At 67.5% G+C, this 57,671-nt stretch carries 47 protein-coding genes and 1 tRNA gene (1 of these 48 running past the window's edge); 23 read left to right on the plus strand and 25 right to left on the minus strand.

What is annotated here, in order from left to right:
* The 5 genes from AC1DEL_RS24735 to AC1DEL_RS24755 form a co-directional block, all read right to left on the minus strand.
* On the minus strand, positions 1-225 hold a 225-nt coding region (locus AC1DEL_RS24735; protein ID WP_477106200.1), incomplete at its 3' end, for an ATP-binding cassette domain-containing protein.
* A gap of 323 nt (positions 226-548) precedes the next feature.
* Entirely contained in the window at positions 549-2,228 is a 1,680-nt protein-coding gene (locus AC1DEL_RS24740) for a GMC family oxidoreductase (protein WP_477126348.1), read from the minus strand.
* Positions 2,229-2,318: 90 nt separating this feature from the next.
* Positions 2,319-3,182 carry a lysophospholipase gene (locus AC1DEL_RS24745; RefSeq protein WP_477159210.1) on the minus strand — a complete coding sequence of 288 codons (864 nt, stop codon included), beginning with the start codon at positions 3,180-3,182 and terminating at the stop codon, positions 2,319-2,321.
* Positions 3,183-3,348: 166 nt separating this feature from the next.
* Positions 3,349-3,777, minus strand: a complete 429-nt coding sequence (gene cueR / locus AC1DEL_RS24750; protein ID WP_477108900.1) for a Cu(I)-responsive transcriptional regulator — start codon at positions 3,775-3,777, stop codon at positions 3,349-3,351.
* Entirely contained in the window at positions 3,774-6,032 is a 2,259-nt protein-coding gene (locus tag AC1DEL_RS24755) for a heavy metal translocating P-type ATPase (protein WP_477126349.1), read from the minus strand. The genes cueR and AC1DEL_RS24755 overlap by 4 nt, the downstream gene beginning before the upstream one ends.
* Before the next feature lie 161 nt (positions 6,033-6,193).
* On the opposite strand from AC1DEL_RS24755, the gene AC1DEL_RS24760 reads away from it, so the two are divergent.
* Both AC1DEL_RS24760 and AC1DEL_RS24765 read left to right on the plus strand, forming a co-directional pair.
* Complete coding sequence (locus tag AC1DEL_RS24760; RefSeq protein ID WP_144202742.1) at positions 6,194-6,391, plus strand: heavy-metal-associated domain-containing protein; 198 nt, start codon at positions 6,194-6,196, stop codon at positions 6,389-6,391.
* Between the two features lie 119 nt (positions 6,392-6,510).
* Complete coding sequence (locus AC1DEL_RS24765) at positions 6,511-7,395, plus strand: hypothetical protein (RefSeq protein WP_144202740.1); 885 nt, start codon at positions 6,511-6,513, stop codon at positions 7,393-7,395.
* A 127-nt stretch (positions 7,396-7,522) separates the two neighbouring features.
* On the opposite strand, the gene AC1DEL_RS24770 is transcribed toward AC1DEL_RS24765, so the two are convergent.
* The 5 genes from AC1DEL_RS24770 to AC1DEL_RS24790 form a co-directional block, all read right to left on the minus strand.
* The gene (locus AC1DEL_RS24770) at positions 7,523-8,125 is read right to left on the minus strand and encodes a hypothetical protein (protein ID WP_144202738.1); all 603 of its coding nucleotides are present in this window, start codon (positions 8,123-8,125) and stop codon (positions 7,523-7,525) included.
* Positions 8,126-8,130: 5 nt separating this feature from the next.
* On the minus strand, positions 8,131-10,227 hold the full coding sequence (locus tag AC1DEL_RS24775) for a M23 family metallopeptidase (protein ID WP_144202736.1): 2,097 nt from the start codon (positions 10,225-10,227) through the stop codon (positions 8,131-8,133).
* A 283-nt stretch (positions 10,228-10,510) separates the two neighbouring features.
* The gene (locus tag AC1DEL_RS24780) at positions 10,511-11,239 is read right to left on the minus strand and encodes an OmpW/AlkL family protein (protein ID WP_092290929.1); all 729 of its coding nucleotides are present in this window, start codon (positions 11,237-11,239) and stop codon (positions 10,511-10,513) included.
* Positions 11,240-11,488: 249 nt separating this feature from the next.
* Positions 11,489-12,457, minus strand: coding sequence for a delta(1)-pyrroline-2-carboxylate reductase family protein (locus tag AC1DEL_RS24785; protein WP_477126350.1), 969 nt, complete (start codon positions 12,455-12,457; stop codon positions 11,489-11,491).
* Between the two features lie 69 nt (positions 12,458-12,526).
* Complete coding sequence (locus tag AC1DEL_RS24790; protein ID WP_092290933.1) at positions 12,527-13,525, minus strand: aldo/keto reductase; 999 nt, start codon at positions 13,523-13,525, stop codon at positions 12,527-12,529.
* Positions 13,526-13,612: 87 nt separating this feature from the next.
* Here AC1DEL_RS24790 and AC1DEL_RS24795 point away from each other — a divergent pair, with 87 nt between their 5' ends.
* A complete protein-coding gene (locus tag AC1DEL_RS24795) occupies positions 13,613-14,539 on the plus strand; it encodes a LysR family transcriptional regulator (RefSeq protein ID WP_477126351.1) in 927 nt (308 codons plus the stop codon).
* Here AC1DEL_RS24795 and pbpC read toward each other — a convergent pair.
* The 4 genes from pbpC to AC1DEL_RS24815 all read right to left on the minus strand — a co-directional run bounded on the left by pbpC (position 14,536) and on the right by AC1DEL_RS24815 (position 24,022).
* Positions 14,536-16,740, minus strand: coding sequence for a penicillin-binding protein 1C (pbpC, locus tag AC1DEL_RS24800; protein ID WP_441645266.1), 2,205 nt, complete (start codon positions 16,738-16,740; stop codon positions 14,536-14,538). The two genes, AC1DEL_RS24795 and pbpC, sit on opposite strands and share 4 nt — an antisense overlap.
* 2 nt (positions 16,741-16,742) lie before the next feature.
* Positions 16,743-17,456 (minus strand): lysoplasmalogenase, encoded by a 714-nt coding sequence (locus tag AC1DEL_RS24805; protein ID WP_092290940.1) that lies wholly within the window; start codon positions 17,454-17,456, stop codon positions 16,743-16,745.
* A complete protein-coding gene (locus AC1DEL_RS24810; RefSeq protein WP_477126352.1) occupies positions 17,453-23,449 on the minus strand; it encodes an alpha-2-macroglobulin family protein in 5,997 nt (1,998 codons plus the stop codon). Before AC1DEL_RS24810 ends, AC1DEL_RS24805 begins: the two co-directional genes overlap by 4 nt.
* A 93-nt stretch (positions 23,450-23,542) precedes the next feature.
* Positions 23,543-24,022, minus strand: a complete 480-nt coding sequence (locus tag AC1DEL_RS24815; protein WP_092292059.1) for an Lrp/AsnC family transcriptional regulator — start codon at positions 24,020-24,022, stop codon at positions 23,543-23,545.
* Between the two features lie 141 nt (positions 24,023-24,163).
* Here AC1DEL_RS24815 and phhA point away from each other — a divergent pair, with 141 nt between their 5' ends.
* From phhA to AC1DEL_RS24835, 4 genes are all read left to right on the plus strand, one after another.
* Entirely contained in the window at positions 24,164-25,087 is a 924-nt protein-coding gene (phhA, locus tag AC1DEL_RS24820; protein ID WP_092290944.1) for a phenylalanine 4-monooxygenase, read from the plus strand.
* A gap of 23 nt (positions 25,088-25,110) precedes the next feature.
* Positions 25,111-25,434: a 4a-hydroxytetrahydrobiopterin dehydratase gene (locus AC1DEL_RS24825; RefSeq protein WP_255370721.1), complete on the plus strand. Its 324-nt coding sequence runs from the start codon at positions 25,111-25,113 to the stop codon at positions 25,432-25,434.
* Between the two features lie 110 nt (positions 25,435-25,544).
* Positions 25,545-26,249, plus strand: a complete 705-nt coding sequence (locus AC1DEL_RS24830) for a response regulator transcription factor (protein ID WP_092290948.1) — start codon at positions 25,545-25,547, stop codon at positions 26,247-26,249.
* On the plus strand, positions 26,188-27,888 hold the full coding sequence (locus AC1DEL_RS24835) for a sensor histidine kinase (RefSeq protein ID WP_092290950.1): 1,701 nt from the start codon (positions 26,188-26,190) through the stop codon (positions 27,886-27,888). Before AC1DEL_RS24830 ends, AC1DEL_RS24835 begins: the two co-directional genes overlap by 62 nt.
* Positions 27,889-27,902: 14 nt before the next feature.
* Here the strand turns inward: AC1DEL_RS24835 and AC1DEL_RS24840 are convergent, their stop codons facing one another.
* The gene (locus AC1DEL_RS24840) at positions 27,903-28,400 is read right to left on the minus strand and encodes an SET domain-containing protein (protein WP_092290953.1); all 498 of its coding nucleotides are present in this window, start codon (positions 28,398-28,400) and stop codon (positions 27,903-27,905) included.
* 820 nt (positions 28,401-29,220) lie between these two features.
* Between AC1DEL_RS24840 and AC1DEL_RS24845 the strand changes: the two genes are divergently transcribed.
* Together AC1DEL_RS24845 and AC1DEL_RS24850 are read left to right on the plus strand one after the other, a co-directional pair.
* Complete coding sequence (locus AC1DEL_RS24845) at positions 29,221-29,499, plus strand: HU family DNA-binding protein (RefSeq protein WP_092290955.1); 279 nt, start codon at positions 29,221-29,223, stop codon at positions 29,497-29,499.
* Between the two features lie 241 nt (positions 29,500-29,740).
* Positions 29,741-30,712: a DUF2272 domain-containing protein gene (locus AC1DEL_RS24850; RefSeq protein WP_477126353.1), complete on the plus strand. Its 972-nt coding sequence runs from the start codon at positions 29,741-29,743 to the stop codon at positions 30,710-30,712.
* 54 nt (positions 30,713-30,766) lie between these two features.
* Here the strand turns inward: AC1DEL_RS24850 and AC1DEL_RS24855 are convergent, their stop codons facing one another.
* Entirely contained in the window at positions 30,767-32,506 is a 1,740-nt protein-coding gene (locus AC1DEL_RS24855) for a carbohydrate porin (protein WP_092290959.1), read from the minus strand.
* A gap of 304 nt (positions 32,507-32,810) precedes the next feature.
* On the opposite strand from AC1DEL_RS24855, the gene AC1DEL_RS24860 reads away from it, so the two are divergent.
* The 5 genes from AC1DEL_RS24860 (at position 32,811) to AC1DEL_RS24880 (ending at position 39,424) form a co-directional block, all read left to right on the plus strand.
* Complete coding sequence (locus AC1DEL_RS24860) at positions 32,811-33,950, plus strand: TRAP transporter substrate-binding protein (RefSeq protein WP_092290961.1); 1,140 nt, start codon at positions 32,811-32,813, stop codon at positions 33,948-33,950.
* A gap of 111 nt (positions 33,951-34,061) precedes the next feature.
* A complete protein-coding gene (rarD, locus tag AC1DEL_RS24865; protein WP_092290963.1) occupies positions 34,062-34,964 on the plus strand; it encodes an EamA family transporter RarD in 903 nt (300 codons plus the stop codon).
* Between the two features lie 122 nt (positions 34,965-35,086).
* Positions 35,087-36,259 carry a DNA polymerase IV gene (dinB, locus tag AC1DEL_RS24870; protein ID WP_092290966.1) on the plus strand — a complete coding sequence of 391 codons (1,173 nt, stop codon included), beginning with the start codon at positions 35,087-35,089 and terminating at the stop codon, positions 36,257-36,259.
* 80 nt (positions 36,260-36,339) lie between these two features.
* The gene (locus AC1DEL_RS24875) at positions 36,340-37,533 is read left to right on the plus strand and encodes an MFS transporter (protein WP_441591598.1); all 1,194 of its coding nucleotides are present in this window, start codon (positions 36,340-36,342) and stop codon (positions 37,531-37,533) included.
* Positions 37,534-37,654: 121 nt separating this feature from the next.
* Complete coding sequence (locus AC1DEL_RS24880; RefSeq protein WP_477126354.1) at positions 37,655-39,424, plus strand: diguanylate cyclase; 1,770 nt, start codon at positions 37,655-37,657, stop codon at positions 39,422-39,424.
* A gap of 30 nt (positions 39,425-39,454) precedes the next feature.
* On the opposite strand, the gene AC1DEL_RS24885 is transcribed toward AC1DEL_RS24880, so the two are convergent.
* Positions 39,455-39,955 carry a hypothetical protein gene (locus tag AC1DEL_RS24885; RefSeq protein WP_092290972.1) on the minus strand — a complete coding sequence of 167 codons (501 nt, stop codon included), beginning with the start codon at positions 39,953-39,955 and terminating at the stop codon, positions 39,455-39,457.
* 377 nt (positions 39,956-40,332) lie between these two features.
* Here AC1DEL_RS24885 and AC1DEL_RS24890 point away from each other — a divergent pair, with 377 nt between their 5' ends.
* From AC1DEL_RS24890 to AC1DEL_RS24915, 6 genes are all read left to right on the plus strand, one after another.
* Positions 40,333-41,289: a Bug family tripartite tricarboxylate transporter substrate binding protein gene (locus AC1DEL_RS24890; protein ID WP_092290974.1), complete on the plus strand. Its 957-nt coding sequence runs from the start codon at positions 40,333-40,335 to the stop codon at positions 41,287-41,289.
* Between the two features lie 137 nt (positions 41,290-41,426).
* Positions 41,427-41,909, plus strand: a complete 483-nt coding sequence (locus AC1DEL_RS24895) for a tripartite tricarboxylate transporter TctB family protein (RefSeq protein WP_477126355.1) — start codon at positions 41,427-41,429, stop codon at positions 41,907-41,909.
* A gap of 19 nt (positions 41,910-41,928) precedes the next feature.
* Positions 41,929-43,443: a tripartite tricarboxylate transporter permease gene (locus AC1DEL_RS24900; protein ID WP_092290978.1), complete on the plus strand. Its 1,515-nt coding sequence runs from the start codon at positions 41,929-41,931 to the stop codon at positions 43,441-43,443.
* Between the two features lie 95 nt (positions 43,444-43,538).
* A complete protein-coding gene (locus AC1DEL_RS24905; RefSeq protein ID WP_092290980.1) occupies positions 43,539-43,979 on the plus strand; it encodes a PaaI family thioesterase in 441 nt (146 codons plus the stop codon).
* A 19-nt stretch (positions 43,980-43,998) separates the two neighbouring features.
* Positions 43,999-44,928 (plus strand): patatin-like phospholipase family protein, encoded by a 930-nt coding sequence (locus tag AC1DEL_RS24910; RefSeq protein WP_255370691.1) that lies wholly within the window; start codon positions 43,999-44,001, stop codon positions 44,926-44,928.
* A 69-nt stretch (positions 44,929-44,997) separates the two neighbouring features.
* Positions 44,998-46,479, plus strand: a complete 1,482-nt coding sequence (locus AC1DEL_RS24915) for a dihydrolipoyl dehydrogenase family protein (protein ID WP_092290984.1) — start codon at positions 44,998-45,000, stop codon at positions 46,477-46,479.
* 60 nt (positions 46,480-46,539) lie between these two features.
* Here AC1DEL_RS24915 and AC1DEL_RS24920 read toward each other — a convergent pair.
* The 8 genes from AC1DEL_RS24920 to def all read right to left on the minus strand — a co-directional run bounded on the left by AC1DEL_RS24920 (position 46,540) and on the right by def (position 54,940).
* A tRNA-Phe gene (locus AC1DEL_RS24920) sits at positions 46,540-46,615 on the minus strand.
* Between the two features lie 62 nt (positions 46,616-46,677).
* Positions 46,678-47,397, minus strand: coding sequence for a response regulator (locus tag AC1DEL_RS24925; protein WP_092290986.1), 720 nt, complete (start codon positions 47,395-47,397; stop codon positions 46,678-46,680).
* 51 nt (positions 47,398-47,448) lie between these two features.
* Entirely contained in the window at positions 47,449-49,929 is a 2,481-nt protein-coding gene (locus tag AC1DEL_RS24930) for a sensor histidine kinase (protein WP_477159207.1), read from the minus strand.
* Positions 49,926-50,816, minus strand: a complete 891-nt coding sequence (locus AC1DEL_RS24935; RefSeq protein WP_092290990.1) for a DUF4390 domain-containing protein — start codon at positions 50,814-50,816, stop codon at positions 49,926-49,928. The genes AC1DEL_RS24930 and AC1DEL_RS24935 overlap by 4 nt, the downstream gene beginning before the upstream one ends.
* A gap of 8 nt (positions 50,817-50,824) precedes the next feature.
* Entirely contained in the window at positions 50,825-52,198 is a 1,374-nt protein-coding gene (gene rsmB / locus AC1DEL_RS24940) for a 16S rRNA (cytosine(967)-C(5))-methyltransferase RsmB (RefSeq protein ID WP_477126356.1), read from the minus strand.
* Positions 52,199-52,326: 128 nt separating this feature from the next.
* The gene (htpX, locus tag AC1DEL_RS24945; protein ID WP_092290994.1) at positions 52,327-53,187 is read right to left on the minus strand and encodes a zinc metalloprotease HtpX; all 861 of its coding nucleotides are present in this window, start codon (positions 53,185-53,187) and stop codon (positions 52,327-52,329) included.
* Positions 53,188-53,327: 140 nt separating this feature from the next.
* Positions 53,328-54,323, minus strand: coding sequence for a methionyl-tRNA formyltransferase (gene fmt, locus AC1DEL_RS24950; RefSeq protein WP_477159208.1), 996 nt, complete (start codon positions 54,321-54,323; stop codon positions 53,328-53,330).
* A 110-nt stretch (positions 54,324-54,433) separates the two neighbouring features.
* Complete coding sequence (gene def, locus AC1DEL_RS24955; RefSeq protein ID WP_092290998.1) at positions 54,434-54,940, minus strand: peptide deformylase; 507 nt, start codon at positions 54,938-54,940, stop codon at positions 54,434-54,436.
* Positions 54,941-55,101: 161 nt separating this feature from the next.
* Between def and AC1DEL_RS24960 the strand changes: the two genes are divergently transcribed.
* The 3 genes from AC1DEL_RS24960 to AC1DEL_RS24970 all read left to right on the plus strand — a co-directional run.
* The gene (locus AC1DEL_RS24960) at positions 55,102-56,277 is read left to right on the plus strand and encodes a LysM peptidoglycan-binding domain-containing protein (RefSeq protein ID WP_092291000.1); all 1,176 of its coding nucleotides are present in this window, start codon (positions 55,102-55,104) and stop codon (positions 56,275-56,277) included.
* A complete protein-coding gene (dprA, locus tag AC1DEL_RS24965) occupies positions 56,274-57,437 on the plus strand; it encodes a DNA-processing protein DprA (RefSeq protein WP_477106208.1) in 1,164 nt (387 codons plus the stop codon). The genes AC1DEL_RS24960 and dprA overlap by 4 nt, the downstream gene beginning before the upstream one ends.
* Positions 57,438-57,512: 75 nt before the next feature.
* Positions 57,513-57,671: the beginning of a thioredoxin domain-containing protein gene (locus tag AC1DEL_RS24970; protein WP_477126367.1), read on the plus strand. Its footprint extends 243 nt past the window's final position; only the first 159 of its 402 coding nucleotides appear in the window; its start codon is at positions 57,513-57,515; the stop codon falls past the right edge of the window.

Here is a 57,671-nt window from a genome sequence, read left to right on the forward strand (position 1 = left end):
CGGTTTCTCGCGGGTGATGTCGATGCCGTTGAAAAGGATGGTGCCGGTGGTCGGCTCCAGGAACTTGGTGAGCAGGTTGAAGCAGGTCGTCTTGCCCGCGCCGTTGGGGCCGATCAATGCGTGGATCGAGCCGCGTCGCACCTGCAGGTTGACGTCGCTAACCGCCGTGAACCCCTTGAATTCCTTCGTGAGGTTCTTTGTTTCCAGGATGATTTCCTGAGTCATAGTCTCCTGCCCGCCCTCTTGCTGCGATACCGGGTTGTGCCCGGCACTGACAATGGTTCGAACTCCGGCTTTGTCGCCATGTTTGCCGCGTTATAGGTGTCTGGAAGCGGCGCGGCTGCCGCGATATCCGGGTGGCTCAACCGCCCTGAAGTGCAGGCGGGAGCACCGTATACCGGCGACTATTGTGTGCGTCTGCTGCGTCGCAAAACATCGGGGTTTGCACTAGGCATAAGACATGCAGGAGTCGTCATGTTTCGCCTTGTCTGGTCAACGCTGGCGCGGGTTGGCGGCGGGTTGGGGGCTCCCGCCGCCGACCCGGCACATCACGCCACGGGAATACCCGAAGGCGTGTCAGCAAGCACCTGCACCACGGCGGCGCCACTGGCGCGCAGCTTGCGATCCTCGCGGATCATGTCGCTGGCGCGCTCGGCGATCATGATCGTCGGCGAGTTGGTATTCCCCGACGTGATCAGCGGCATGACGGACGCATCCACCACGCGCAGGCCGGCGATGCCCCGCACGCGCAGGCGGTTGTCCACCACGGCGTCCGGATCGTCGGCGGTGCCCATGCGACAGGTGCCCACCGGGTGGAAAATGGTCGTGCCGATGGCGCCAGCAGCCTCGGCCAGCTGCTCGTCCGTCTCGAAAGCGGCGCCGGGCAGCCATTCCTGGGGCTTGTACGGCGCCAGCGCCGGGGAGGCGACGATGCGGCGCGTCAGGCGCAGCGAATCGGCCGCCACCTTGCGGTCCTCCTCGGTGGCGAGGTAGTTGGGGGCGATGGCCGGTGCGCGCCGGAAATCGGCGTCTTCTATATGTACGCTGCCGCGCGAGCTGGGCCGCAGGTTGCACACGCTGGCCGTGAAGGCGTTGAAGGCGTGGAGCGGATCGCCGAACTTGTCGAGCGACAGCGGCTGCACGTGGTATTCGAGGTTCGGCCGTGTGTAGCTGGGGTCGCTGCGCGCGAACGCGCCGAGTTGCGACGGCGCCATGCTCATCGGCCCGCTCTGGTTGAACGCGTACTGGAGGCCGATGCCGAGCTTGCCCCACCAGCGCGCCACGCGCGTGTTCAGCGTGCGCACGCCATCCACCTTCATCACCGCGCGCAGCTGCAGGTGATCCTGCAGGTTCTCGCCCACGCCCGGCAGCGCCTGCCGCACGCGGATACCGAGCGACTGCAGCCGCTCCGGCTGGCCGATGCCGGACAGCTCCAGCAGCTGGGGCGAATTGATCGCACCCGAGGCCAGGATCACTTCCTCGGTGACGCGTGCCTCGCGGTTCTCCCCGCCGCCGACGAACTGCACGCCGGTGCAGCGGCGCCCGTCGGGGCCGTCGAAGGTCAGCGCGCTGACCTGCGCCCCGGTGACGATGGTCAGGTTGGGCCGGTCCGAGGCGCGTCGCAGGAAGGCCTTGGCCGTGTTCCAGCGAATGCCGCGCCGCTGGTTGACCTCGAAATAGCCGACGCCGAAGTTGTCGCCACGGTTGAAGTCGTCGGTACGGGGGATGCCGGCCTGCTCGGCCGCGTCGATAAAGCGCTCGAGGATGTCCCAGCGCAGCCGCTGGGCCTCCACGCGCCATTCGCCGCCCGCGCCGTGGAAGGCGTTGGCGCCGCGATAGTGGTCTTCGCTGCGCCGGAACAGCGGCAGGACGTTGTCCCAGCGCCAGCCGTCGTCGCCGGCGATGCGCGCCCACTCGTCATAGTCCTCGCGCTGGCCGCGCATATAGATCATGCCGTTGATGGACGAGCTGCCGCCGAGCACGCGCCCGCGCGGGTAGCCGAGCGAGCGGCCATTGAGCCCCGGCTCCGCCACGGTGCGGTACATCCAGTCCGTGCGCGGGTTGCCGATGCAGTACAGGTAGCCCACCGGAATATGAACCCAGTGATAGTCGTCCTTGCCGCCCGCCTCCAGCAGCAGCACGTTGACGTCGGTGTCCTGCGTCAGGCGGTTGGCCAGCACGCAGCCGGCCGAACCGGCGCCCACGATGATGTAGTCGTACGTCTCCATAGTCCCTGGCTAGTCCTTCAATGCGCCCCGGCACATCGGTTTTATTATCGGAATGCCACGGATCATCGCACGACTCGGACCCTGCCGCCGTCAGGGCTTTGCCTGAGCCCCCGCACCCGTCCCCGCCACGGGTGCCGCCCCCAGATGCGCCCGCAGCCAGCCGGAGAGCGCCGCGAACACCTCGCTGCGCAGCGGCTCGGCCTCGTTGAAGATCTCGTGATAACCGTTGTCGAACCAGACCATCTCGCGCAGGTCCTCGGGCGCGTTGTCGTGGAAGGTCCGGCTGCCGGCGRCATCGACGATCCGGTCCGCGCCGCCCACCAGCATCAGCGTGGGCGCCTCGAGCCGGGGCGCGTCGGCCTGCGCCTGGGCCATGCCGTGGAGGAACGTCTCCAGCACGCCGGCGCTGATGGTGCCCTGCACCAATGGATCGGTGCGATAGGCGCGCGCCACCTCGGGGTCGTGCGACAGCTGCCGCGCGTCGATCGGATTCGGCACGCGCAGTTGTGGCGCCAGCGCCAGCAGCAGCCGTTGCACGGTCATCATGCCGCTGGAGATGCGCAGCGCCAGTGCCGGCGAGGACAGGATCAACGCGCGAATCGGCCGCACGCGTGCCGTGGCCAGCCGCGCCGCCACGAGCCCGCCCATGCTGTGGCCGAGCACGATCGGCAATTCGTTCCACTGGCGCACGGTGGCGTCGTGGATCTCGGCGAGGTCATCCACATAGATGTCCGCGTGCGGCACGGCCATGCGCGGGCCGCCGCTGGCGCCATGGCCGCGATGATCATAGGCGCGCACGCGCAGGCCGAGCCCGCACAGCAGCGCCGCCACATGCGGGTAGCGCCCGCTGTGCTCGGCCAGCCCGTGTACCAACAGCAGCGTGCCGAGCGGCTCGGGGTAGCGGTTCGGATCGGGCAGCCAGGTGCGCACCAGCAGCTCGGTGCCGTCGCGCATGCGCTGGCGGGTCTCGGCTGGGGCGATGCTGGGGCGGGCGGCGGCTTCGGTGCCGGGCCGTTCGTCCACGCCGCCCACGTCGTCCGTGCCGATGAGAGGTTCGTCCATCGCTTGTCTCCTGATTGGTACGCCTGCTTCTTCTTGTGGGAATGCTTGCGGCGCGCGGTCAGCGGTGACAGCTCGCACAATCCTTGGAATCCTCGCCGGCGGCGCTCGCCATGTCCGCCAGGATCGGGCAGTCGGGGCGATCGTCGCCGCTGCATGACTCGGCCAGCGCACGCAGCGTGTCTCGCATCGCAGCCAGTTCGGCAATGCGCACTTCGAGATCCGCCACGTGCTTCAGGGTCAGCGCCTTGACGTCCGCGCTGGCCCGCGCGCGGTCGTGCCAGAGCGACAGCAGCCCGCGAATCTCGTCGAGCGAGAATCCCAGATTACGGGCCCGCCGCACGAAGCGCAAGGTGTGCACCGCGCGGTCGTCGTAGCGCCGGTAGCCGCCCTCGGAACGCGGCGGCGTGTCCACCAGGCCGATCGATTCATAGTGGCGGATCATCTTGGCCGTGACGCCAGAGGCCGCTGCGGCTTCTCCGATATTCATCGTGATTCCTCATCAGTCGATCGGGCACTCGCCGCCCCAGCACCCGCCGGATGCCAGCGGCGCAGCAAGAGCGCATTGCCGACCACGCTCACGCTCGAAAACGCCATGGCCGCGCCCGCGACCACCGGGTTCAGCAAGCCGGCGGCGGCCAGCGGAATGCCGATCACGTTGTAGATGAACGCCCAGAACAAATTCTGCCGAATCTTGCGCACGGTGCGGTGCGACACGGCGAGCGCATCGGCCACCAGCGCGGGGTCGCCGCGCATCAGCGTGATGCCGGCGGCGTGCATCGCCACATCGGTGCCGGTGGACATGGCGATGCCCACATCGGCGGCGGCCAGCGCGGGGGCGTCGTTGATGCCGTCGCCGACCATCGCCACCACGGCGGCGCCGTCGCGCTTGAGCGCGGTCACGCGCGCGGCCTTGTCCTCGGGCAGCACCTCGGCCTGGAACTCGTCCAGACCGAGCGCGCGGGCGACCTGCGCGGCGGCGCCGGGGTTGTCGCCGGTCAACATCACGGTGCGGATGCCCGCCGCGCGGAGCCGCGCGATGGCCGGTGCGGCGCCCGGCTTCACGGCATCGCCGAACGCGACGAGACCCGCCACGCGTCCGTCCGCCATCAGCCAGGACATCGTGCGGCCCTCGGCGCGCAGCCGCTCGGCTTCGGCCTGGAGCGGACCGGCGTCGGCGTGCAGGCTGGCGCGCAACGCCTCGCTGCCCAGTTGCAGCGGCTGGCCATCGACCACCCCGGCGATGCCACGCCCCGGCAGCGCACGCACCTCGCTCGCCGGCAGGGGCGCGATACCACGCGCGGCGGCAGCCGCCAGCACGGCACGGGCCAGCGGATGCTCGCTGCCGGACTGCAGCGCCGCCAGGCGCGCCAGCAGCGCGGCTTCGTCCCCATCGGTGGCGATCAGCGCCACCACATCGGGCTTGCCGACGGTGAGCGTGCCAGTCTTGTCGAAGGCGACCACCGACACGCGATGCGCCACCTCCAACGCCTCCGCATCCTTGATCAGGATGCCCGCGCGCGCGCCGGCGCCCGTGCCGGCCATGATCGCGGTCGGCGTGGCCAGCCCCAGCGCGCACGGGCAGGCGATGACGAGCACGGCCACCGCGTTGAGCATCGCGGCGGTCCAGTCGCCGCCCACCAGCCCCCAGCCGAGCAGCGTGGCCGCCGCCAGCGCCAGCACCACCGGCACAAACACCGCGCTGACCTGATCCACCAGCCGCTGGATCGGCGCCTTCGCGGCCTGCGCGTGCTCCACCATGCGGATGATGCGCGCCAGCACGGTCTCCGCGCCCACCGCCACGGTGCGCGCCACCAGCAGCCCTTCGGCATTGATCGCGCCACCGGTGAGGCGATCCCCGGCGCGCTTCGGCACCGGCACGGACTCGCCGGTCAGCATCGATTCATCGACATGGCTGCTGCCTTCGATCACCTCGGCATCCACCGGAATACGTTCGCCGGGACGCACGATGACTTCGTCGCCCACGCGCACGGCGGCCAGCGGCACGGTGGCTTCCACGCCGTGCCGACGCACCTGTGCGGTATCCGGCCGCAGCGCGGCCAGCGCGCGGATGGCGGCGGCGGTCTGACGCTTGGCGCGCGTCTCCAGCCACTTGCCGAGCCGCACCAGCGTGATGACCACGGCGGCGCTCTCGAAGTAGAGGTGCGGCATGACGTCGTGCGCCATCGCCATCTGCCACAGTGACAGCCCATACGCGGCGGACGTGCCGAGCGCCACGAGCAGGTCCATATTGCCGGCCCCGGCGCGCACGGCCTTCCAGCCGGCCTTGTAGAAGCGCCAGCCGAACACGAACTGCACCGGCGTAGCCAGCAGCCACTGGACCCACCCGGGCAGCATCGCGTGGATGCCGAACCACTCGAGCACCATCGGCGCCACCAGCGGCACGGACAGCGCGGCGGAGATCGCCACGGGCCACGGGCCGGACCAGAAATCGGCATGCCCCGCCTCCGCCGACACCGATGCCTCGTCCGCCGGAACCGGCGTGGCCGCATAGCCGGCGCGCGTGACGGCATCGGCCAGCGCCGCCGCATCCACGGCGCCACGCTGCACGGTGACGGCGGCGCGCTCGGTGGCAAGGTTGACCTGGGCATCCTCGACGCCGGGCACCGCGCGCAACGCACGCTCCACCCGGCCCACGCATGACGCGCAGGTCATGTCGGCGATGTTCAGGTCGATGGTGTCGCGCGGCCCTTCGGCGGCGATCAGGGCGGGGGTACTGGACATGACAGGAAAACTCCACGGGAGCCATCGATAGCGATGACTGCACTGTGAACCCTACCATGATTGGAAGGTCAAGGTCTTTGCGCGACGCGGAAAGCGCTTGCGCTTCCCATGGTGGGAAGGTTCACACTGCAGGCTATCGTCATTAATCCCGGAGTTCCAAGATGATCCAGTTCCAAGTCGAAGGCATGTCCTGCAACCATTGCGTCCGCGCCATCACCCAGGCCGTGCAGGCCGTTGATCCTGCGGCACGCGTCACGGCCGATGTGCCGACGCAGGCGGTGAAGGTGGAATCGGGCGCGGATCGACAGGCGCTGCGGCAGGCGATCGAGGGGGCGGGGTATCCGGTGAGGGCGGAGTGAATCTGGCGCCATTTTGTGTTGCGCCTGAATCATCGCAATTTCAGCGTATGGCCATAGCCGGAGCGCAACCCGTCATATAGATTCCGCGGTCCAAGCTTCCTCGACCGCGATCCATCGATATGAAACCGTTGCGATGCCTGCTCGTTCTCATCGGCACTTTTACGCTGTCCAACGGGGCCACCGCCTCTCCGCAGGAGCCTGATGAATTGCCGACACGCTATGTGTCGGCCCCAAACCTCCCCTATTCCTCGATGCAAGAGTGGGAAGGACGCGTGGCAGTGGTCAGGGCCAGATCAGGCTCTTACGGTGTCAGGGACCCGTCGACGCGGCGCGAGATACTGCGGCCTAATTGGAAGGCCGTCGAGATCATTCAGGCAAGGCACCCCAGCCCCGCCGTGGCGCCCCCTGTCCCGGCCTACCTGCTGGCAACGCAGGTGCGCATGCAGCTCTTCACCTTGTCCGGCGAGCCCGTCGATGTCCCGCCGTTTGACAGGATCGAGGTCCTGCACGACTTCTTCGTTTCCCTGCGCCCCGGTCTGATGCTGTGGAAAACAACGGATCTGCAGGCCAAAACCTGCATGCTCTACAGCATGGGTTTCCGGCCGCTGCTCCGCACACCCATGCCGCTCGACGTTTTCGGCAAATGTCCGGCTGAGTATTTCAAGGAATACTCCAGCTTCGCATTCACCGACACGGCGGAAAAGAGTCGGATATACCGCAAGGAACTTGCCGGTCCCGAAGGTCTGCTGCTTCCGACCGCCGCGAATATCGACGGCACCATCGTTTTTCGTTATGAAGACGGCTCTCTGGTCTTGAGGCGGCGTCGCGGTGGACCGCTGGAATATCGCCTGGTCAATGCCGCCGCACAGGATGTCCAGGGCGCAAGTTTCAGTAGATTCCGAACGTTTGGCCGTCGCCCTCTGGTCCTGCATGAGGGGAAATGGCGGACCCTCAATCCTGACGGCACCCTCGGTTCACGGCTCTTGTTCAGGTTCAGTTCCTGACGGCATCGCGCGAACCCCACCATGAAAAAGGGCACCCTAGGGTGCCCTTCTTGTCACATCACGTCCGGATCAAACCGATCAGAACCGATACCCCACATTCAGGAAGGTAACGATCGGGCGCCAAGTCTCAAGGGCGGCGAATCGCAGCCTTTGGACAGTCATCCGGCCCACTCATCATACGGGCTGAACTGAGGGCGTTGACGAGTGCGTTTCTCGCCTTCACGACTTCGCGGTGGTATTTGGTCCGATTCTTCTTTCCAATATTTTCACCAAGTAAAGTATTGATCGAGACAGTGTATTTTCCATTGGATGCAACAGCAACATAGCATTGTCCGCCGTATTGGGATTCTGCTCCCCTGCCGTCCGTCCATCCACAGATAGGAAAGCTCTCCAGTAGCGTGCGTCCTCGATATTTCGTCTTCGAGATTGTCTCGGTGAAGTGAGAAATCACGAGGTGCCCATCCGCATCGTGCCAGTAGGGAACGCCCTCCTCCTTCGTCGCGGCGCACCGATCGAGGTTGGCATTGCACACGGTGAATGTATCAACGATATGTGGAGAGCTACGGCGAGGAAGATCAATGGCATCTATTTGGATTTGCCCTCCCTCGCGATGTGACGTGCTGCAAGAAGCGTCTTGATAGTGACCTGACCCGTAGGCGTTCGTACTGAATCGAGGGGCGCTCGCGACGTGGCTGGCAGGGGCCATAATCGCCAAGACAAGAATCACCATACCTCTCATTTCGGACCATCTCCAACGATGAGATATATGCGCATCGTGTGGTGGATGCGATTCTCAAGTCCGTTATGACCTCCGTTAATTGTCACGGTAACCGTCCTTACCGATTTTTCATCGACAGGTGCTGCATCGACCGTAGCGTTGATTGTGCTTCGGAGATGTGGCCCACCCGAATTCGGTGTGGCTTCCCAATACCAGGCCGCTGTCTCGATCGTGAGCGCGTCGTCATGGATCAGGCGGTCCGGCTCGGCTATTGCAGGGCGCACAGATTTGGGTCTTGACCACCAACTTTGGCTAAAACTGGTCCGAAATATCCACCCCTTGTACACCCAAAACTCGGCATAGTTATATTTTCCCGTGAGCTGCTTCATCCCCCTTCCCCGGAATCTATAGCCGTCACCGGGTAAGTCATTCCCCAGCTTTCCCCCATACAACGTATTGCACGATGATTCGCTTCGCCTTTCATCCATCCAGGTAAGCGTCCTTGACTCCTCGGCCCCTTGGCCAAGGAAATGAGCAATACGCTTCGAGCTTTGCGCAAGCAGGTGCTTTCGAATGAAGCGATTCAGAATCGGGCGATATTTTTCCCGGAGCTTTGCGGGTAGCGCATTCGCAGCAGACGTCACTTTCCCCCCGCTCTTTTGGGTGTAGGTAGTCGGAAAAATCTGTTCGAACTCATGCTCACTGAGCCATCCACACTTCCTGAAATGCCGAATAAACGCCAATGGATGAAAGAACCACAGCTTCTCTGTGGTGGTGGACGGCAGCCCGGTCTTGTCCCAGAACTGGGCCTTGCCGACGAACGCCATGAACCGTTGAAATCCCGCAAGGTCGCCCTCTCCGGGTTCCTTCAGCTTCTGGTATCGAGCCTCTTTGTTCGACCCATCCCACTCCGACGGCATCTCGCACACCATGCCTCGCAGCTTTTCCCTGACGCCCTCTCCCATTTGCACGTAGTAGCGCATTGCCTTGTTTGCGGAGCTGCCGGCGTACGGGTTATGGCCGGGATTCTTGTCCTTCAGTAGATTCTTGAGCAAATCGATATCGCACAGTCCGTCCCGCGCGAAAGGCCCCGCGCCTTCGCTAACCTTTTCCCAACCCATGAAACTCGGGAAGTCCGCGTCGGACAGTTTCTGGATGCCTGCGTTGTGGATGTCGACATACCCCTGCTTGTCCTGATCGAATGCCACGCGGAACCATGTCGCCCGATTTCCGGCCGGCAACGTTTCGGGCCGGCTGAGAATGCGCCCGAAGCGCAAGAGCTCATAGCCATCACTGGGACAGGCCGGGTACAGGGCACAAGCACGCGCGTACATGCTGTATTCGTAATCCGCCTCGAGGATCGGCGTCGCTGTCAACAGCGTGCGTTGCCCCTCCCCGTCATCGCGCCATACGCGTGTCAGTTTCTGCCCGCTCCGGAACTTCACCTCGATATAGAGTTTCCGAGCGGTCGCTGTGGTGCCCTTCAGGGGCGGAAACTCGATGCCATTCAGTTTGTCCTTAACCGTGCCGGATGGCTGTGCCAGGATTGGCAGTCCGGCCGGAATCACGTAATAGCTATCGCCCCAATAATCCGTCGATGCAGGCGTTGACGGATTGGCTCGTCCCAGCTGCGTGCCACTGAAGTACGCCTCGAAATCCGCCCGGGTCATGAATATCTCGAAGTGCAGATACATGCGCCCATTGCACTGTCCGATCCAACCGAGAACATCCTTGCGGGAGACCTTTTTTCCGTCACCGGACTCGATACCGCTCGGCATGCGTAGCCACTCCGGCAAGTCCTTCGGGTTGCAATTGCCCCCGTAGCCACCAAGATGGCGCAGGTGCATATAGAGCGAATAGAACCGCAGCTTGCAGTTTTCACCGGTCTCCGTCTCGTGCCGTAAGAGCACGAAGCCGAGATCGCTGTCTTTGACCGCCCCGTCGGGTCCATCCAGATGCTGGCAGACGCGATAGGCCACCACTTCACCATCGGCAACCGCGCGAACGGCCTCATTCTGGCTCCGGGACGCGATGTGGCATCCGCCGTGCCAGCGACGATCGACGCCGATGGGATAAGTAGGATCGAACTGCTCCCCCTCGTCCGCGAGATCCATGACGTCCGCGCGTGCGTCGGTCGGGTTAGGGCCAATGGGGCTAGGGAGAAACGGAGGACTGATGAGCATGAGCCGCAGAGCAGTAAGCCGATAGGAAACGGCATACTAGAAGCGGGGAGCGGGACACTACAATCGCAGAACTCCGAAATTGGCAGCGGAGTTTGCGGCCGCGAGGTTTGCGGCGACTGCGGAAATTGAGAAACGTCCGAGCAGGGGCGTCAATGGGCGCCCACCGCCCAACCGCAGGCACCCGGAGGTGCCCGCGTCAAGCCGGATCAATCGATCAGAACCGATACCCCACATTCAGGAAGGTAACGATCGGGTCGATCTTGATCTTGGTGTGCGACTGCACCTGCGCGCCGTTGGCCAGCGTGGTGGTGAAGTTGGCGGTGGTCGAGATCGGCACGTAGGACACCGACAGGCCGACGAACCAGTTGTCGGTCACGGCATAGTTGGCGCCGACGTTGAACACCGGGTTCCACGACGGCTTGGCCGAGGCGGTCATGGTCGAGCCCGGGCCGAATTCGCTCTGCACGAAGGTCTGGTTGGTGACCGTTTCGCCCGTGAACCACGTGTAGTTCACGCCGATGCCCACGTACGGGCGGAACTTCGTCTTGGCGTCGAAGAAGTGCCACTTGGCGACGATGGCCGGGCTCCACTGGCGCACCTTGCCGAGCTTGCCGTACTTCTCGTAGCCACGGTCACCGCTCACGTCGTGCTCCGGCGGAATGCCGGCCACGAATTCCGTGGAGATGTTGTCCGTGAAGAAGTGGCTGAACGCCAGGCCGACCGTGTCGGCCGAGTCGATCGTGGCGCCCGTGTTCTGGCGCTGCAGGCCACCGGTGGGACGGCCCGCGACCGAGTCGATCGTCAGGAATTCCGAGTGGCCCTGCGGCATCACCCGGAACCAGCCCAGGCTGACGATATTGCTGCCCGCGGATTGTGCTTGTGCCACGCCCGCCAGCGTCATTGCGGCGGCGGCCACGAGCATCTTCTTATAGGTGTTCTTCATGATTCGTCTTACTCCTCATCCTCGTTCTGTCTCAACTCACTGCTGGCACGCATTATCCGTCTCACGGACGGCAAGCTGTTTCAAACGTGATACCGGGAGGTAGAAGAATTGCCCTAAAGGCAGGGTTAACCCAAGAACCTCACACAAATCGAGGTCGAATTCGCCCCAAAACGCGGCTTTCGCGCAACGGTTCTGTTCACAAAACGAGAATCCATTCGAGCAGCGTGGTTTTTCCGCTGAGGACGAAGGTCAGCCGGCGTCACTCCGGCTCGCCAGCACGCAGGCAGCGAGGTCCCAGAGCGCGTAGCCCACGCTCTTGAAGACCAGCGGGCAGCCGGTGCGGGCGCGCAGGGCGTCGGCATCGAGAATGGCGGTTTCGAATGGCTGGACCGTGGCCCAGTCGATGCCAGCCTGGAGCAGGTCGCCCGCCTCGTCCTCGATGCCGAACAGGGTGTCGGCCAGCAGCCGGCCTCGGGCGGAGGCGGTCTGGCAGAGCACGGGCGGCAGCTCGCACATATCGGGGCGGAATGCGCCGACGCCGGCGACGAAGTGTCGATCTGTCCACAACCCACTGTCGAGGTCGGGGAGCACCGCCGTGCGGCTCGACGTCACCGTGACGACCATCGACACATGTGGAAGTGCCTCGGCCACATCGTCGATCACCCTCGCTTCCACGCCGAGGGCGCGCGCCTGGGTGGCCAGCGCCTCGGCCTTGTCGCGCGTGCGCGACTGCAGCCAGACCCGCCGTACCGGCAGGCCGGCCACGAAGGCCTCGAGGTGGGTCTGCGCCTGCACGCCGGCGCCGACGATCAGCAGCTCGCCATCGGACTCGGGCGCGAACGACTGCGCCGCCAGCAGCGTGACCGCCGCCGTGCGTCGCCCCGTGACCGTGGGGCCATCGAGCATGGCGATCCGCTCGCCCGTTTGCGCATTGGCGACCAGCACTTCGCCGAGGATGGTCGGCAGGCCGCGCCGGGGATTGTCGGGATGGACGGTGATGTTCTTGGTCATCACCAGGTCGCGGTTGCGCGCAGGCATGACCAGCAGCGTCCCGGCGCCGCTCGCGGCGTCGCCCACGGGCAGCGCGATGCGCGGCGGCGCCATCGCGCTGCCATCCCGCAGTTCAGCGAGCATGGCGGCGATGGCCTGGGCCAGTTCGGGATACGGCAGGCGGGCCGCCGTGGCGGCGGCGTCGAGTGGGACGAAGGCGTTGGGCATCGGGCGACGGATGGGTGACAGGTGGGCCGAAGGCAATCCGCCATTGTCCCCCATGCCGCGCCCCCGGGATCAGCGCGACAGCATCCCCATCACCGCCGCGGCGTAGCGCGTACCCGCCGCTGCGCCGGCCGGGAATACGGCCTCGATGTCGGCAAGATCCTGCGCTCCGAGCCGCACATCGAGCGCACCAAGGTTGTCATCGAGATTGGCGATGCGGCGCGTGCCCGGAATCGGCACCACATGCTCGCCGCGCGCCAGCACCCAGGCCAGCGCCAGTTGCGCCGGCGTGCAGCCGCGGGCATCGGCCAGCGCACGGACCTTGTCCACCAGCGCCAGGTTGCGGGCGAAGTTCTCGCCGATAAAGCGCGGATTGGTCTTGCGATAGTCGTCCGCATCGAAGTCGTCTGGCGTGCGGATGGCCCCGGTTAGGAAGCCGCGCCCGAGCGGGCTGTACGGCACGAAGCCGATGCCGAGCCGCTCGCACGTGGCGTAGATGCCGTTTTCGTCCACGTCACGCGTCCACAGCGAGTACTCGGTCTGCAGCGCGGTGAGTGGATGCACCGCGTGGGCGCGTTCGATGGTCTCCGCGCCCGCCTCTGACAGCCCAATCCAGCGCACCTTGCCCGCCTGGACCAGTTCGGCCATCGCGCCGACGGTGTCCTCGATCGGCACGGTCGGGTCCACGCGATGCTGGTAATAGAGATCGATGGTGTCGAGGCCCAGCCGCTTCAGGCTGGCATCGCAGGCGGCACGCACGTACTCGGGCCGCCCGTTCACGCCGCGCGCCGCCGGATTGGCCGGGTCGCGCACCATGCCGAACTTGGTCGCCAGCACCACCTTGTCGCGCCGCCCGCCGGCCAGCGCGCGGCCAAGCAACTGCTCATTGGTGTGCGGGCCGTAGATGTCGGCCGTGTCGAGCAGGTTCACGCCGCGCTCGATGGCATGGTGGATCGTGCGGATCGACTCGGCGTCGTCGTGCGCACCGTAGAAGTCGCTCATGCCCATGCAGCCGAGGCCCAGCGGGAAGACGTCGGGGCCGACCCGGCCCAGTTTGCGCATTGCGGTCATGTGAGACTCCTTGTGACGGGGTTGGAAACTGGCGCCCAGTATCCCCATCCCGCGCGATCGGAAACAGCATGCTACGCTGCATGCATCATGAAGCCCGACTTCACAATCGATCCTGATTCCCTGCCCTCGCTGGCCGCCTTCACCTGCGTGGCGCGGCTTGGCAGCTTCACGGCCGCTGCCGGCGCGCTGGGCGTCAGCCCCTCGGCGGTCTCCCAGACCATCCGGCACCTGGAAGACCGGCTGGGTGTGCGGCTGCTGCAGCGGACCACGCGCCATGTCGGCCTGACCGAGGCCGGCGCGGCACTGCTGGCCCGCGTGGCGCCGGCGCTGGCCGAGATCCAGGCGGCCACCGAGGACGCCCGCGCCCAGCGCGACACCCCGGTCGGCACGCTGCGGCTGACCAGTTCGCACTCGGCGGTGGTCATCGCGCTGCGGCCGATCCTGACGGACTTCATGCGCGCCTATCCGTCGATCTGCGTCGATCTGGTCACCGACGACCGCTTCGTCGACCTGATCGCCGAAGGTTTCGACGCCGGCCTGCGGCTGGGCGAGGCACTCCACCAGGACATGGTGGCGATTCCAGTGACCGGCCCGCTGCGGATGTTCGTGGCGGCCTCGCCCGACTACCTCGCCCGCCACGGCACGCCGCAGACGCCGCACGCACTGCATCAGCACGCCTGCCTGCAATACCGCTTCGGGCCGATAGGTTCGGTGTATCGCTGGGAGTTCGCGCGCGGCGGGCGGCCGTTCACGGTCGATACGCGCGCCGCGCTGATCGCCAATGACAAGACCATGCTGCATCAGGCTGCGGTGGCCGGGCTCGGCCTGATCTACGAGTTCCCGCACCACATCCAGGCCGCGCTCGCGGCAGGCCAGCTCGTCACCGTGCTGGAAGACTGGACGCCGCCGTTCTCGGGCTTCTACCTCTACTACCCGAGCCGCGCGCTGATGCCGCCCAAGCTGCGCGTATTCGTCGATTTCCTCAAGGCGCGCGGCCTGCCGGCAACGGCCTAGCGCCGCATCGACGTGCGCCGCGGCCCGGCCTCGCGCACGCTGGCGCCGCGCACCTCGATGCCGATGTCATCGACGACCTTGCCCGCCGCATCGACCAGTTCCACGCGATGCCGGCCCGGCCACGGCAGCCACGCCAGCTGCCCACCCTTGCCGAGCGGCTTGCCGTCGATGCGCCAGCTCACCGCGCGCGCCGTCTGCCCGGTCAGCCCATCGGCATGGAACCAGACGCGTTGCGCATCGGGCGGAATATCGGGATCGAGCGCGAAGATCGTGCCGTCCCTGGGACTGGCGATGGCCGGCGTGCCGCTCGACGGTGGCGCCGCGCCCACGTTGATGCGCGTCACGGCGGTGCCGGCCAGGAACACTTCCTCGCGCGCCGGCTCGAGGTTGTCGGCGAAGGTCAGCGGCACCCGCTCCACGCCGGCCGGCATCGCGGGCGCGCGGCTGGACGACTGCCGATGGAGCGCCGCCATCACGTCGTGCCACACCGGCGCCGCGCCGGAGACCCCCGACACATCGTGCATGCTCGCGCCGCTGGCGTTGCCGATCCACACGCCCACCGTGTAGCGCTGCGACCAGCCGATGCACCAGTTGTCGCGCATGTCCTTGCTGGTGCCGGTCTTCACGGCGGTCCAGAAGCGCGTGGTCAGCGGGCTGTCGAGGCCGAAGGTTCGCGCCCGCGCGTGGCGGTCGGCCAGCACATCGCCAATCACATAGCTGGCCGCCGGACTCATCACGGGCTGGCGGGGCACCGTCGCCCCGTCCACGGTCATCCGCACCGGGCCGTAGGCGCCCTGGTTCGCAAAACTCCGATAGGCATTGGTCAGCGACAGCAGCGACACATCGGCGCTGCCCAGCGCGAGGCTGTAGCCGTAGTAATCGCCCGATTCGGTGAGCGGCAGGCCCAGCGCCACCAGCCGCCGATGAAAGCGATGCGGCGTGACCATCACCAGCGTCCGCACGGCCGGCACGTTCAGTGACGAGCCGAGCGCCGCGCGCAGGCTGACCCAGCCCGCGTAGCGATGATCGTAATTCTGCGGAATGTAGAGCCCGCCGCCGGTCGGCAGGTTGACCGGACGGTCATCGAGCAGCGACGCGGCCGTCAGCCTGCGTTCCTCGATGGCCTGCGCGTACAGGAACGGCTTCAGCGTCGAGCCGGCCTGACGCGGCGCAGCGGCGTGATCGACCTGTGCGGCCGACGACAGCGCGCCTGAGGAGCCCACATAGGCCAGCACATCGCCGCTGGCATTGTCGATGACCACCACGGCGCCGTCCTCGGCATTGCGCCCGGCCAGTTCGCGCAGATGGCGCGACAGGCTGTCCACGGCCACGCGCTGCACCTCGGCATCGACCGTGGAAGCGATGCGCGCCGGCACCGGCCGCCCTGCCGGCAGCGTCTCGCGCGTATGGGCGATCACGGCGCGCGCAAGGTGCGGCGCCAGATTGGTCCGGAAACTCGCGTCCGGCACGCTGGCCGACTTCGCCAAGGCCAGCGCCGTGAAGCCATCCAGGCCGTCGCACTCGCGCGGCTGCTTCATCTCGCGCAGGATGCGGCACGCCCGCACCGACACCTGCCCCGGCGCGGCGTTGGGGCCGCGCACCAGCGCCACGGCCAGTGCCGCCTCGCGCGCATTCAGGCCGCTCGGCACCTTGCCGAACAGCGTCTGCGACATCGCCGAGAGCCCCACCAGCTCGCCCCGGAACGGCACGAGGTTCAGGTATGCCTCGAGGATCTGGTCCTTGCTCCAGCCGTGTTCGAGCGAGGCGGCGCTGACCGCCTGCCCTACCTTCTGGCCGAAGCTGCGCCCGCGCGCGGCACGCAGGTCTTCATCGAGCAGACCGGCCAGCTGCATGGTCAGCGTGGACGCGCCGCGCGTGCGCGTGTTCCACATATTGGCCCACGCGGCGGCGGCCACGCCCTGCCAGTCCACGCCGCTGTGCGCGTAGAAGCGCCGGTCCTCGGACAGCACGATGGCCGTGCGCAGGGCCGGCGAGGTGTCGGCCAGCGTCACCCAGTCGCCACGCCGCGCGCGGAAGTCGTCCCGCACGCGCGCCACGGGTTCGCCGTGGCGATCCATCACGACGATGTCGGCGCTGCGCCAGTTGTCGCGCACGTCGCGGAAGGCGGGCACCGCCGCCGCCGAGGACGTGGCTGCGGCCAGCGCGAGCAGGACGAGTGGGGCAAACAAGCGGCGCGGCATCGTCATCGTCCCCCGGCCTCCCCGCGCTCCGACACCACCCCCGCCACCAGCAGCACCTGCGCCAGCGCGTAGGTCCACCAGATGCCGAGTTGGTAGGTATCGAACGGGGACAGGAACCTGGCCATGCCGATCATCGCGTCCGAGGCGACGAAGCACAGCGCGCCCAGCGCGGCGAGCGGCGTTGGCAACTGCGCCAACAGCGCCGCGCAGGCCATGGCCGCCAGCGCGCCGATGTAGACCGTGACCGGCAGCGCCATCTCGCCAAGATTGGGCCAGAAGCGGCCGAGCAGCGCGCCCGCCGCACCGATCACCAGCCCGCAGCCCAGCAGTCGCTGCGGCCGGAGATCACGCGCCATCGGCACGAACAGGCGCAGGTAGGCCAGGTGCGCCAGCAGGAAGGCGCCGAGCCCGCCGAGGAACGAGATCTTCAAGCCCGGCAGCGCGAGCAGGAAATCGCCGATCGCCGAGAACACGAGCGCCACTACCAGCCAGCGGCGCTCGCCAAGCGGGCGATGGAACCACGCGGCGCGCGCCAGCATGATCGCCATCGCCGTCTTCCACGCCGGCTGGTAGGCGATCTGGCCGGTCAGCGGCGTGCCGGGCGGCAACTCCATCGACGCCTGGAGCAGCAGCACGCCATAGACCACGGCGGCCAGCGTGCCCGCGATCCACCACTCGCGCACGCGCGGCGGCATCCGCATCGCGAGCCAGCTCATGGGCGCGCTCCCACGGTCACCTTGGCGTTGGGGGCGGCGCCGAACACGTCGGGTGCGTAGAGCGCCTCCACGCGCGTGGGCGGCAGCGCGAACTCGCCGGCGTTGTTGAGCCGCACCGTGTACTCCACCGCCACGTTGCCCTTGGGCAAGTAGCCGAAGTACTCGCGGTACGACTCGGGCGTGCGTTCGGTGAAGGTCGCCGACGACTTCTTCTCACCGCTCGTGGCGATCTGCGAATCGCGGCCCAGCCCGCTGCCGAGGATGGTGGCGCCGGTCGGCACCGGATCATTCACCACGACCCAGGTCATGTCCGCCTGCGCGTCCACTTCGAGCCGCACGCGATAGGAGTCGCCGCGCGACCACTTGCCCGCCACGGCCTGCTCCACCGGTGTCACGGTGCGCTTGATGCGATACCCCGCCGCCACCGGATCGCGCAGCGGCACGGCGGCCATCGCCCGCACCGTGGCCCAGGGACGGCCCGAGCCCTGCTGCTCGACCTGCAAGGTGCCAGTCGTGCCGGCAGCGGGCCACGGCAGTTCCACCGCGCCGCTCGCCACGCCATCCTTCTTGGTCGCGCCCGACCAGTCGAACGTGCGCGAGGCATCGCCCAGCGTCACGCGCGCGCCGCCGGCCACCGGTGTCTTCTCAAACGCCTGCGCGTAGCGCTGCACGGCCAGCACGCCCCAGGCGTTGGCCGTGGTGGTGCCCCACGCGCCGCGCGTCTGGCGGCCCAGCAGGCCGGTCACCAGTTGCGGCACATCATCTTTCCAGCCCGGCAGTTGCGTGGCCAGCGCCAGCAGCTTGGCGGCGTTGACGTCGCCGTTGGCCATCAGCCACCACCAGTCGTCACTGCGCTCGGTCGAGAACACCAGCCGCGTGCCCTGCACCGTGAGCCGGCTGCGCAGCAGTTGCTGGGCTTCGGCGAGGCGTTTTTCATGCTCGGGGATGTCCGTCACGCGCGAGAGCAGCGTCAGCCAATCGATCAGCGCCGAGGTGGGCCACTGCGCGGGCAGGATCTGGACGCTGCCGAGCATGCGCGCCTGGGCGTGGCCGGTGCGCGAGAGTGCCTCGAGCGCGGCCAGCTTGCGTACGTCGAGGTCCATCGACGCGGATGCCGGCGCCCAGCGCGGCGGCGTGATGCGCCCTTCGACGAACGACGTCAGCCCACGCTCCATCTGCGCGCGCTGCGCCTCGGGGAGGCGCATCGGCAGACCGGCCCGTGCGGCCTCATCGGCCACGGACAGCAGGTAGGCCGTCAGCACCTCGCTGCCCGCGCTCGCATCGCTCTGCAGCGGGAAGTAGGCGGCCAGGCCGTTGCTGTCGAGGTAGGACGGCAGTTGCGCCATCAGTGCATCCCACGCCGCCGTGTCGCCCAGGCCGAGCGACTTCGACGTGCGCTGTTCGAGGCAGCTATAGGGATAGTGGCGGAACCACTCGCGTACGCCAGGCATCCCGCCCGCCAGCGACGACTGCATCGTCACCTGCATGCCGCCGCGCAGCTTGCCGGACGGATCGGTCAGCGCGCCGGCCGGGGCCTGCACCGGCACCGAGACCGTCGGCGTCATTTGCGCCAGCATCGCCTGCTGCGCGGTGACGGGCACCGCCGGGACGATCTGCTGCGAGAGCTTGAGCCGGTCGGCCGCATTGCTACCGCCCTTCTCGGTCGCCGCCACCTCCCACATTACCGTGCCGCTGCGGCTGTAGGCCAGCAGCGCCGGCGCGGTCACGTCCCAGCCAATCTCGCGCGAGGCGCCGGCCGCCAACTCCACGGTCTGCGCCGGCAGCGTCTGGGCATCGACGAGCGTGGCGCGCGCGGTGGCCTCCACAGTCATCGCCCGTTGCGTGGTGTTGCGCAGCGTGAACATGGCGCGATACTTGTCGTCCTCGCGCACCAGCAGCGGCAGGCCCGAAATCATCTGCAGATCCTGCGTGGCGGCGACGGTGGCGCTGCCGGACCCGAAACGGCCCACGCCGAGGTCGGCCACGGCGACGATGCGGAAGCTCGTCAGCGAGTCGTTGAGCGGCACGTCGAGCGTGGCACGCCCTTCGGCGTCGAGCTGCACGCGCGGGTTCCACAGCAGCAGCGTGTCGAACAGTTCGCGCGTCGGACTCTTGCCCCCGCCGCCGCCGGCCGGCACGGCCTTGCGGCCGTAATGGCGCCTGCCGATGATCTCCATCTGCGCGGTCGAGGTCTCCACGCCATAGCTGCGCCGTTGCAGCATCGCGTCGAGCAGGTTCCAGCTCGTGTTCGGCATCAGTTCGAGCAGCGCCTGGTCCACGGCGGCCAGCGCCACCTCGCCGTTGGCGGCGGGCTTGCCGTCGGGCAGCTTCACCTGCACCACCACGCGCGCCTTGCCGCGCACCGGGTAGGTGGCCTTGTCCGGCGTCACGGTCACGTCGAGCCGATGGGCTTCATTGCCGACGCGGATCTCGGCCAGCCCGAGCCGGAACGCCGGCTTGGACAGGTCCACCAGCGGCGATGGCGCCACGTAGTCGCGCCCCTCGCTGCGGAACGCGCGCCACCAGTCCACCGGCTGGCGCCAGCCCCAGGTGAAGAACGAGTACCACGGCACGTCGCGGAGGCGCCCGCGCACGCTCAACACAGACACATAGACGTTCGGCCCCCATTCCGGCTTCACCTTGAGCCGCACCGTGGGATCGGTGCCGTTCAGCTCCACCACCTGCGTTTCGAGAATGCCTTCCCGTTCGATGGCGACCAGCGCCGTGGCATGGCGGAACGGCATGCGCACCTGGAACACGGCGGTATCGCCGGGCGCGTAGGCGCGCTTCTCCGGCAGCACGTCCATGCGGTCGTGGTTCTCGCCGCCGAACCAGAGTTCGCCTTGGCGTGTGACCCAGACCGTGGTGGAAGCCTGCGAGACACGCCCGTCCGTATCGCGCGCACTGGCGATCAGCTCCACCTGCCCCGCCTGCGCCAGCGACACGTCGCAGCGCATGCGGCCCTGCGCATCGGTGCGCGACTCGCACACCACGCCCAGGTCCTTGCTCTCGGTACGGTTGTCATAGCGATAGAAGCCGCCAACCACGCGCTGGCGGGCAGACGTGGTGATGCGCGCGCGCGCCTTCACCTGCACCGGCGTATCAGCCACCGGCTTGCCCTGGGTGTCGAGCACCACGCCCTGTACCGACAGCTTCTGGCTCACCGATACCCAGTTGGCCGCGCGGATGCCCGCCACCACGGCGGCCGGCCACACCGGCACGGTCTGGCGCAGCGTCTGGATCTCGCCATTCGGGTCGGCAAAGCCGGCCTCCAGCACGAGGTCGCCCGGCGTGGTGATCTTCGGCATGTCCTTGACCGTGACCTTGCCGTTGCCGTCCTTGTCCAGCGTGACGGGCAGCTTGTCGGCGACGAGCTTCTCGCGGCTTTCGCCCGATGTGTCCTCGCTGTCTTCGTCATCGACGGTGGCCTTCTCGTCCTGCGCGCGCGGCGGCTGGAACGAGAATTCGTCGAAATCGGCGAAGTTGACCGGCTTCTCGCGCAGCAGCGCCGACAGGCGCACCGGCAGGCCGGCCGCGCCGCCGCCGTTCAGATAGTGGATTTCCACGCCGACCGGCACCTCGCCCGGCGCGACCAGCGCGTTGCCCTTGGCTTTCGGGTCCTTGGCCGTGCTCAGCGTACCGGACAGTACCGGCAGGCGGAATGCTTCGACGCGGAAGCTGCCGCCGTCGAGCGTGCGGCCATCGACATAGACCAGCCCCACGGTGTAGACGCCCAGCTTGGCTGCCTGCGGGATCTGGAAGGTGCTCTCGGCGCTGCGCCCGCCCGTGGCCGTGGTACGCCAGGCCAGCGGCAGTTCATAGGTCTGGCCGCTGCCGTCATGCGTGACGACGGCCTTCTCCGGCATCGATGCCGGCAGCGCAAAGCCCTGCGCCGTCTCGCTGCGCAGCAGGTGCTTCATCGACACCGTCTCGCCCAGCCGCAGCAGCGTGCGGTCGAAGATGGTGTGCGCGCGCACGGTCTGCTTCGGGCTCATGTCGGTGGGCACGTTGAAGCGCCACGTCTCGATGCCACGGTTCCAGTTCGACATCACGAAGGCCATGTCGGCCTTGCCGCGCGCCTTCGGGTGGTCGGCGGCGATCCGTGCGGAGACGAAGTAACCCTCCATGCCGTTGCCGCAGTCCTGGTAGCGCTGGTCCGGCAGCTTGGCGAAGCGGGCGACGCCGGTGGCGTCGGTGGTCCCTTCGCCCAGCAGGGCGCCCTCGCAGCTACGCACCGCGATGCGGGCGTTGGCGACGGGCTTGCCGTCGTCGAGGCCGGTCACCCAGGCCAGTCCGCTCATCTCGCCCTCGGCAGTGCCGCGCGCGAGCTTGAAATGGACGCCGAGGTTGGTCACCAGCGCCGCCGTGCGCACGTACATCGGCTCGGACTTGCCGAGCAGCGCGGCGCCCAGCATCGGCGAGGCAATCTCCACCACGTGGAAGCCCGGCTCGGGCAGCGGAATGCCGACGACCTCGAAGGGTCGGGGCGAGGTGTCCGACGATTTCGGAATCGCCAACGTCTGCGCGCCCGCCACGCCGCGCAGCAATGGCACCGCGCGCGTCTCGATGGCCGGGGCGTCGCGCGGGCTCCTGGCCCGGTACGGCGGCTGGCCGGCACGGATCGCGTCGATCTGTTCCTTGGTCCACGTGTTCTCGTGCATGCGCTTGACCATGCCGAACCAACGCAGGATGGCCGTGTCGTCATCGACCTTGAGCCGCGCCACAGTGCCCGCCTGGGCGCGCACGGACGTGGCGGGCAGGTCGGCCTCCACGTTGCGCAGCGTCACGGGCAGCAGCGGCGGATAGTCGGCCGGGGACTTGCCGCGCGGCACATCGGCGAAACGTTCCACCACGCCGAACGGCGCGGCGGCGAACTTGGCCAGCGGCGGCAGCGCGCCGGTGGTCAGCTTGATCGGGAACAGGTCCGCATTGGTCAGCGGGCGGCCGCTGTCGTCCTTGATGTCGCGCGGGGCCTCGATGGTCAGGCTGGCGCGCTCCGGGAACGGCGCGGTGAAGCGGACCGACTCCACCGGGGCGTCCGGCGGCGTGTCCGGGTCGAAGGCCGGCGCGCGCGGGCCGGACGGGGTTTTCAGGACGATGTGCTCGGCCACCTTGCGCGGAATCGGGGCGGTGAAGGTCACCGTCATCGGCCGCAGTGGGGTGCAGGGCGCCTCGGCCCGTTCGCGCTCACAGGTGAAGCCGGCGGCGAAGGCTTCGCGCACGGTGTAGTCGAAGCGGCGCGGCGCCGTGGTGGCAATGCCGGAGGGTGTGGCGATGCCCGCATCGAGCACGAGCTGCATGCGCGCGCCGGCCGGCAGCTTCTGCTGGCAGGCCAGCAGGTGCACCGCCTCCCCTTCCCGCTTGGCGATCTCGTTCCAGCCGACCGCCGCGATCACGTCCGTGCGTTCCTTGCCGGCCAGCAGCCGTACCGGAATGCGCTCGCCCAGGCCCTCGGCTTGGCACCACGCGTGTTCGCGGATCGACCCGGCCGTGGCCGCGCCGTTGAAGCGCAGCACGAAGACCTGGTCTTCCTCCACCTCTCCGCCGGAAGGCCGGGCCGATACCACCGTGGGCCCACCGGTCTCGAACCGGTATTCCGGCTTGCCCGCGTAGGCCTTGCCAGCCACGCTCTTGAGCCCGCCGGCAATGCGCACCGTGCAGCGCATGCCGGGCGGCAGGTCACGCTCGAAGTCGAATACCCAGTTGGTGGCGTTGACCCAGCGCCCGCTACCGGCCGCCGCACCGCCGGTGCAGGACACCGCCGCGGGTGGCGCGGCGTTGAGGTCGCCCATCGGCACCATCGGCTCGTCGAACCGGATGGCCACCTGGCGCACCTGGGGCACCACCCCTTCGGGCGAGAAACGCGCGATCTGCGCCGCGTGCGCATCGCCGGCGCCGGCCCACAGCGCCAGTCCCGCGCCCAGCACGGCCAGCCTCCCAAACGTGGTGGCGTACCCGCCGCTGCGACCCGAGGTGACAATCGTCCCCATCATCCTTTCCTTGTTGGATTTGGCTCGGGGCGAGGGTGACATGCGCGGATGGCAAGCGCAAGCCTCTGCACATTTTGGATTTTGTGTATGGCTGATTCAGCGCAAATGTGACAGCGGCAGCGGTCCTTCGCGCTTCAGGGCGGTCAGCACGATGTTGGACCGCACGCTCTCCACGCCGGGTACGCGCATCAGGCGCTTCATGGTGAATTCGGCCAGCGTGGGCAGGTCCGGCACCACCACGCGGACAAGGTAATCGGCCTCGCCGGCGACCGAGTAGCACTCCTGCACCTCTTCCAGCAGCAGGATTTCCTCGCGGAAGCGTTCGATGATGGTGTCGCCGTGGTGGGCCAGTTTCACACTAATAAATACCAGCACGCCCAGACCCAGCGCTTGTGGCGAAAGATTCACACGGTAGCCGGTAATCACGCCATCGGCCTCGAGCTTGGCCAGCCGGCGGCCGACCTGGCTGGGCGAGAGGTGCACCCGTTCGGCCAGTTGCTGGTGGGTGGAGCGGCCGTCGGCCTGCAGGGCGGTCAGCAGGGCGAGGTCGTAGGGGTCGAGGCTGGCAGTGTTCATGGCACGCAGGAAATCCGCATTCTGGATCTGAAAGATGCAGGTTACCTGCATGCACCGACGAAACCAAGCCGTTTATGCGGCCTGAATGCACGTCCACACGCCTACACTGTGCATAAATTCCGCATCGCTGGAGACACACTGATGAACGCCACCCCGGACACCACGGCCGACTTTGCCGGCACGATGACCGCCAAGCTCAGGGAACAATTCGAAGCCGGCCTGCTGTCCGGCGAGGAACTGCGTCCCGACTTCACCATCGCCCAGCCGGTGCACCGCTACACCAGCACCGACCACGCCATCTGGCGCAAGCTCTACGACCGCCAGGCCTCGATGCTGCAAGGCCGGGTCTGCGACGAGTTCCTGCAAGGGCTGGGCACGCTGGGCATGGAGCGCGACCGCGTGCCCGAGTTCGACCAGCTCAACGAGACGCTGATGCGCGCCACGGGCTGGCAGGTGGTGGCCGTGCCGGGCCTGGTGCCGGACGAGGTGTTCTTCGAGCACCTGGCCAACCGCCGCTTCCCGGCGAGCTGGTGGATGCGCAAGCCCGAGCAGCTGGACTACCTCCAGGAGCCGGACTGCTTCCACGACGTGTTCGGCCATGTGCCGCTGCTGATCAACCCGATCTTCGCCGACTATATGGAGGCGTACGGCAAGGGTGGCTTGAAGGCGGCCAAGCTCGGCGCGCTGGACATGCTCGCGCGCCTGTACTGGTACACCGTGGAATTCGGCCTGATCCAGACCCCGGCCGGGCTGCGCATCTTTGGCGCGGGCATCCTGTCCAGCCAGGGCGAATCGATCTACAGTCTGGATTCGGACAGCCCGAACCGGATCGGCTTCGACCTGCACCGCATCATGCGCACGCGGTACCGGATCGATACCTTCCAGAAGACCTACTTCGTGATCGACAGCTTCGAACAGCTGTTCGACGCCACGCGGCCGGACTTCTCGGACCTGTACCCGCAACTGCGCGCGCTGCCGACGCTGGGCGCCGGCGATGTCGCCGAGGGCGACCGTGTGCTGAACATCGGCACCCGCGAGGGCTGGGCCGACAGCAACGACATCTGACGACGACAGCCGAGCCGCAGAACATTCATAACACCGAGGCCATCATGACCCCTCTTTCGCAAGACGCCCGCGCCAGCCTGCTGGCCGGGCTACCCGGCTGGACCCCGGTCCAGGACCGCGACGCCATTCACAAATCCTTCAAGTTCGCCGATTTCAACGCGGCGTTCGGCTTCATGACGCGCGTGGCGCTGCATGCCGACAAGGTCGATCACCATCCCGAATGGTTCAACGTCTACAACCGCGTGGACATCACCCTGTCCACCCACGACGCCAACGGCCTGACCCAGCGCGATATCGACCTGGCGCGTTTCATCGAGCAGGCTTTCAGCGGCCCGCCGGCGCGTTGAAGTCGCGCTATAGATAACTGTCGCCAGCTGAAGGGCAACTGAAAGGCAGCGCGCAAGGCTGCCCTGTACAATCGGCGGCATTGCCCCACAACGCCGCCGAGCCCCCTGCCATGCGTATCCTGCTGATCGAGGACGACCGTCAAATCGCCAGTGGCGTGGAGGCGGGCCTGACCCGTGCCGGCCATCAGGTACGCGTGGTCCATGACGGCGTGTATGCCACGGATCACCTGCTGCGCGAGCAGCACGACCTCGTCATCCTCGACCTGGGCCTGCCCGGCATCGACGGCATGACGCTGCTGGCCCGCTACCGCGCCCGCAACCGCACCACGCCGGTCATCATCCTGACCGCCCGCGACGAACTCGAAGACAAGCTCTCCGGCCTCAACGCCGGCGCCGACGACTACCTCGTCAAGCCCTTCGCGCTGCCCGAGCTGGAAGCGCGCGTGCGCGTGCTGCTGCGCCGCAGCCAGCATGGCGAGGCCGCGCCCGAGCGCGACGTGCGCCTGGGCCGCCTGCGCCTGTCCGGCAACGACCGCCGCATGTTCGTCGACGGCAAGCCGCTGGAGCTGTCGCCGCGCGAGTTCGCCGTGCTCGAACTGCTGCTCCAGCGCCAGGGCCGCGTGGTGAGCAAGGCGCAGATGCAGGACCACCTGGCCACCTTCGCCCATCCGGCTGGCGAGGGCGGCGATACCGTCGGCGACACCGCCATCGAGGTCTACGTGCACCGCGTGCGCAAGAAGCTCGAGGAAGCGGATGTCGAGATCGTCACCGTGCGGGGCTTCGGCTACCTGCTCCAGATTCGTGGCGGACACTGACTCTCCCTCCCCCTCGCGTTCGCGGCTGGTCCGCGCTTCGAACCCGAGCCTGCGTGTCCACCTGCTGCGCGCGCTGGCCACGCCGCTGTTCGCGCTGGTGCTGGTCAGCGGCTCGCTCTCCTACTGGCTCGCGGCGCACTACACCACCCAGGTCTTCGACCGCGCGCTGTATGGCGTGGCGAACAACATCGCCCAGCAGATCCGCATCGCCGGGCCGCGCCTCGATCAAGATATTCCGATGATTGCCCAGACGCTGGTCGAGGCCGAAGGCTCCGACCGCATCTACTGGCGTATCCACGGCCCGGACGGGCTGATCGGCGGCATGGACACCTGGCTCGGCTACGGCACGGGCCAGACCACGCTCCACGACGCACGGCTGTTCTACGCGTGGTTCAGCGGTCGCCAGGTACGCGCCGTGCGGCTGCCGGTGACGCTGCCGAGCCCCGCCTCGGACGAATTCGGCACGAGTGGCGAGGGCACGCTGTCGCGCGGGCCGATCGTCGTGGAAGTCGCTGAACTGCTAGACCGCCGCGAGACGGCGGCGAACGAGATCCTGCTGTCGGTGTCGGTGCCGCTGATCCTGCTGCTGCTGGTGGGCAGCCTGATCCTGTCGCACGTGCTCAAGGAGGAACTGGTGCCGCTCCAGATCCTGACCGACAAGCTGAACCGCCAGACCGCCCGCTCGCTGGCCGCGCTGGACGAAACCCAGGTGCCGGCCGAAGTCGAACCGTTGATCCGCGGCCTGAACGCGCTGCTGGCGCGCCTGCGCGATGCGCTGGACGCCCAGCGCAAGTTCATCGCCGATGCCGCGCACCAGCTACGCACGCCGCTGACCGCCGTGAAGCTCCATGCGGACCGCGCGCTCGATGCCGATTCCCCCGATGTGGCCCGCCACGCGCTGCGCGAGGTGCAGACCGCTGCCGACCGCGCGGTGCGGCTGTCGAACCAGCTGCTGTCGCTGGCGCGGGCCGAGCCGGGGCTGTCGCTGGAGCGGCTGGGGCCGGTGGAACATTTCGACCTGGCCGAACTGGCTTTCGAGATTGGCGCGGAATGGGTGCCGCAGGCGCTGGCCCGCCGCGTGGACCTGGGTTTCGAGATCCTGCCTGGCCCCACCTTCACCGGCAGCGCGCCGGCCACGGTGCGCGGCAACCGGCTGCTGATGCGCGAGGCGCTCTCGAACCTGATCGACAATGCCGTGAAATACGTGCCGGCCGGCGGGCGCATCACGGTGCGCGCGGGTGGCGAGACCATGGGCCATCGCGGCATGGCCGTGGTGATGGTGGAAGACAACGGCCCGGGCATTGCGCCAGCGCGGCGCGAGGAAGTCTTCAAGCGCTTCTTCCGGGGCGATCACACACCCGGCGCCCAGGCGGTGCAGCAGGCCGCGCCGAGCGGCGCCGGCCTGGGGCTGGCCATCGTGCATGAAATCGTCTCGCTGCACCAGGGCACCATCCGTATCGAGGACGTGCCCGCGCCCTCCCCGGCGCCTGTGCCGGCGCCGTCCGCGCTGTCAGCCGTGGTGGCTGGCCACGGGGATCATGGCGACCATGGGGAGCAGCGCGACCCGGCACCCCGGCGCGCGTCGATGCGGTTCGTGATCCGCATCCCCTGCGAGGCGCCCGGCACGGCTGCCGGCTGACTTCTTCCGACTACTTACTTCCGTTCCTTCGGGGCCAGCATCGTGCCCCGGCAGTTCGGGCTGCCGCAGCGGCACTCGTATTCCTTCTTCAGCTTCTTGGTATAGCGCGCGTCTATTACCARWCCATAGTCATAGAACAGCTCTTCGCCCTGGGCGATGTCGCGCAGCGCGTGGATGAACACGCGCCCCTTCTTCTCACGTGCCTCGCAGTTCGGCTCGCAGGCATGGTTGATCCAGCGCGCGCGGTTGCCGCCGAACTTGGCGTCGATCACGTCGCCGTCGTCCAGGCTGAAGTAGAAGGTGTGGTTCGGGTCGGCCGGATCATGCGGATGGCGCTTGAGCGCTTCTTTCCACGAGATGTGCTCGCCCTTGTATTCGATCACGCGCTCGCCCTCGGCGATATTGCCGATCGCGTATACGCCCTTGCCGTGCACGCCTGACTGGCGCACCTCGATGCGGTCGCTGGCGCTCTTCTTCTTGCCCGCCTTCTTTGCCTTGCCTTGTTCCGACATGTCGCTGTTTCCCCGTCAAACCGATGACTGCCGGTCCACTCCGGCGCGCCCCGGATGATACCTGCCAACCATGTCGGCGCGACACCCCTTTTCGCCTCCTGTATACCGTCATGCATGTGGATAAACCGGCCAAAATCTGTGGATAAGCGCGCGGGTTTGGTGTGGGCGGCAAGGGGGTGACATGGGGATGGCGCAGGAACAAGTCGACGAGGTATACCTCCCATCCTCCTCCAGACGGCTGAGTCATCCACGCCGGCCAACAACCGCTCCCTGTGCTTTCGGTATACGTAAACATCTGATCCGATTGACGTATACGTGGTTATCCACAGAAACGGTCGCCCTCTATTGACTACTACTATTCGTATACATAAAAGAAAGATGTAAACCGAAAGCACGAGAGCCGGCAGCGCAGCGAGGTATACGTCCGAACCCCTCCGACTTTGGGAGGAAGGCCGTTTTGGACGTCGATGAAAAATTGAGCAGGTCCCGTTTTTCGCGTATACCGGCACGCGGGCACGCCAGAAGCCCCTCAGGCGCTTTTGGCCGCGTATACGTCCCCAACCCTCTGTCAGCCGCGTATACGCCTCTGAAGGGCTCTCAGCGCTTCCAGGCCCCTTCCGCGTGACGCGTATACCGCTTCCCAATCGCCCTCAGCCCCCCTGCTGCCGAGGCCTGGCAATGGCTGGCGTAACAATCTGTTCCCGGTGCGCCTTCCCCGACACGGTATGATGTGGCCCGCGGCGTCTTTGCCGGTGCGGGTTCCAGCGGAGCCGGCGCGGCCAGGACGTCAGTGTTTTTTCAACTCGAGACGGAGTGAAGCATGACGAAAACCGAACTGATCGACGCGATTGCAGCTGGCGTGGACGGTCTGACCAAGGCCAAGGCGGAACAGGCACTCAACGTGACGCTCACCGCGATCATGGACGCCGTGGCCAAGGGCGATACCCTGAGCCTGATCGGCTTTGGCACCTTCAGCCAGGGCGAGCGTGGCGAGCGCATGGCGCGCAACCCGCGTACCGGCGAGGAAATCAAGGTGGAAGCCGCCAAGACCGTGAAGTTCAAGGCGGGCCAGAAGTTCAAGGACGCCGTCAACCAGTGATGCTTGCGGGCCGATGAATCAGCCCGGTTTGCAAGACCCCGCCGTGCCGCCACCGGACGCCGTCTCCGGCGCAGGTGCGCGCCAGGCGGGGGACGTTATCCACAACAGGTTTCCCGCCGCCGTGCGCGGCAAACCGCACAGCTGCACCGTGCCGTCAGACGGCGGCCGCAATCCTCTTCAAAATGGCGTCCGGACGTGGCCAGCACTAGGATTCTCGGGCGTCGCCATCCGTGGCCTCGCCATGCCGTCCAGCCCGCTCGCACTCAGATTTCCACAGCGTTATACACAGCGCTTTCCACACAAGGCTCCACAGCTTTCTCCACAGGCACTGACTCGGCGTTTTCTGAGTCTGGTAGCACTCGCCGTGCTATGTGGTTGCACCGCCGCGCCGCCGCGCACGGCACGTCCGCAGGCCGTGCCCTTGCCCGACCTGGAGCGCGTGGCCACCACGCCCGGCGCCACGCCGCGTGAGCGCATTGTCGAGATCGCCATGCAGGAGTGGCGCAAGTGGGGCAGCCAGACCATGCGCATCGGCCGCGACGATGGCGCCTGTGTGACGCACAGTCCCCTGCCCGCCCCGGTGGCAGTCGAATCGTTCGCTCCCCTCGCCCCGCAAGGCGCCCAGTCGGCGGACGATGAATCGGACGAGAACAGGAATGCAACGGATTGCATACGTTTTCCCGATGGCACGGGCATGGAAGCCACCGCGCAAGGCTGCCGGATGGCCCAGCGCTACTGGGGCATCGTGGGCGAGGCGCCGGATTGCCGCCAGGTGACGCAAGGCGCGTGGGCGTGGTCGGCCGTGTTCATTTCGTGGGTGATGCGCAAGGCTGGGCTCAACAACGACCAGTTCCTGACCGGTCAGTCCCATGCGATGTATGTGGTCGATGCCCGGGATGGCAAGCTGCCGCGTCCCGCCTTCCATATCGAGCCGATGCCGGCGCTGCCGCGCCCTGGCGATGTCATCTGCGCGCCGCGCGGACGTGACAAGTACCTCGAGAACCTGTCGGAGATCGGCTTCGGCACCACGCCGATGCACTGCGACATCGTCGTGGCCGTGGACCCCGCTGCGCGCGTGGTGCGGGCCATCGGCGGCAATGTGCAGCAGTCGGTGACCATGAGCGAGATCGACCTCAACGATGCCGGCCAGCTCGACGCCTTCACCAACTCGCACATGCCGTGGCTACTGGTGATGCGGAACGATTTGCAGTGACGGGACGAATTGAGTGGGCTGAAATTTCCGCTCGATCATCTATCCGAAGAATGATTACCAGCGGCGGTTGAGCTGCACGCCGAAGATCGAGCCGCTGGTCTGGGTCGCCCAGGCTTCGGCGGGCGTGGCGAAGGTGATGCCGTCGACGTCGCTCGCGCGGCTGTAGGTGTAGAACGCGCGTAGGTTGGCGTTGCCCGTGGACTTGCCGAGCGTGAAGGTCGGCGCCACGGTCAGCGCGGTGCGCTGGCCACCCACGCCAAACCCGGACGAGATCTGGTCGTGCGCGACTTCGAAGTTGAGCCGGAACTGGTCGTTGGCCACATAGGCCGGACGGAAGCGCGTGGCCGCCCATTGCAGCGTGCCGACCGGCGAGCGGTCCAGCTGCAGGCTCGATTCCACCGAGCCGCCGATGCCCGAGCGGCCCTTCCACTCCATCGATTCCGCCACGCGCACGCGTGACAGCGAAGCGCCCATGCCCGTGTAGCCGGTCATGGCCGCGCGCGACCCCTGCCCGTACTGCACGCCCAGCCGGTTGGTGCCCATCAGCACGTTCTTCTGCTCGTGCATGGCCGAGGCCCACCAGGCGCTGCCGGTGTCTTCCATGGCCGAGAGCGGCTCCACGCGCGTGAAACCCAACTGGACGTTGCCCTTGTCATTGGTGTCGATCGGGGCGCTGCGCAGGCTGTGATAGCTGGGCAGATGGGCTCCGTTCAGATCGTTACGTGCGGTGTATTGATAACTGAGTCCGAAATCGCCCAGTTTGGCGTTATCCACCCCGAATCGCATCGAGGGCGAGTTGGGCGGCAGCAGGCCGGACGACATCAGGAACGGATTGCTCTCGCGGCGGCCGGCCCAGACGCTGGCGCCATCGAGCACGGATACACCCGAGAGCCCGGTGACAGAGGTATAGAACTGCGGCACCAGTGCGTAGGGGTCCACGGCGGCGGCGTTGCCGTTGACCGAGGTGGCGTTGGTACCCCGGGCCTGGGCCACGAGCTGGACCTGGGTGCCGCCGCCGATGTCGGCCAGCGATTCGCGGATCTTGACCTCGCCAGTGCTGGTGCAGGCCAGCCCGCCACCGAGCCCGACCGACGGCGTACCACCGCCCGGGCAGGCGCGCTGCGTGCTGGCGCGGTCCTCGACCGCTGCACGGCCGCTGTAACCCATGCGCCATACCGTATCGCCAGCGAGATCCTCGGCCGGCAACTGCGAGCGGAGCACCGGAGGTGCATCCGAGACCGTACCCGCTTCAGCGCTGTCGACTTGATCACCGCCGTTTGTGCCATCAGCGGCACTGGCGCGTGCCGGCTGGACGGGCTGAGCCGGCTGCGCGGGGAATTCACCCAGCCGCTGCGGGAAGAGGACCAATGGCGGTGGCGGAGGCGGCGGGGCTGCGGCCGACTCGGGCGGACCGACAAAGTCGGGGTCCACGGGGTTCTCCGCCGCGACGGTTGCCATGGTTTCGGATGGTGCCGCATTCGCCGCTTTCGCCGTAATTGCCACAGCCGCATCGGCAGCAGGCTTGCTCGTACCCGGGACGACGGTCGGCTGGATCAGGTCGTACAGCGGGTCCGTCGCCGGCGCGGCAGCCGCCACCGGCGCAGCGGTAGGTACGCTCGCTGGGGCCGAAGTCGACGCCATGGCCGTCGGCGGCACAGTGCTGGCCGAAATTTGTGGCGGTGTCGCCACCTGACTGCCCGTTTGCGCGCAGGCGACCATGCCCCAAGCAGCCATGACGGCAAACGTGAGACGGCGGGAACGCAGGCGAGCGAATCGGGGTACTGGCAGCAGCATGGGAAACAGTGACGGCGCGCGGCGCGCCGGATGGGGGCTCCGTTTTTTAACAGGCGAACTTTTTGACCGCAAGACGGGTTACAAAATCCATCAAACCGTGCGGCATCTCACATTGCGAAAAGATCACCTCGCGCCACCTTGCCAGTCTCCCCGTAAACCGTTGCAGAAGTGCGAATCCCTAGCGAAAACCCGCAGTCGGGAGTGTGGTCGTGCGCAAAACGCCACCGCTATAATCGACCGGCTGTTTTGGACTTGTCCTATGGGTGGGGCAGCCAGCGCACATATATCTATAAGAGGAGATGTCATGGAACGTCGTTCCTTCCTGTTGAAAGCATCGGCTGTGGCCGCTACCGGGGCCCTGGCCGCGTGCGGCAAGGAAGACAAACCCGCCGCGCCCGCGGCGTCGGCGAGCGCACCGGGCGCGCCGGCCGTGATCGGCAGCAACCCGGCGGTGGAATGGCGCCTGGCATCGAGCTTCCCGAAGTCGCTGGACACCATCTACGGCGCCGCCGAGCTACTGTCCCAGCGCGTGAAGGAGCTGACCGACGGTAAGTTCAACATCAAGGTGTTCGCCGCCGGTGAAGTGGTGCCGGGCCTGCAGGTGCTGGACGCCGTGCAGAACCAGACCGTGCAGATCGGCCACACGGCCGGCTACTACTACTTCGGCAAGAATCCGACGCTGTGCTTCGACACCACCGTCCCGTTCGGCCTGACCGCGCGCCAGCAGACCGCGTGGATGATGCAGGGCAACGGCATGAAGCTGATGCGCGAGTTCTTCAAGGAATATAACGTCGTCAACTTCATGGGCGGCAACACCAATGCCCAGATGGGCGGCTGGTTCCGCAAGGAAATCAAGACCGTGGCGGACCTGCAGGGCCTGAAGTACCGCATCGCCGGGTTTGCCGGCGTGGTGCTGCAGCGCCTGGGCGTGGTGCCGCAGCAGATTGCCGGTGGCGATATCTACCCGGCGCTGGAAAAGGGCACCATCGATGCGGCCGAGTGGGTCGGCCCGTATGACGACGAGAAGCTCGGCTTCTACAAGGTGGCGCCGTACTACTACTACCCGGGCTGGTGGGAAGGCAGCGCCCAGCTGTCGTTCTACGCCTCCGCACCGGAGTTCGAGAAGCTGCCGGCGCAGTACAAGCGCGCGCTGGAAACGGCCACCATCGAGGCCCACACCAACATGATGGCCAAGTACGACGCCGTGAACCCGCAGGCGCTGGCCCGTCTGCTGGAGAATGGCGTGAAGCTGCGCCCGTTCTCGAAGGAGATCATGGAGGCATGCTTCAAGGCCACGCAGGACGCGTACGCCGAGGAAACCGCCAAGAACCCGTCGTTCAAGAAGATCTATGACGACTGGCGCGTGTTCCGCAACAACGAGGCCGCCTGGTTCAACGTGGCCGAGCAGGGCTTCGCGCAGTTCAGCTTCGCGCGCAAGCTGTAAGACATCGATGTGATTTGGATGTGATGTTGTCGCCTCTCCCGCCAGGGGGAGGCGAGTTCCAACGCCGATGACGGCGTCCCGGTAGAATCCGCGCACCTACCGGATACTCCCATGCAACTCGGCATCTTCTACGCGCTGCTCGCGTACGTCATCTGGGGCCTGCTGCCCCTCTATATCAAATCCCTCCACGGCGTGGCGCCGCTCGAGATCCTGCTGCACCGGATGGTGTGGTCGCTGGTCTTTTTGGGCGCGATCCTGCTCTGGCGGCGGCATTTCGGCTGGCTGCGCGAGGTGGCGGGAAATCCGCGCCTGATCCTCGGCTTCGCGGCGAGCGCCGCCCTGCTCTGCGCCAACTGGTTCCTCTATATCTGGGCGGTGTCGGCCGACCGGGTGGTCGATGCGAGCCTGGGCTACTTCATCAATCCGCTGTTCAGCGTGCTGCTGGGTGTGCTGTTCCTGCACGAGCGGCTGCGGCCCGGGCAGTGGCTGTCCATCGCCGTCGCGGCGGGGGGCGTGCTCTGGCTGACCATCAGCGCCGGGCAACTGCCGTGGATCGCGCTCGCGCTGGCGGCGTCGTTCGGCGGCTACGGGCTGCTGCGCAAGACCGGGGCGCTGGGCGCGCTGGAGGGGCTGTCGCTGGAGACGCTGCTGCTGTTTCCGATTGCGGCCACCGCGCTGGGCGTGCTCGTCTTCACCGGCCAGGACACCTTCCGGAGCGCAGCACCGGGTACGCAGATCTTGCTGCTGCTGGCCGGCCCGGTCACGGCGGTGCCGCTGCTGTTCTTCGCCGCCGGCGCGCGCCGGATTCCGCTTTCGCTGCTCGGCCTGCTCCAGTACACCGGCCCGACGCTCCAGCTGCTGCTCGGCATCTGGCTGTGGCACGAGCCGTTCCCGGCCCAGAAGCAACTCGGCTATGCACTGATCTGGGTGTCGCTGCTGATCTACGCGATGGAAGGGGTGTGGGTTTCCCGCCGCAATTCCGTTAAGTCTATCAGCGCGACAAATGAAGCATAAGTTTGGATCGATTAATCGATTCATCCCGGGAATGATGGATTAACACCGGCTCGGCACGCGAGGGCCGACGCACTATACTGTACGTTTATACAGTACCGACGACGCGCACGCCCCCCTTCGCCATGTCCACCCCCGTCCGGCGCATCGCCCACCTCGACATGGACGCCTTCTATGCGTCCGTCGAACTGCTCCGTTATCCCGATCTGCGCGGCCAGGCCGTTGTCATCGGCGGCGGCCGCAATGCCATCCCGGAGACGCTGCCCGATGGCTCGCGCCGCTATGCCCGCCTGCGCGACTACGTCGGACGTGGCGTCGTCACCACTTCTACCTACGAAGCCCGCGCGCTGGGCGTGTTCTCGGCGATGGGCATGATGAAGGCGGCCAAGCTGGCGCCGGACGCCATCCTGCTGCCGACCGATTTCGACGCCTACCGCCGCTACTCGGGCCTGTTCAAGGCCGCCGTGCGCACCTTCACCGAGCAGGTGGAAGACCGGGGCATCGACGAGATCTATATCGATCTGACCGAGGTGCCCGGCGAGCCGGCCGAGGTAGCCGCGCGCATCAAGGCGGCCGTGAGCGAGGCCACTGGCCTGACCTGCTCGATCTGCGTGGCGCCCAACAAGCTGCTGGCGAAGATCGGGTCCGAACTCGACAAGCCGGATGGCCTGACCCTGCTCACCCCCGCCGACATCCCCCGCCGTATCTGGCCGCTCGCGGCGCGCAAGGTCAACGGCATCGGGCCGAAGGCGGCCGAGAAGCTGGCCGGCATCGGCATCGACACCGTGGGCGACCTGGCCGAGGCCGACCAGGGCGTGCTCCAGACCCATTTCGGCCGCAACTACGCGAGCTGGCTGATCGAGGTGGCGCATGGGCGTGATGACCGCCCGGTGGTGGTCAGTTCCGAGCCCAAGTCGATGAGCCGCGAAACCACCTTCGAGCGCGACCTGCACCCACGCGTAGATCGTCCTCTGCTGTCCGAATCGTTCACCAAGCTCTGCATGCGCGTGGGCGAGGACCTGCGCCGCAAGGGCTACGTGGGCCGCACGGTGGGCATCAAGCTGCGCTTTGACGATTTCCGCACGGTCACGCGCGACCTGACCATGCCGGCCCATACCGCCGATGGCGCGGCGATCCGGCGCAGCGCCACGGAATGCCTGAAGCGGATACCGCTCGAGCGGCGCATCCGGCTGCTCGGCGTGCGCGTGAGCGCCCTGATCCCGGCGGACGAACAGGGCGACGACCCGGCGCCCGTGCAGGAGGAGTTCCGCTTCGAGGATGAGCGGCCGGATGCCTGACGCGGCACCGGAATGACCCCTCCGACGCATCTATCTATCTCCCGCTAGAATCGGCGGCTTCGAGCACCAAGGCCGTCCCCATGACCACCACCGCCACAGAGCGCGCCGCTGAGCCCGCCACCTGGATCACGCCGCTGCTGGCCACGGCCTGCGGCATGATCGTCGCCAATCTCTATTACGCCCAGCCACTGGTCGGCCCGATCGCCCGGTCGCTGCAACTCTCGCCCGAGATTGCCGGGCTGATCGTCACGCTGATCCAGATGGGCTACTGCGCGGGGCTGGTGCTGCTGGTGCCGCTCGGGGATCTGGTCGAGAACCGCAAGCTGGTCCTGACGCTGATTGGCGGCTGTGCCGTGGCGCTCATGGCGGCGGCCCTGGCCACTCACGCCAGCGTGTTCCTGATCGCGGGCTGCGCCATCGGCCTATGCTCGGTGGCGGTGCAGGTGCTGGTGCCGTTCGCGGCGCACCTCGCCCCGGACCATATCCGGGGCCGCGTGGTCGGCAACGTCACCAGCGGGCTGCTGATGGGGATCATGCTGGCGCGGCCGGTATCGAGCCTGATGGCCGGCCTGACGGGCGGCTGGCACACCATCTTCGCGGTCTCGGCCGTAGCCATGGTGCTGCTGGCGCTGGTGCTGGCGCGCAAGCTGCCGCGCCGCCAGCCCGCGCGGGGCGTGACCTACGGCCAGATGCTGGCGTCGATGGCGCACCTGCTCCGTACCCAGCCCGTGCTGCGCCGGCGCGCGCTGTACCAGGCCAGCATGTTCGGCGTGTTCAGCCTGTTCTGGACCACCATCCCGCTCTATCTGGCCGGGCCTGCGTTCCACATGTCGCAGACCGGCATCGCCGTGTTCGCGCTGGTCGGCGTGGCCGGCGCCATCGCCGCGCCGATGGCCGGCCGCTACGCGGACCGGGGCCACAGCCGCCAGATGACCGCCATCGCGCTGGCCATCGGCGCCGGGTCGTTCCTGTTGAGCCGGGTGGGCGTGGAGGGGTCGATGACCTCGCTCCTGGCGCTGACCGTGGCGGCCATCCTGCTCGACTTCGGCGTATCGGCGAACCTTGTGGTCGGCCAGCGCGCCATCTTCACGCTGTCGGCCGAGCACCGCAGCCGGCTGAACGGCCTGTACATGGCGATCTTCTTCGTCGGCGGCGCCACCGGCTCGTGGCTGGGCGCCTGGGCCTTCGCGCGCGGCGGCTGGCCGCTGGCGAGCTGGATCGGCTTCGCGCTGCCGGCGCTCGCCCTGCTCTACTTCCGGACCGACCGGCACTAAGCTCGGGGCGCCACCCCCTCCCGAAGTCCCGTTTGCTGCACTACACTGGCCGAGCGTTGTCCTTCATCGTCACAGTTTCGTTGCAGTGCCCGCTCAGGCGGGACTTGCCCGGAGGCCCCCGATGCCATGGCGCAAACTGGTGCCGCAACCGCGATGGTTACCGCGCGCGGCGGTCATGCGCCCGCAGCGAGTCGTGATCTGGTGTTTCAGCCTCGTGCTGGCGCTGACGCTCGCCGTTGGCCTGCGAGACCTCTACACGCTGCGCGAGCGCGTGATTGCCAGCCATCAGCACAATCTCGCGCTGCGCGCGATGGGGCTGGAGGCCGCCGTGTCGTCGGAGCGCTTCCGGCTGTCGTTCGTGCGCGACTACGCGCGGCAGCTGATGCGGATGGAGGCCGTGCAAGCCCGTGGCGTCTCGGACCCCGTCATCGATCGGGCCTTCGCCGCGCGCGACGAGCCGATCTGGCAGATGGAAGTCCCGCTCGGCGATGCGCCCGTGATCGGCGTGTCACCGCAGGCCCTGGCCGGCCTGCCCGGCTTCGAGCGCCACGTGGGCGACCTGCGCGCCGACCTCTTCGCCGCGCGCCAGCTCAGCCATGTGCTGGGGCTGACCATGGGCGTGGACGAGATCCGCAATTCGGTCACGTTCATCTCGAGTAACGGCTTCTTCGTGACCTATCCCCCGGTGCCGGCCGACAAGGCACCCGCGTTGCTGCAGCGCTTTGCGAGCATGCCCTACTACCGCGATCTCCTGCCCGACCGCAATCCGGGCCAGGACCTGCGCTGGGCGCCGCCCTATCGCCAGTTCGAAAGCACCGAGCTGCGCACCACGCTGAGCGTGCCGATCTATGTGGAGTCGCGCTTTCGCGGCGTGGTGGCGGTGGATGTCTCGCTGAAGCATATCCAGGCGCTGCTCGGCGCACCGAGCGACGACTCCCCGGCCCTGAACCGCTACCTGATGGACAGCGCCGGCCGACTGATCGCGGCCTACCATGACCATCTGAGCACGGACCTGCGCTGGCCCGACGTGCTGGGCGACACCTGGCGCGACGTGGGACCGCAGACGCTGTTCGCCACCGACGGCCCCGGCATGCGCAAGGGCGATGGCGGCTACCTGTTCTACCAGCGGCTGGGCACCGGGCAGTGGATGCTGCTGGAGGCGGTCTCGACCGCCCAACTCTACGGCGAGGTTTTCTCGCGCATCAGCAAGCCGCTGCTGCCGGTCTGGATCGCGCTGCCGCTGCTGATGTGGATCTCGGTGAGGCTGGTATCGCTGCTGTTCAGCTACTACCTCGCGCTGGGCGACAAGCTCCAGAAACTGGCCGAGCGCGATCCGCTGACGGACCTCGCCAACCGGCGTCATTTCGGCGACCAGTTCGCGCAGGCGGCGGCGCGGCGCGCGCGCGACGGCAGCGCGCTGTCGATGCTGATGCTCGACATCGACTATTTCAAGAAGGTGAATGATCGATGGGGCCATGCCAGCGGCGACCACGTGCTCCAGCGGCTGGCCACGGCGTTGCGGGAAAATATGCGTGCGGTGGATACGCCGGCCCGCCTGGGTGGTGAGGAATTCGCCGTGTTGATGCCCGGCGCCACGCTGGCCGAGGCCAGGGTCAGTGCCGAACGGCTGCGCGTGGCGCTGGCCGCGATGCCGGTGGAGCCCGCCCCGGACGCGCCCACGTCAGCGACGCAGGGCGACCCCGGAGCGCGCATCCGCTTCACGGTGTCGATAGGCGTGGCCGAAGCCGGGAGCGACGGGGGCCAGACACTCGATGCCATGTTGGCGACGGCCGACCGCCGTCTTTATGCCGCCAAGGCAATGGGGCGAAACCGGGTTTGCGCGGAGGATGCGCGGGCCGGCAATGCAGAGGCACCGCCGGTTGCGGGGTGAGGTGCAGGCAGGTCATGACGGCGTCCCCGGTCAGCGCAGCAGGAAGGCGATGTCCTCGACGGCAATCACCGAAACCGGGATGCCCTTGCGGCGCTGGAACAGGATGTGTTGCTGCACGCGGCTGCGCTGCTCCGCGAACACGGCCGGGTCCACCGGCGTGCCGCTGCGCGCGTAGTGCTGCACCAGCAGCTTGTAGGCGCGATGGCGGATCTGGAGCGTCTCGTTCTCGGCGCGCAGCCGCTGCCATTCGGTGGGGCTGAGGTCGAGCGTGTGGTTGAGTTCGTCGAGCGTACGCGCGTGAAGGTCGCGGTAGAGATCGCGCTCGGCTTCGGCGCGATGCAGCTCGTCGCGCAGCGCCATGATCTTGTGCTGGAGCTTCAGTGTCTGCCCCACCGCCGCCTGCATGCCCTTGGCGGCCTCGAGCGCCTGGCTTGCCGCCGCCATGGTGCTCTTCCACAGTCCACGGTCGGTACCCGCGGCCGTATCCAGCTCCGGCGGCCACACGTCGGCAGCCTTGATCGTCGTATCCATTGTTGACCCCAGTTGACACCCATCAGGCCCGTCGCCTCGTTGTGCGCGGGTCCCTTTTTCATCGTTTGTCCGTCGCCTGTTCCGCACTGCAACGTGCGGCAGGCAACTGTGGTCAATCGTAGTGATATGTCTGACGTCAGCCAAGTCAAAGATGTTTAGATCAGACTTCCTCGCACTTGTCTGTGGCGAAAACCATGCAGTGGGTAGTGCGTGTGCCGTCCGGCGCGTGTCGGCGGGGCCAGACAAAGCAGACAACCCTCACGTAAACCCCATGCGAATTCCTGTCGGTTTGACAGGCTTTTGACAGTTACCGACCTCTAGAATCCAGCCCACAGCTATCACTAGCTATCCATTCCAAAAAAAGACAGGAGACCGCGATGCCTCGCACGCTTGCCCGCTTTGCCCATGTCGTCCTCGCCGCCGCCACGCTGGCCGCGGCCCCGGCCTACGCCGTGGACAGCCTGAAGGTCATGATCGGCGCCAACCCCGGCGGCGGCTACGACCAGACCGGCCGCACGATCGGCGCGGCGATGATCGCGGCAGGCACCGCCAAGACCGCGTCCTATGACAACAAGGGCGGCGCCGGCGGCACCATCGGCCTGACCCAGTTCGTCAACACCGACAAGGGCAACCCCAACGCGCTGATCGTGACCGGCGCGGTGATGGTCGGTGCCATCGAGACCAACCATCCGCCCGTGACGCTGAAGAACGCCACGCCGATCGCCCGCCTGTATGCCGACACCATGGTCCTGACCGTGCCGGCCAGCTCGCCGCTGAAGTCCATCAAGGACCTGACCGCGCAGCTCAAGGCCAACCCGGGCAGCGTGAGCTGGGGTGGTGGCTCGAAGGGTTCGATCGACCACATCCTGGCCGGCCTGATCGCCAAGGACATCGGCGTGGATCCGAAGAAGATCAACTACGTGCCGTTCGCGGGCGGCGGCGAAGCCTCCGCGTCGATCATGGGCGGCCACGTGACCGTGGGCATTGCCGGCGTGTCCGAGTTCCTGCCCTTCATCAAGAGCGGCAAGATGCGCGCGCTGGCGGTGACCTCGAAGGACCGCACCGCCGACATCCCCACGCTCAAGGAGCAGGGCGTGAACGTGGAGATCTATAACTGGCGCGGCGTCTACGGCGCGCCGGGCATCACGCCCGAGCAGCGCAAGGCGATGATCGACGCCGTGGTCAAGGGCACCGAGAACAAGGTCTGGAAGGAAGCCCTGACGAAGAATGACTGGACGCCCTTCCTGCTGACCGGCGACGAGTTCGGCAAGTTCGTGGATGCCGAGTCGACCCGCCTGGGTGGCACGCTGCGCGAACTGGGCGTTGCCAAGTAAGTCCGGCGGATTCATCGCCAACTGCACGACTCGCCTCACCGCCCCACCCGCCCCACCCGCGCGCCCCAACAATAATCACAATCCTGTCACGCTCGTCGTGACCGCGCGGGTGGTGGCCATCCCTCCGGGAGCCCACCATGAAACCATCGCATGTCTCCATCGGCATCGCCGTCCTGGCGTTGTCCGCCTTCTTCCTGGCCGGCCTGTCCGGCATCTCGGGCGAGGAAGGCTACGCCGGCCTGTCGCCGCGCTTCGCGCCCACCCTGGTCGCCATCGGCCTGGCCGTGTGCGGCGCGCTGCTGACCTGGCAGGGCGTGCGCGGCGGCTTCCGCAATATGCCGGAGGAAGATGCCGAGTTGCCCGAGGCGCCACACAACTTCAAGGGCTTCCTGTGGGTAGCGGCGGGCCTGGTGCTGAACATGGTGCTGATCGGCACGCTCGGCTTCGTGCTGTCCTCCACGCTGATGATGGTCTGCGTGGCRCGCGGCTACGGCAGCCGCCGGCTGGTGCGCGATGCGCTGATCGGCCTGGGCCTGACGCTGCCGATGTGGGCGTTGTTTGAATTCTTGCTCGGCATCAACCTGCCGCTGCTGCCCCTTTTGTCGATCTCCGGCTTCTGAACCGGCGGGAGGAATTGCCATGGATACCCTGAACCAGTTGATGCACGGCTTCGCCGTCGCCATCACACCGATCAACCTGATGTGGGCCCTCGTGGGCTGCTTCCTCGGCACCGCCATCGGCGTGCTGCCGGGCATTGGCCCGGCCCTGACCGTGGCGATGCTGCTGCCGCTGACGGCCAAGGTGGAACCCACCGCCGCGCTGATCATGTTCGCCGGCATCTACTACGGCGCGATGTACGGCGGCTCGACCACCTCCATCCTGATGAACACGCCGGGCGAGTCGTCCACCATGGTCACCGCCATGGAAGGCAACCTGATGGCCAAGAACGGCCGCGCCGGGCCGGCGCTGGCCACGGCGGCGATCGGCTCCTTCGTGGCGGGCACCATCGCCACCGTGCTGCTGTCGATGTTCGCGCCGGTGGCGGCGGACGTGGCGCTGCAGTTCGGCCCGGGCGAGTACTTCATGATCATGCTGCTGGCCTTCACGACCGTGTCGGCCGTGCTCGGCTCGTCGCTGCTGCGCGGCATGACCAGCCTGTTCCTGGGGCTCGGCATCGGCCTGATCGGCATCGATTCGCTGTCCGGCCAGACCCGTTACTCGATGAACATCCAGGAGCTTTACGACGGCGTGGATATCGTCGTGGTGGCCGTGGGCCTGTTCGCCGTGGGCGAGGCGCTGTTCAACGCGTTCTTCCCGCAGCCGGCCGGCTCGTTCAACAAGCTCAGTTCCGTCCACATGAACAAGTCGGACTGGAAGCGCTCGGTGCCGGCCTGGCTGCGCGGCACGCTGATCGGCTTCCCGTTCGGGCTGATTCCGGCCGGCGGCGCGGAGATCCCGACCTTCCTGTCGTACGCGACCGAAAAGAAGCTCTCCAAACACCAGGACGAGTTCGGCAAGGTGGGCGCCATCGAGGGCGTGGCCGGCCCCGAGGCCGCCAACAACGCCGCCGTGACGGCCACGCTGGCGCCGCTGCTGACGCTGGGCATTCCGACCTCGAACACCACCGCCATCCTGCTGGCGGCGTTCCAGAACTACAACCTCCAGCCCGGTCCGATGCTGTTCCAGACCTCGGGCGATCTGGTCTGGGGCCTGCTGGCGTCGCTGTACATCGGCAATGTGATGCTGCTGGTGCTGAACCTGCCGGCGATCGGCCTCTGGGTGCGCATGCTGCGCGTGCCCACGCCGCTGCTGTACGGCGGCATCCTGATCTTCGCGGGGCTCGGTGCGTACGGTATCCGCCAGTCGTGGTTCGACCTGCTGCTGCTGTTCGTGATCGGCCTGCTGGGCATGGCCATGCGCCGCTTCGACTTCCCCACGGCGCCGGTCATCGTCGGCCTGATCCTGGGGCCGATGGCCGAGAAGCAGCTGCGCAATGCGCTGTCGATTGGCCAGGGCGACTGGAGCCTGTTCGTCAAGCAGCCGATCTCCGCCACGATTCTGGCGATGACGGTGGCCGTGGTGGTGGTGCCGCGCGTGCTGCGCTGGCACGCCAGCCGCAGCAGTGCCCGCGCCGCTGCCGACAACGCGGCGTAGCCGTCGCCCGCCCCGGCCGGCGGGGTCTTGCAGTGCATCACACGGGGGGCTGCGGCCCCCTGTATCATTGGCGAAACCCGCTCGACAGGATCGCCATGCCGGAACCGACCTCCGCACCGACCGCAGCGCCCGCCTTCACCCTGGCTGATGTCGATGCCACGCTGGAACGCGTGCTCGCCCCGTGGGTGCGCCAGCTTGGCCTGCGAGCCGAGGCGGTGGACGACCAGGGCGTGACGCTGCGCCTGCCGTTCAGTGAGACTTTTCGCCATGCCGGCGGCGTGGTGTGCGGGCAGGTACTGATGTCGGCAGCCGATACGGCGATGATCGTCGCCATCTCCCGGGTGCTCGGGGAGTTCCGCCCGATGACCACGGTCAGCCTGACCACCAACTTCATGCGGCCTGTGATCGACGGCGACGTGCGCGTGCGCGCCAACGTGCTGCGGCTCGGCAAGACCGTGGTGTTCGGCGAGATCGAGCTGACCGGCACCGACGGCAAGCTGGCGGTGCAGGCCACCACCACCTACGCGCTGCTCTGACATCCAGGACCATCCGACGATGATGACTGGCGCCGCGCCAATCTCCTCCGCCCCTCCCCAGCCGCTTTCCCAGCCGTTCGACCAGATCGTGTTCGCCGGCGGCGGCAACCGATGCTGGTGGCAGGCCGGCTGGTGGGACACCGTGGCGCCCGAGCTGGCGCTGCGGCCGCGCGTGATTGCGGGCATCTCGGCCGGGGCGGCTACGGCGTGCATGGTCCATGCGCATGATTCGCACCAGACCATGGCCTATTACCGCGACATCCTGGCCAACAACACGCGCAACGCCTACTGGGGCAACCTGCTGCGGCGCGAGCGCGTGTTTCCACATTACGGCATCTATCGCAACGCGCTGCTGTCGCTGTTCGGCGATAACCGGCTCGCGCGGCTCCAGGCCGCGCCCGAGATCCGCATCGGCGTGGCGCATATCCCGCCGTGGAGCGGCCCGCGCCTGGCCGTGGCCGCCGGGCTGCTCGCGTACAACATCGACAAGCACCTCCTCAAGACGCTGCACCCGCGGCTGGGCCGCAAGCTGGGCTTCCGGCCCGAGTTCGTGCGCGCGCAGGATTGTGCTTCGCCCGAGGATCTGGCCGATCTGCTCTTGCAGTCGGCCTCCACGCCGCCGTTCACACCGGTACTGAAGCGCCAGGGGCGCGCGGTGCTCGATGGCGGGCTGGTGGACAACGTGCCCGTCGATGCGCTCGACCCGGCCCCCGGCAACGTGCTGGTGCTGGTGACGCGGCTGTACCCGCGCCCGCCCCGCTTCGTGCTGGCGGAGGGCGGCCAGCGCCGGCTGTACCTGCAGCCGTCGCAGCGCGTACCCATCTCGAGCTGGGACTACACCCGGCCCGAGGCCATGACACATGCCTACGATCTGGGCCGGCGCGACGCGGAAGCGTTTCTGCGCGACTGGCCCACGATCCGGGACGAGGAATTGTTGCCGGCGCCCTGAGTGGTTGCGCCCACGGGCGCCGGTCGGTCGTGTTGAATGCGGCGATGCGCCGCGTACAAGGAGACATGGATGACTAAGCGCCAGGCAACACCCGAGACCGCCACCCCGGCACCGGCCAAGGAGCGCCGCCGCGCGCGCGAGATCAGCGCGGCGCCCGTGGTGGAGAACGTGCCGCGCCGCAAGCGCAATGGCCGGCCGGGCAAGGCGCGCGAGGCGGACCTCGTCGTCATCGGCGCGGGTTCCGGCGGCGTAGCGGCGGCCCGGCGCGCGGCGTCGCTGGGCGCGCGCGTGATCCTGGTCGAACGTGGCGCCATCGGCGGCACCTGCGTCAATCGCGGCTGCGTGCCCAAGAAGATGCTGTCCTACGGTGCCACCTGGGCGGCCATTTTGTCCGATTGCCTGTCTCACACGGGCGGCAAGGAGGACTGGCGCGATGCCATCGTGCGGGTCAATGCCGAGGTCGCGCGTCTCAACGCGTCTTATGCCCAGCGGCTGACCGAGGCCGGCGTGGAGATCCTGCACGGCGAGGCCCGGCTGACGAGCCCGACCGAGATCGTCGTCGGCAACGAAACCCTGCGCACCCGCAAGACGCTGATCGCCACGGGCGCGCGGCCGCGCGTACTGCCGGTGCCCGGCGGCGAGCTGGCGAGCACGTCCGACGATGTGTTCACGTGGCAGACCGTGCCGGCGTCGATGGTGGTGATCGGCGGGGGGTATATCGCCGTGGAACTGGCGTCGATCCTGTCGCGCTACGGCGTCAAGGTCGACCTGCTCGTGCGCGAGGACCGGCTGCTGCCGCGCTTCGACCACGACGTCTCCGCCTCGCTGGCCGGGGCGCTGGCCGCCAAGGGCATCCGCCTGCATTTCAATACCGAGGTGACGCTGCTCTCGCAGGCCAATGGCGCGACCGAGGTCTGCTATACGCAGGACGGCAACCCGGGCCGTACCCAGACCGTGCGCGCCCAGGCGGTGCTGTCGGCCATCGGTCGACAGGCCAATGTGGAGGGGCTGGGGCTCGAGGACATCGGCATCGAACTGGGCGAAAAGGGCGGCATCGTTGTGGACCGCCAGTTCCGCAGCGCGGAGCGCGCGCTGTACGCGGTGGGCGACTGCATGGCCGAGAACCTGCACCTGACGCCGGTGGCCATCGCACAGGGCCGCTGGGTCGCGGACCGCCTGTTCGGCAAGCGCGGCGACCTGGCCGATTTCGACATCGTGCCCACGGCCGTGTTCTGCGAGCCGGCCATCGGCGTGGTGGGCATGACGGAGGCGCAGGCCATCGAGGACGCGGGGAAGCCGGAGCGCATCCGCACCGAAATCAAGCGATTTGTCTCATTGGAAAACCGCTTCGGCGGCAGTTCGCAACAGTCGATGATCAAGCTGGTGCTGAACGCGCGCAGCGGCCGGGTGCTCGGCGTGCATTTGATGGACAACGCCGCGCCCGAGATCATCCAGGCGCTGGCGGTGTCGCTGCGGCTGGGGCTCAAGGCCTCGCACCTGAAGACGACCCTGCCCCTGCATCCGACGGTGGCGGAGGAGATGTTCGGGTAGGCGCTAAACCATTGACCCCAAACGCAAAAACGGACGCCGAAGCGTCCGTTTTCTTGTATCTGGTGGCCTGGGACGGAATCGAACCGCCGACACAAGGATTTTCAATCCTCTGCTCTACCGACTGAGCTACCGGGCCAAAGAAGCGAAACTATATCAGCGCGAAACCGGCCAGTCAAGCGCCCCGTGCATCACTGTCGGTCATTGTTCGGTGGGCTCGGGCTTGTTGCGACCCAGCTCCACGCCGAGCTGCTTGAGCTTGCGGTACAGGTGGGTACGCTCGAGGCCGGTCTTCTCGGCCACGCGTGTCATGCTGCCGTGTTCGCGCACCAGGTGGTATTCGAAATAGGCACGCTCGAACAGATCGCGTGCCTCACGCAATGGCATGTCGAAGGAGAAGTGCATCTCGGCCTCGGGCAGGCGTGCCGGATTGCCGTTCGCGGCGATCTCCGCGGGCATCTCGGCGGGCGCCAGCGCGGCCGCGGCGGCTTCGCCCGTGGCAGAGGTGGCGGCAGGCGCCGCGCTGGCCGCCGTCGGCGCCGTACGCGGGCGTTCGATGCCGCGCGCCAAGCCTTGCTCCACGGCGGACAGCAACTTCTGCAGCGCGATGGGCTTCTCGAGGAAGTTCAGCGCGCCAATCTTGGTCGCCTCCACAGCGGTGTCAATCGTGGCGTGGCCAGACATCATGATGACCGGCATCGTCAGGTAACCCTGTGCCGACCATTCCTTGAGCAAGCTGACGCCATCGGTATCTGGCATCCAGATATCGAGCAATACCAGATCGGGCGTCCCCGCCGCACGGTACTCGCGTGCCTGCTGGGCGTTCTCCGCCACTTCGACCACATGGCCTTCGTCACTCAGGATCTCCGAGAGTAATTCCCGGATGCCCATTTCGTCGTCGACTACGAGGATGGTTGCCATACTTCCCCTCTTAACCCCACCGCAGCGCCACCGGACGGTGACGCAGTTTGACTATGCCAGTTTAACGAACAGGATCGAGATCTGTGCCCCGATGATCTCGGCGCCGTCCATGCGATTGCGTAACTCGATGCGCGCGCCGTGTTCGTCAATGATCTTCTTTACCATCGCCAGCCCGAGACCCRTACCCTTGGCTTTCGTGGTCACATACGGTTCGAACGCCCGACTGAGAATACGGGGTGCGAATCCTGGACCATTGTCCGCGATGGACAGCTTGACGGCCTGCCGGTCTTCGCCAGCAGAATCTTTGTATTCTACAGTCTCGGTGTGCAGAGTGATATGGGGCGCCGCCCTACCGGCCGCCACGTTGTCCGCCACCGCATCCTGCGCATTCTGCAGCAAGTTGTGGATCACCTGCCGCAACTGGGTCGGATCTCCCTTTATTTCAGGCAAATCGGGCCCCAGCGCCGAATGGATCACGGGATGCTCGTGCACCCCGGGCTCGTCGATCCCATACAGATGCAAGACTTCTGCCACCAGGTGATTCAGCGCCAGCGTCTGCACTACGGCGGGCGGCGTACGCGCGTAATCGCGGAAGTCGTCAACCATGCGTTTCATTGCCGCCACTTGGTTAACGATCGTTGCGGCCCCGCGCTTTAGCACTTCCGCATCGGTTGTCTCCAATTTCGGCGAAAGTTTCATCTGCAGGCGCTCCGCCGAGAGTTGGATCGGGGTGAGCGGATTCTTGATTTCGTGGGCCAGCCGGCGCGCCACCTCGCCCCAGGCGACCGAGCGCTGGGCCGAGATCACATCGGAAATATCGTCGAAAACCACCACGTAGCCGGGCTCGTCGCGGCTGCCGCCCGGCAGGTGGGCGCCGCGCACCAGCAGCGTCAGCGGCTGTTCCTCGTCGCCCTGCGGCAGTTCGATCTGCTTCTGCCAGTGCCGCGCGCCGCCCAGCACCTCGCTGGTGTTCTGCTCGGAAAACGCCTGGCGCACGATCTCGGTGAACTCGCCCAGCCCTGGAATCTGCTCGGCCGGCTGGCCCAGCACGCCGGCGAAGGGCTGGCGGAAGATGCGCTCGGCGCCGGGGTTGGCGGTCAGCAGCGCAAAGCGCCGGTCGAACACCAGCACGCCGGCGGTCAGGTTCTGCAGCACGCTTTCCAGGTAGGCCTTCGACTGCTCCAGCGCGGTGCGGTTTTCCTCCACGGCGATGCGGGCCTCGGACAACTGGCGCGTCATCGCGTTGAACTGCTGCGTCAGCATGCCCAGTTCGTCGCGGCTTTTAAGTTCACGCTTGGGTGAGAGATCGCCCTCGGCCACCTCCTTGGTCCCCTGCAGCAGCATCAGCAGCGGCCGGGCGAGCTGGCCGCCCAGCAGCAGGGCCAGCATCACGGCGATGAACACGGCCAGGAACAGCGTCAGGGTCAGCGTGCCGATGTACATCTTGCGCAGGCCGGTGCGCCCCAGCGCCTTTTCCTGGTACTCCTGATAGGCGCGCTGGACCTCGTCGGCATTGCGTGCGAGCACGGCCGGCACTGGGTGCAGCACCTGGAGGTAGCGCTCCTCGCGCACCGTATCGCCCATCAGGCCGAAGCCGGTGGCCGGTGCGTCCTCGGGGCGGCGCTCCACGGACAGCCCCGACCCGGCCCAGCGGGCACCGGGCGCGGACATGCCGGCACGCGGCGGGCGCTGCGCGCGCTGGACCGCGGCGGCTGCAGCCACGGCGGCGGCCTGCGCCTCCGCGTCGGTCGAGTTCTGCGACGGCGCCGGCCCGAGCGGAATGATCACGCGGATGCGGTACAGGTGGGTACTGTCGATGGGGCCCGTGCGCTTGCCGTCTACCGAGGGCTCGGTGCCGCCCTCCACGGCCGCATAGCCGCCGGCCAGCCGCGCCTGCTCGGCGAGCATGCCCGACGGCAGGTCCGGCACCAGCGAGGCGTAGCTGCTCGACGCCGTGGCCATCACCCGGCCGCTGCCGGTGAAGATCGCGGCCTCCTGCACGCCGTACTGCTCGCGCAGCCGGTTCAGTTGCAGCGACGTGGCCATGCCCGACGACCCCGTGAGCTGGTCCGCCATCAGCCGGGCCTTGCCCTGCAGATCGGCCAGTTGGCTGTCGATGGTGGACCGGCCCAGGTTCAGCCCGGCCTCGAGCGCCGTTTCCACGCGTACATCGAACCAGGATTCGATGCTGCGCGAGACGAACTGCAGCGAGACCAGGTAGATCAGCACGCCCGGCAGCACGCCCACCACGCCGAAGAACACGGCCAGCTTGGTCATCAGCCGCGTGCCGAACTTGCCGCGCCGGTAGCGCACCCACAGCGTCATGGCCAGTGCGCCCACGGTCAGCACCAGTAGCGCGCCGACGACGAGGTTGACCTTGAACAGCAACGTGAAATAGCGATCGAAGAATTCGGTGTTGGCCGAGGCCCCGGCCAGCAGGCCCACCAGGACCAGCGCCAGGAAGACGATGATCCCCACCACGACGCGATAGAGCACGCGGCGGAATCGGCTGTCCCAGATCGCTCCGTTCATGGCGGGCTCGATGCGGGCTGTACCAATTGGCTCGGAGACAGGACCGTGGAGACGGTCTGCGAGAACGGCGTGCGGGCATCGGCTGATGGCGCGGAGGCCGCGGCGGGCGCGGAGCCGGGGATGGCCGGCGCAGCGGGCGGTGCCGGGGGTGCCGCAGGCGGTGAGGCCGGCATCGGGGCCGGCGGTGGGGGCAGCGGCTGCGGCGCGTCGAGGTTGGTCGGCACGGTGTAGTTGAAGCGCTTCCACTCGGACGACAGGTTCCACTCGCGCGTGTTCACCGCGTTGATCTGGAACGGCTTCGGCAGCTGCGAGAGGTCGAGCCGCATGCGCAGCTCGGCGTGATAGGTTTCGCCGCGCCGCACGTCGCCGCGCTCGAACACGCGCCAGCCACGCACCTGCTGGATGAACTGCAGCGCGCCCTTGAGGCGGTTGAACGGCAGTTGCAGCCCGCCCGTGGAAACGCGGTACTGACGCGTCAGCGGCTGATACGACAGGCGCACGCTGCGGTTGGTGTTCACCGGCTTCTCGTCGAACCAGTACCAGCGCGGGCGCGAGAGCTGGAATTCGACCACGAAATAGAGCGGAATGCCCTTGTGCAGCGCGTCTTCCAGCGCCGGCGGCAGGTCGAAATCGAACGAGGTGGCCAGCTCGAAACCGCCGTCCTGGTATTCGATCTTCGCTTCGGAATTCTCGATGAGCTGCGCCTCGGCGCGGGGCGTCAGCGCTAGCAGCAGGCTCAGCAGCAGCCATGCGGTGACGGCCCAAATGCTGAGTGTGCCAAGGGTGCCCAGCGCACGCCGGCCGCTATTGGCCAGCGCGAGCGCCGGCGCCTCGCGCGTTGCGCGGCCCGGGACTCGGTGGACGAACAAGCGCAGCGGGCTCGGCATCGGTGGGATCAGGCGCGTTTCTGGAAGCGGGCGTAGTAGAAGCCATCGTGATCGGTAGGCAGACCCGATGGCGAACCGGTTGGCAGGCTGGCCGTTTCAGGCGCCTTCGTACCGGGCAGCAGTTGTCCCGGCGCTTGCAATCGTATCGCATCTGGTAGCTGCGCACCAAACCAGAGCGCCTGCTCCTCGCCTTCCGTTGGGAAAATAGAACAGGTCACGTACACCAGGATGCCGCCCGGCTTCAGCAGCCGCCAAAGTTGAGACACGATGCGACGCTGCTCATTGACGAGGCGCGCGATATCTGTCTCGCGGCGCAGCCATCGGATATCGGGATGGCGCCGCACGATGCCCGACGCCGAGCACGGCACGTCCGCCAGGATGCGATCGAACGGCTGGCCGTCCCACCAGTCCTGGGGCCGGCTCGCGTCGCCGACGATCACGTTGGCGCGCTGGCCCAGGCGGGCAAGGTTTTCGTGGATGCGGGCGGCGCGTTGCGCGTCGCTCTCCACGGCGGTGACGTCGATGTCGGCCAGCTCCAGCAGGTGGCCGGTCTTGCCGCCGGGGGCCGCGCAGGCATCGAGCACGCGCATGCCATCAGACAATTCGCAAAGGGGCGCGGCCAGTTGCGCGCCGGCGTCCTGCACCGACACATCGCCTTCGGCAAAGCCGGGCACCTGCGAGACCGGGAACGCGCGGACCAGCCGCACCGCCTGCTCGCCCACGACCGTGCCGGCCATGCCGGCGTTGGCCAGTTCAGTCAGATACTCCGGCACCGACATGCGCTGCGTGTTCACGCGCAGCGTCATCGGCGGCCGGGCGTTGACGCTCTCCGCCAACGTAGTCCACTGGTCCGGGTACGCCTTGCGCAGCTGCGCCAGCCACCAGGACGGCAGGTTGTAGCGCGCTTCCTCGTCCTGGTTGACGGTCTGCATCAGTTGCTGACGTTCACGCAAAAAGCGGCGCAGCACCGCGTTCACCAGGCCGCGCGCGTGGGCGGTCTTCGGCTCGGATGCGGCCGCGCTGACGGCCTGGTCGACCACGGTGAAATCGCTGTAGCCACCGCGCCCGACCTTGCTGGCATCGCCCTCCTCGCCTTCCAGCAGCAGCGCCAGGGCCACGGCCAGCAGGGAATCGACGAGCGCGCCGGGCGGGCGCGTGACCAGTTCGGTGACCAGCGCGCGCGTGGTGCCGAACTGGCGCACGGTGCGATAGGCCAGGTCCTGCACGGCGCCGCGCGTGGCGGCGTCGCGCACGCGGTCGAGCCGCAGGTGCGTGGCGACGTCTTCGATGGCCTGCGGCAGGGCCGTGCCTTCATTGACGCCGCGTACCGCCGCGGCGGCGCCGAGCATCTGGAAGGCAAGTGAATCGTGTTGCAGGCGCATGGAATACGAGAATTCTGAAAATGCTATGAATGACAGTGACCGGCACGGCGTGCCGATCACAAAAAAAGCCCGCCGGTTCCGGGGAACACAGCGGGCAGTTTACCCGGACTCGGGGCGCGCGGCCGGCCTCAGGCGGGATAGGTGCCCGTCTGCGCCATGTGCATCAGCCGCGCAACGCGCTCCTCGGTGGCCGGGTGGGTCGAGAACAGGTTGGCGATGCCGCCGCCCGAGAGCGGGTTCATGATCATCATCTGCGCCGTGGCCGGGTGCGCCTCGGCGGCCTGGAACGGGATACCCTGCGCGTAGCGGTGGATCTTGTCCAGCGCGCTGGCCAGCGCCTGCGGGTCGCCGCTGATCTCGGCGCCGCCCCGGTCGGCCTCGAATTCACGCGCCCGGGAAATCGCCATCTGGATCAGCGAGGCCGCCAGCGGGGCCAGGATCGCCACGGCGATGCTGGCGATCGGATTGGACCGATTGCCGTTCTCGTCGCGCCCGCCGAAGAACATCGCCATGTTGGCCAACGCCGAGATCGCACCGGCCATCGTGGCCGCGATGGTCGAGGTCAGGATATCGCGGTGCTTCACGTGCGCCAGTTCATGCGCCATCACGCCGCGCAGCTCGCGGTCAGACAGCACGCGCAGGATGCCCGTGGTGGCCGCCACCGCCGCGTGCTCGGGGTTACGCCCCGTGGCAAACGCGTTCGGCGCGTCCTCGTTGATCAGGTACACACGCGGCATCGGCAGCCCGGCGCGCTGGGACAGCTCCTGCACCATGTTGTAGAACTGCGGCGCCGTGCCGGCGTCCACTTCCTGCGCGTTGTACATGCGCAGGACCATTTTGTCCGAGAACCAGTAGGAAAAGAAATTCATGCCCAGCGCGATCAACAGCGCGAACATCATCCCGCTGCGGCCCCCGATCATGCCCCCGATGACGATGAACAGCGCCGTGATGGCGGCCATCAGCATGAAGGTCTTGACCCAGTTGAACATGGAAAAGTCTCCCAAATCGACAATCGACGTACATCCCCGCGTACCCGCCCCTGCGGGACGCGTTGACGGTTAGATCGGGACCGATTGCCGGAAATTCAATGTCCGTAGCAGGGTTTTTGCAGACGGATGTGGAGATTGCGTCACGCCGGCACGAGGCAGCGCGTGCCCGGCGGCAGCGGCTGGCCCTGCAGGAACTGTTGCGCCGGCTGGCGGCGGCCGCCCGGCTTCTGGAGTTCGGTGACCTGGAGCGCGCTGCCCTCGCCGCAGGCGATGATCACGCCGCTGGCGTCGGCCGCCAGCACAGTGCCGGGCGGGTGCGGCAGCGGCGTCGAGCTGGCCAGCGGCAGCGCCTGCCAGCACTTGATGACGGTGTCGCCCACCTGCACCGTGGCCCCGGGGAAGGGGTTGAAGGCGCGCACCTGGCCAGCCAGCGCCGTGGCCGGGCGGCGCAGGTCGAGCGGCGCTTCGTCCTTGGCGATCTTCTCGGCATAGGTCACGCCGGCCTCGGGCTGGGGCGTGGCGGCCAGCGGCTGGCCGGCCGCCAGTTGCTGCAGCGCCGCGACGATCATCCGCCCGCCCAGCGCCGCCAGCGTGTCATGGAGCGTGCCGGTGGTGTCCAGCGGGCCGATCGGCACGGCCTCGCGGGAGAGCATGCCGCCCGTGTCGAGCCCTTCGTCCATCTGCATCAGCGTGATGCCGCTCTCGGCATCGCCGGCCTCGATGGCACGGTGGATCGGCGCCGCGCCGCGCCAGCGCGGCAGCAGCGAGGCGTGGATGTTCAGGCACCCATGGCGCGGCAGCGTCAGCACCTCGGCCGGCAGGATCAGGCCGTAGGCGGCCACCACCATGACATCGGGCGCSRTGGCCGCCAGCGCATCGACGGCSGCGCCGGCYTCCTCGGGATATTTGCCCTGGCGGCGCAGCGAGCGCGGCTGCAGTACCGGCCCGAGGCCGGCATCGAGCGCAAACTGTTTGACTGGGCTGGCCTGCAGCTGCATGCCGCGGCCCGCCGGGCGGTCCGGCTGGGTCAGCACGGCCACCACCGGGAAGCCTGCGGCGTGGATGGCCTCCAGGGCGACGCGCGCGAATTCCGGGGTGCCGGCAAAGGCAACGCGCAGTGGCTGGGCTTGGGTCATGGCAGGGTTCCGCGATAAAAACGCCACCGGCCGCATGGTGGCGGCCGGGTGCATTGGGTGCTTCGGAGGGGTTAACGATAGCAGACGGCGCCGGCGCGGCGGCACCGCTGTTACATCCGCGAACGGACGCGCTTCTGGAGCTTCTGCTTGATGCGGGTGACCTTGAGCGGCGACAGGTACTCGACGAACACCTTGCCCATCAGGTGATCCATCTCGTGCTGTATACATACAGCGAGCAGATCGTCGGCATCGAGTTCGAAGGCTTCGCCCTTTTCGTTCAGCGCGCGTACGCGCACGCGGTCCGGGCGCTCCACGCGGTCGTAGACCTCGGGCACGGACAGGCAGCCCTCTTCCCAGACCTTGCGGTTGTCGCTGGCCCAGACGATTTCCGGGTTGATGAAGACCTGGAGGGCGTCGCGCGTCTCGGAGAGGTCGATCACGATCACGCGCTCGTGCACATCCACCTGCGTGGCGGCCAGGCCGATGCCCGGCGCTTCGTACATGGTTTCGGCCATGTCGCGCACCAGCGTGCGGATGCGGTCATCCACCACCTCCACGGGCTTGGCCACTTTGTGCAGGCGGGGATCGGGGTAGGTGAGGATGTCGAGTTTTGCCATGATGCTCGGGCGCAACGCCAGGTGCTGTCTACTGCCCGGCCGCGTTGCGGCGACGGGTGTTTACATGCAGAATCGGGGCGCAAGTACAAAAAATCAAGGCGGGCCGCAGCAGGCACGCTCTCTAGGGTCAATCCGGTCGCTACACCGACCGGTTCACGAAAATGCGCGATCTTACCAAAGAACAAGCGGCGTCGGGCCGCAGGCTGCACGCGTTCACCCTTCTCATGCTAAGTGTCGCCGGCATCACTGCCGGGGCGGGCATGACCGTCCAGGCCGCAGACCTCAGTGTCTCGCCGGCGCAGCAGGCGCAAGCCGACCGGACGGCACAGCAAGGCATTCCAGTTGCCGATCTGGCGCCCAGCGCGCCGGGCCAGTACACGGTGCGCTCCGGCGACACCCTGTGGGGCATCTCGGGCCGCTTCCTGCGCCAGCCCTGGCGCTGGCCCGAGCTGTGGGGCATGAACAAGCAGCAGATCCGCAATCCCCACCTGATCTATCCGGGCCAGACCCTGTATCTGGTCACCCGCGATGGCCGCGCCTACCTGAGCACGACCGCACCGGGCGGCGCGAGTGGCGATGGCCGCCTCTCGCCGCGCATGCGGGGCGAAGGCGCCGATGGCGACGCGATCCTGAGCATTCCGGCGGCCGACATCGAGCCGTTCCTGATCCGCCCGCTGGTGGTGGACAAGGACACCGTCGATACCTCGGCGCGCCTCGTGGCCCTGCCCGATGCCCGTGTCTACATGGGCCGTGGCGATACCGGCTACGCGCGCGGCATTGGCCCCGGCGATGCCTCCATCGGCAGCGACTGGCAGGCCTTCAAGCCGGCCTTGCCGGTGCGTGATCCGATCACCAACAAGGTGATTGGCTTCGAGGCCGAATACCAGGGCAGCGTGCGCGTCTCGCGTCCGCCCGAGGGCCCGGACGCCGTGACCACGGTGCAGGCCACTCAGTCGCTGCAGGAAATGGGCCCCGGCACACTGCTGCTGCCCCAGCCCCCGCGCGAGCTGGTGCGCTATGTGCCGCACGCGCCCGAGACCGACGTGAATGCCCGCATCGCAGCCGTATATGGCGGCGTGCAGTACGGCGGCGCCAAGCAGGTGGTGGTGCTGAACGTGGGCACCGATGCCGGGCTCGAGCCGGGCCATGTGCTGGCGCTCTCGCGTGACGGCGGTCTGGTCAAGGATCCGACGGACAGCAATCGCACCATCCGGCTGCCCGACGACCGGTACGGGCTGGCCTATGTGTATCGCGTGTTCCCGGGTATCTCGTACGCGCTGGTCACCGATGCCACGAACCTGATGAAGGTTGGCGACATCGCCACGACGCCACGTTGACCGGTTGGCGCGCGCCGGAGGGCGCGCAAGTCTCCGGGCCGGCCCTGGGCAAGGATGCGGGGCTGGCCGACGTTGCGGCGTGGCTGCGGCTGATCGCCACGCCAGGACTGAGCGCAGCGGCCGCGCGCCGGCTGCTGGGCGCGTTCGGCCTGCCGTCGGCGGTGCTGGCGCAGCCCGCTGCCCGACTGCATGGGCTGGTGCCGCCCGCCATCGCCCAAATCCTGACCGCCCCGCCCGATGCCACGCTGGCCGCGCTGATCGCGCGTACCGAGGCATGGCTTGCCGTACCCAACCATCACCTCGTCACGCTCGCCGATGGCGATTACCCGGCGCGGCTGCTCGACCTCGCCGATCCCCCGCTCCTCCTCCACGTCAATGGCCGGCGCGATGCGCTGGCAGCGCCGTCCATCGGCATCGTCGGCGCGCGCAAGGCCACCGTGCAGGGGGCGAAGGACGCCCACGCGTTTGCCGCTGCCCTGTCCGGGGCGGGATTCACGGTGGTGTCCGGCCTCGCGCTCGGTATCGATGCAGCGGCCCATGCGGGGGCGATGTCCGGCGCCGGCGGCACGATTGCCGTCATCGGCACGGGTATCGATGTGGTGTATCCGGCACGCCATCACGCGCTGGCGCATGAGATCGTCGACCGAGGCGGCGCCATCCTCAGCGAATTTCCCCTTGGAACGCCGCCGGTGAGCCACCACTTCCCCAAGCGGAACCGGCTGATCGCGGCACTGGGCCAGGGCGTGCTGGTGGTCGAGGCGGCCGAGCGGTCGGGGTCGCTGATCACGGCGCGGCTGGCGTCGGAGCTGGGGCGCGAGGTGTTCGCGATACCCGGGTCGATCCACGCGCCGCTCTCGAAAGGCTGTCACCGGTTGATCCGGCAGGGCGCCAAGCTGGTGGAAAGCCTCGAGGACATCGTGGAGGAGTTTCCCGACCTCGCCCCGTCATCGGCCAGACCCGCCGGGGCGGAGGTTGCCGACCCCCGCCCGACCCCCGCCGACGCATTCGGCGCCGCCCTCGCCTATGATCCTGTGACACTCGACGCCTTGTGCGCCTGCAGCGGAATGTCGGCGGATGCGGCGTCGGCAGCGCTTTTACAGCTGGAACTGGCCGGCGCGGTGGAGCGATTACCGGGCAACCGCTACCGGCGGCTCGGGTAAGGGGCGCCAAACTCTATACAATCTGCCGGCAATTGCCGCGGCTGGTGCCGTAGGCTGCTCATGTTTTCGACTGCCATGACCGTTTACTTTCCCGAACAAGACGCCGCGGCGCTGCGCCAGGCGTTGGCCGCGCGGCCAGCGGGCCGGCTGGTGGCCTGCCTGTGCGCGGACTGGTGCGGGACGTGCAAGGACTATATGAGTGGCTTTGCGGCGCTGGCAGCGCGCTATTCCGGC

This window comes from Cupriavidus sp. 10L43_2 (assembly GCF_056395265.1).

Excerpts from the sequence above, each read along its gene's own strand:
- AC1DEL_RS24740 (WP_477126348.1), bottom strand. The coding sequence starts at position 2,228 with ATGGAGACGTACGACTACATCATCGTGGGCGCCGGTTCGGCCGGCTGC.
- cueR (WP_477108900.1), bottom strand. The coding sequence starts at position 3,777 with ATGAATATCGGAGAAGCCGCAGCGGCCTCTGGCGTCACGGCCAAGATG.
- AC1DEL_RS24755 (WP_477126349.1), bottom strand. The coding sequence starts at position 6,032 with ATGTCCAGTACCCCCGCCCTGATCGCCGCCGAAGGGCCGCGCGACACC.
- AC1DEL_RS24760 (WP_144202742.1), top strand. The coding sequence starts at position 6,194 with ATGATCCAGTTCCAAGTCGAAGGCATGTCCTGCAACCATTGCGTCCGC.
- AC1DEL_RS24765 (WP_144202740.1), top strand. The coding sequence starts at position 6,511 with ATGAAACCGTTGCGATGCCTGCTCGTTCTCATCGGCACTTTTACGCTG.
- AC1DEL_RS24770 (WP_144202738.1), bottom strand. The coding sequence starts at position 8,125 with ATGGTGATTCTTGTCTTGGCGATTATGGCCCCTGCCAGCCACGTCGCG.
- AC1DEL_RS24775 (WP_144202736.1), bottom strand. The coding sequence starts at position 10,227 with ATGGATCTCGCGGACGAGGGGGAGCAGTTCGATCCTACTTATCCCATC.
- AC1DEL_RS24780 (WP_092290929.1), bottom strand. The coding sequence starts at position 11,239 with ATGAAGAACACCTATAAGAAGATGCTCGTGGCCGCCGCCGCAATGACG.
- AC1DEL_RS24785 (WP_477126350.1), bottom strand. The coding sequence starts at position 12,457 with ATGCCCAACGCCTTCGTCCCACTCGACGCCGCCGCCACGGCGGCCCGC.
- AC1DEL_RS24790 (WP_092290933.1), bottom strand. The coding sequence starts at position 13,525 with ATGACCGCAATGCGCAAACTGGGCCGGGTCGGCCCCGACGTCTTCCCG.
- AC1DEL_RS24795 (WP_477126351.1), top strand. The coding sequence starts at position 13,613 with ATGAAGCCCGACTTCACAATCGATCCTGATTCCCTGCCCTCGCTGGCC.
- pbpC (WP_441645266.1), bottom strand. The coding sequence starts at position 16,740 with ATGCCGCGCCGCTTGTTTGCCCCACTCGTCCTGCTCGCGCTGGCCGCA.
- AC1DEL_RS24805 (WP_092290940.1), bottom strand. The coding sequence starts at position 17,456 with ATGAGCTGGCTCGCGATGCGGATGCCGCCGCGCGTGCGCGAGTGGTGG.
- AC1DEL_RS24810 (WP_477126352.1), bottom strand. The coding sequence starts at position 23,449 with ATGATGGGGACGATTGTCACCTCGGGTCGCAGCGGCGGGTACGCCACC.
- AC1DEL_RS24815 (WP_092292059.1), bottom strand. The coding sequence starts at position 24,022 with ATGAACACTGCCAGCCTCGACCCCTACGACCTCGCCCTGCTGACCGCC.
- phhA (WP_092290944.1), top strand. The coding sequence starts at position 24,164 with ATGAACGCCACCCCGGACACCACGGCCGACTTTGCCGGCACGATGACC.
- AC1DEL_RS24830 (WP_092290948.1), top strand. The coding sequence starts at position 25,545 with ATGCGTATCCTGCTGATCGAGGACGACCGTCAAATCGCCAGTGGCGTG.
- AC1DEL_RS24835 (WP_092290950.1), top strand. The coding sequence starts at position 26,188 with ATGTCGAGATCGTCACCGTGCGGGGCTTCGGCTACCTGCTCCAGATTC.
- AC1DEL_RS24845 (WP_092290955.1), top strand. The coding sequence starts at position 29,221 with ATGACGAAAACCGAACTGATCGACGCGATTGCAGCTGGCGTGGACGGT.
- AC1DEL_RS24850 (WP_477126353.1), top strand. The coding sequence starts at position 29,741 with ATGCCGTCCAGCCCGCTCGCACTCAGATTTCCACAGCGTTATACACAG.
- AC1DEL_RS24855 (WP_092290959.1), bottom strand. The coding sequence starts at position 32,506 with ATGCTGCTGCCAGTACCCCGATTCGCTCGCCTGCGTTCCCGCCGTCTC.
- AC1DEL_RS24860 (WP_092290961.1), top strand. The coding sequence starts at position 32,811 with ATGGAACGTCGTTCCTTCCTGTTGAAAGCATCGGCTGTGGCCGCTACC.
- rarD (WP_092290963.1), top strand. The coding sequence starts at position 34,062 with ATGCAACTCGGCATCTTCTACGCGCTGCTCGCGTACGTCATCTGGGGC.
- dinB (WP_092290966.1), top strand. The coding sequence starts at position 35,087 with ATGTCCACCCCCGTCCGGCGCATCGCCCACCTCGACATGGACGCCTTC.
- AC1DEL_RS24875 (WP_441591598.1), top strand. The coding sequence starts at position 36,340 with ATGACCACCACCGCCACAGAGCGCGCCGCTGAGCCCGCCACCTGGATC.
- AC1DEL_RS24880 (WP_477126354.1), top strand. The coding sequence starts at position 37,655 with ATGCCATGGCGCAAACTGGTGCCGCAACCGCGATGGTTACCGCGCGCG.
- AC1DEL_RS24885 (WP_092290972.1), bottom strand. The coding sequence starts at position 39,955 with ATGGATACGACGATCAAGGCTGCCGACGTGTGGCCGCCGGAGCTGGAT.
- AC1DEL_RS24890 (WP_092290974.1), top strand. The coding sequence starts at position 40,333 with ATGCCTCGCACGCTTGCCCGCTTTGCCCATGTCGTCCTCGCCGCCGCC.
- AC1DEL_RS24900 (WP_092290978.1), top strand. The coding sequence starts at position 41,929 with ATGGATACCCTGAACCAGTTGATGCACGGCTTCGCCGTCGCCATCACA.
- AC1DEL_RS24905 (WP_092290980.1), top strand. The coding sequence starts at position 43,539 with ATGCCGGAACCGACCTCCGCACCGACCGCAGCGCCCGCCTTCACCCTG.
- AC1DEL_RS24910 (WP_255370691.1), top strand. The coding sequence starts at position 43,999 with ATGATGACTGGCGCCGCGCCAATCTCCTCCGCCCCTCCCCAGCCGCTT.
- AC1DEL_RS24915 (WP_092290984.1), top strand. The coding sequence starts at position 44,998 with ATGACTAAGCGCCAGGCAACACCCGAGACCGCCACCCCGGCACCGGCC.
- AC1DEL_RS24925 (WP_092290986.1), bottom strand. The coding sequence starts at position 47,397 with ATGGCAACCATCCTCGTAGTCGACGACGAAATGGGCATCCGGGAATTA.
- AC1DEL_RS24935 (WP_092290990.1), bottom strand. The coding sequence starts at position 50,816 with ATGCCGAGCCCGCTGCGCTTGTTCGTCCACCGAGTCCCGGGCCGCGCA.
- rsmB (WP_477126356.1), bottom strand. The coding sequence starts at position 52,198 with ATGCGCCTGCAACACGATTCACTTGCCTTCCAGATGCTCGGCGCCGCC.
- htpX (WP_092290994.1), bottom strand. The coding sequence starts at position 53,187 with ATGTTCAACTGGGTCAAGACCTTCATGCTGATGGCCGCCATCACGGCG.
- def (WP_092290998.1), bottom strand. The coding sequence starts at position 54,940 with ATGGCAAAACTCGACATCCTCACCTACCCCGATCCCCGCCTGCACAAA.
- AC1DEL_RS24960 (WP_092291000.1), top strand. The coding sequence starts at position 55,102 with ATGCGCGATCTTACCAAAGAACAAGCGGCGTCGGGCCGCAGGCTGCAC.